The organism is Glutamicibacter sp. MOO4, assembly GCF_056934395.1.
The window spans coordinates 1,666,582-1,724,252 of the sequence record NZ_CM167800.1; the positions used below are offsets into that span (position 1 = coordinate 1,666,582).

At 55.2% G+C, this 57,671-nt stretch carries 47 protein-coding genes and 3 tRNA genes (2 of these 50 only partly in view); 14 read left to right on the forward strand and 36 right to left on the reverse strand.

Annotation, left to right across the window (positions count from 1 at the left end; translation table 11 throughout):
* The 11 genes from hpf to AC1Z3F_RS07760 form a co-directional block, all read right to left on the reverse strand.
* Window positions 1-411: the 5' portion of a ribosome hibernation-promoting factor, HPF/YfiA family gene (hpf, locus tag AC1Z3F_RS07710; protein ID WP_131088581.1), read on the reverse strand. Its footprint begins 285 nt before the window's first position; the window shows 411 of its 696 coding nt (coding positions 1-411); the start codon lies at window positions 409-411; the stop codon falls past the left edge of the window.
* 168 nt (window positions 412-579) lie between these two features.
* Window positions 580-1,347 (reverse strand): ComF family protein, encoded by a 768-nt coding sequence (locus tag AC1Z3F_RS07715; RefSeq protein ID WP_262197406.1) that lies wholly within the window; start codon window positions 1,345-1,347, stop codon window positions 580-582.
* A gap of 90 nt (window positions 1,348-1,437) precedes the next feature.
* On the reverse strand, window positions 1,438-3,141 hold the full coding sequence (locus AC1Z3F_RS07720) for an LpqB family beta-propeller domain-containing protein (RefSeq protein WP_483566904.1): 1,704 nt from the start codon (window positions 3,139-3,141) through the stop codon (window positions 1,438-1,440).
* Window positions 3,141-4,949, reverse strand: a complete 1,809-nt coding sequence (gene mtrB, locus AC1Z3F_RS07725; RefSeq protein ID WP_262197403.1) for an MtrAB system histidine kinase MtrB — start codon at window positions 4,947-4,949, stop codon at window positions 3,141-3,143. The genes AC1Z3F_RS07720 and mtrB overlap by 1 nt, the downstream gene beginning before the upstream one ends.
* A complete protein-coding gene (mtrA, locus tag AC1Z3F_RS07730) occupies window positions 4,946-5,626 on the reverse strand; it encodes an MtrAB system response regulator MtrA (protein ID WP_131088585.1) in 681 nt (226 codons plus the stop codon). Before mtrA ends, mtrB begins: the two co-directional genes overlap by 4 nt.
* 135 nt (window positions 5,627-5,761) lie before the next feature.
* The gene (locus AC1Z3F_RS07735; RefSeq protein ID WP_483566905.1) at window positions 5,762-6,820 is read right to left on the reverse strand and encodes a uroporphyrinogen decarboxylase/cobalamine-independent methonine synthase family protein; all 1,059 of its coding nucleotides are present in this window, start codon (window positions 6,818-6,820) and stop codon (window positions 5,762-5,764) included.
* Window positions 6,813-7,184 carry a chorismate mutase gene (locus tag AC1Z3F_RS07740; protein WP_483566906.1) on the reverse strand — a complete coding sequence of 124 codons (372 nt, stop codon included), beginning with the start codon at window positions 7,182-7,184 and terminating at the stop codon, window positions 6,813-6,815. Before AC1Z3F_RS07740 ends, AC1Z3F_RS07735 begins: the two co-directional genes overlap by 8 nt.
* Before the next feature lie 98 nt (window positions 7,185-7,282).
* On the reverse strand, window positions 7,283-8,980 hold the full coding sequence (locus tag AC1Z3F_RS07745) for an ABC transporter ATP-binding protein (protein ID WP_483566907.1): 1,698 nt from the start codon (window positions 8,978-8,980) through the stop codon (window positions 7,283-7,285).
* The gene (locus tag AC1Z3F_RS07750; protein WP_131088589.1) at window positions 8,977-9,963 is read right to left on the reverse strand and encodes an ABC transporter permease; all 987 of its coding nucleotides are present in this window, start codon (window positions 9,961-9,963) and stop codon (window positions 8,977-8,979) included. Before AC1Z3F_RS07750 ends, AC1Z3F_RS07745 begins: the two co-directional genes overlap by 4 nt.
* A 2-nt stretch (window positions 9,964-9,965) precedes the next feature.
* Window positions 9,966-11,054 (reverse strand): ABC transporter permease, encoded by a 1,089-nt coding sequence (locus tag AC1Z3F_RS07755; protein ID WP_131088590.1) that lies wholly within the window; start codon window positions 11,052-11,054, stop codon window positions 9,966-9,968.
* Between the two features lie 142 nt (window positions 11,055-11,196).
* Window positions 11,197-12,825: an ABC transporter substrate-binding protein gene (locus AC1Z3F_RS07760; protein WP_483566908.1), complete on the reverse strand. Its 1,629-nt coding sequence runs from the start codon at window positions 12,823-12,825 to the stop codon at window positions 11,197-11,199.
* A 227-nt stretch (window positions 12,826-13,052) separates the two neighbouring features.
* Here AC1Z3F_RS07760 and AC1Z3F_RS07765 point away from each other — a divergent pair, with 227 nt between their 5' ends.
* A complete protein-coding gene (locus AC1Z3F_RS07765) occupies window positions 13,053-13,412 on the forward strand; it encodes a hypothetical protein (RefSeq protein ID WP_131088592.1) in 360 nt (119 codons plus the stop codon).
* A gap of 109 nt (window positions 13,413-13,521) precedes the next feature.
* Here AC1Z3F_RS07765 and mnmA read toward each other — a convergent pair whose 3' ends face one another.
* The 3 genes from mnmA to AC1Z3F_RS07780 are packed head-to-tail and all read right to left on the reverse strand — an operon-like array spanning window position 13,522 to window position 16,729.
* Window positions 13,522-14,658, reverse strand: coding sequence for a tRNA 2-thiouridine(34) synthase MnmA (gene mnmA / locus AC1Z3F_RS07770; protein WP_131088593.1), 1,137 nt, complete (start codon window positions 14,656-14,658; stop codon window positions 13,522-13,524).
* Window positions 14,655-15,890 (reverse strand): cysteine desulfurase family protein, encoded by a 1,236-nt coding sequence (locus tag AC1Z3F_RS07775; protein ID WP_483566909.1) that lies wholly within the window; start codon window positions 15,888-15,890, stop codon window positions 14,655-14,657. Before AC1Z3F_RS07775 ends, mnmA begins: the two co-directional genes overlap by 4 nt.
* 20 nt (window positions 15,891-15,910) lie before the next feature.
* Window positions 15,911-16,729: a hypothetical protein gene (locus AC1Z3F_RS07780; protein ID WP_483566910.1), complete on the reverse strand. Its 819-nt coding sequence runs from the start codon at window positions 16,727-16,729 to the stop codon at window positions 15,911-15,913.
* Window positions 16,730-16,842: 113 nt separating this feature from the next.
* On the opposite strand from AC1Z3F_RS07780, the gene folP reads away from it, so the two are divergent.
* Both folP and AC1Z3F_RS07790 read left to right on the forward strand, forming a co-directional pair.
* Window positions 16,843-17,769, forward strand: a complete 927-nt coding sequence (gene folP, locus AC1Z3F_RS07785) for a dihydropteroate synthase (RefSeq protein ID WP_131088596.1) — start codon at window positions 16,843-16,845, stop codon at window positions 17,767-17,769.
* A gap of 14 nt (window positions 17,770-17,783) precedes the next feature.
* Window positions 17,784-18,527, forward strand: a complete 744-nt coding sequence (locus AC1Z3F_RS07790; RefSeq protein WP_444613766.1) for a pyrimidine reductase family protein — start codon at window positions 17,784-17,786, stop codon at window positions 18,525-18,527.
* Here the strand turns inward: AC1Z3F_RS07790 and AC1Z3F_RS07795 are convergent.
* Window positions 18,511-19,413 (reverse strand): diacylglycerol/lipid kinase family protein, encoded by a 903-nt coding sequence (locus AC1Z3F_RS07795; protein ID WP_483566911.1) that lies wholly within the window; start codon window positions 19,411-19,413, stop codon window positions 18,511-18,513. The two genes, AC1Z3F_RS07790 and AC1Z3F_RS07795, sit on opposite strands and share 17 nt — an antisense overlap.
* A 114-nt stretch (window positions 19,414-19,527) precedes the next feature.
* On the opposite strand from AC1Z3F_RS07795, the gene AC1Z3F_RS07800 reads away from it, so the two are divergent.
* From AC1Z3F_RS07800 to AC1Z3F_RS07810, 3 genes are all read left to right on the forward strand, one after another.
* Entirely contained in the window at window positions 19,528-20,427 is a 900-nt protein-coding gene (locus AC1Z3F_RS07800; RefSeq protein WP_444613768.1) for a J domain-containing protein, read from the forward strand.
* 44 nt (window positions 20,428-20,471) lie between these two features.
* Window positions 20,472-20,933, forward strand: a complete 462-nt coding sequence (locus tag AC1Z3F_RS07805; RefSeq protein ID WP_131088600.1) for a tRNA (cytidine(34)-2'-O)-methyltransferase — start codon at window positions 20,472-20,474, stop codon at window positions 20,931-20,933.
* Between the two features lie 123 nt (window positions 20,934-21,056).
* The gene (locus AC1Z3F_RS07810; protein ID WP_483566912.1) at window positions 21,057-21,623 is read left to right on the forward strand and encodes an anti-sigma factor domain-containing protein; all 567 of its coding nucleotides are present in this window, start codon (window positions 21,057-21,059) and stop codon (window positions 21,621-21,623) included.
* 111 nt (window positions 21,624-21,734) lie between these two features.
* Here AC1Z3F_RS07810 and AC1Z3F_RS07815 read toward each other — a convergent pair whose 3' ends face one another.
* From AC1Z3F_RS07815 to AC1Z3F_RS07830, 4 genes are all read right to left on the reverse strand, one after another.
* Entirely contained in the window at window positions 21,735-22,496 is a 762-nt protein-coding gene (locus AC1Z3F_RS07815) for a PIG-L deacetylase family protein (RefSeq protein ID WP_483566913.1), read from the reverse strand.
* Window positions 22,493-23,437 carry an electron transfer flavoprotein subunit alpha/FixB family protein gene (locus tag AC1Z3F_RS07820; protein WP_483566914.1) on the reverse strand — a complete coding sequence of 315 codons (945 nt, stop codon included), beginning with the start codon at window positions 23,435-23,437 and terminating at the stop codon, window positions 22,493-22,495. Before AC1Z3F_RS07820 ends, AC1Z3F_RS07815 begins: the two co-directional genes overlap by 4 nt.
* A 12-nt stretch (window positions 23,438-23,449) precedes the next feature.
* The gene (locus tag AC1Z3F_RS07825; RefSeq protein ID WP_207306462.1) at window positions 23,450-24,271 is read right to left on the reverse strand and encodes an electron transfer flavoprotein subunit beta/FixA family protein; all 822 of its coding nucleotides are present in this window, start codon (window positions 24,269-24,271) and stop codon (window positions 23,450-23,452) included.
* A gap of 189 nt (window positions 24,272-24,460) precedes the next feature.
* Entirely contained in the window at window positions 24,461-26,023 is a 1,563-nt protein-coding gene (locus tag AC1Z3F_RS07830; RefSeq protein ID WP_483566915.1) for a S1C family serine protease, read from the reverse strand.
* A gap of 260 nt (window positions 26,024-26,283) precedes the next feature.
* Here AC1Z3F_RS07830 and AC1Z3F_RS07835 point away from each other — a divergent pair, with 260 nt between their 5' ends.
* Together AC1Z3F_RS07835 and AC1Z3F_RS07840 are read left to right on the forward strand one after the other, a co-directional pair.
* Entirely contained in the window at window positions 26,284-28,347 is a 2,064-nt protein-coding gene (locus tag AC1Z3F_RS07835; protein ID WP_483566916.1) for a TPM domain-containing protein, read from the forward strand.
* 70 nt (window positions 28,348-28,417) lie between these two features.
* Window positions 28,418-29,149, forward strand: coding sequence for a PspA/IM30 family protein (locus AC1Z3F_RS07840; protein WP_131088605.1), 732 nt, complete (start codon window positions 28,418-28,420; stop codon window positions 29,147-29,149).
* A gap of 109 nt (window positions 29,150-29,258) precedes the next feature.
* Here AC1Z3F_RS07840 and AC1Z3F_RS07845 read toward each other — a convergent pair.
* The 5 genes from AC1Z3F_RS07845 to AC1Z3F_RS07865 all read right to left on the reverse strand — a co-directional run bounded on the left by AC1Z3F_RS07845 (window position 29,259) and on the right by AC1Z3F_RS07865 (window position 34,151).
* A tRNA-Met gene (locus AC1Z3F_RS07845) sits at window positions 29,259-29,332 on the reverse strand.
* A gap of 174 nt (window positions 29,333-29,506) precedes the next feature.
* A tRNA-Met gene (locus AC1Z3F_RS07850) sits at window positions 29,507-29,580 on the reverse strand.
* 154 nt (window positions 29,581-29,734) lie between these two features.
* A tRNA-Met gene (locus tag AC1Z3F_RS07855) sits at window positions 29,735-29,808 on the reverse strand.
* A 61-nt stretch (window positions 29,809-29,869) separates the two neighbouring features.
* A complete protein-coding gene (locus AC1Z3F_RS07860; protein WP_396267630.1) occupies window positions 29,870-32,908 on the reverse strand; it encodes a UPF0182 family membrane protein in 3,039 nt (1,012 codons plus the stop codon).
* 127 nt (window positions 32,909-33,035) lie between these two features.
* The gene (locus AC1Z3F_RS07865) at window positions 33,036-34,151 is read right to left on the reverse strand and encodes a YlbL family protein (RefSeq protein WP_483566917.1); all 1,116 of its coding nucleotides are present in this window, start codon (window positions 34,149-34,151) and stop codon (window positions 33,036-33,038) included.
* A 180-nt stretch (window positions 34,152-34,331) separates the two neighbouring features.
* Between AC1Z3F_RS07865 and AC1Z3F_RS07870 the strand changes: the two genes are divergently transcribed.
* Window positions 34,332-35,765 carry a zinc-dependent metalloprotease gene (locus tag AC1Z3F_RS07870; RefSeq protein ID WP_483566918.1) on the forward strand — a complete coding sequence of 478 codons (1,434 nt, stop codon included), beginning with the start codon at window positions 34,332-34,334 and terminating at the stop codon, window positions 35,763-35,765.
* A 65-nt stretch (window positions 35,766-35,830) separates the two neighbouring features.
* On the opposite strand, the gene AC1Z3F_RS07875 is transcribed toward AC1Z3F_RS07870, so the two are convergent.
* From AC1Z3F_RS07875 to nudC, 3 genes are all read right to left on the reverse strand, one after another.
* Window positions 35,831-36,442, reverse strand: a complete 612-nt coding sequence (locus tag AC1Z3F_RS07875) for a M48 metallopeptidase family protein (protein ID WP_131088609.1) — start codon at window positions 36,440-36,442, stop codon at window positions 35,831-35,833.
* 84 nt (window positions 36,443-36,526) lie between these two features.
* Complete coding sequence (locus tag AC1Z3F_RS07880) at window positions 36,527-38,650, reverse strand: ATP-dependent DNA helicase UvrD2 (RefSeq protein WP_262197377.1); 2,124 nt, start codon at window positions 38,648-38,650, stop codon at window positions 36,527-36,529.
* Entirely contained in the window at window positions 38,647-39,441 is a 795-nt protein-coding gene (gene nudC, locus AC1Z3F_RS07885; protein ID WP_483566919.1) for an NAD(+) diphosphatase, read from the reverse strand. The genes AC1Z3F_RS07880 and nudC overlap by 4 nt, the downstream gene beginning before the upstream one ends.
* Before the next feature lie 316 nt (window positions 39,442-39,757).
* Between nudC and AC1Z3F_RS07890 the strand changes: the two genes are divergently transcribed.
* A complete protein-coding gene (locus AC1Z3F_RS07890; RefSeq protein WP_262197374.1) occupies window positions 39,758-41,110 on the forward strand; it encodes a phosphotransferase in 1,353 nt (450 codons plus the stop codon).
* A gap of 32 nt (window positions 41,111-41,142) precedes the next feature.
* Here the strand turns inward: AC1Z3F_RS07890 and AC1Z3F_RS07895 are convergent, their stop codons facing one another.
* The 3 genes from AC1Z3F_RS07895 to AC1Z3F_RS07905 are packed head-to-tail and all read right to left on the reverse strand — an operon-like array spanning window position 41,143 to window position 48,055.
* Window positions 41,143-44,460, reverse strand: coding sequence for an ATP-dependent helicase (locus AC1Z3F_RS07895; protein ID WP_483566920.1), 3,318 nt, complete (start codon window positions 44,458-44,460; stop codon window positions 41,143-41,145).
* Window positions 44,457-47,663: an ATP-dependent helicase gene (locus AC1Z3F_RS07900; RefSeq protein ID WP_483566921.1), complete on the reverse strand. Its 3,207-nt coding sequence runs from the start codon at window positions 47,661-47,663 to the stop codon at window positions 44,457-44,459. Before AC1Z3F_RS07900 ends, AC1Z3F_RS07895 begins: the two co-directional genes overlap by 4 nt.
* A gap of 2 nt (window positions 47,664-47,665) precedes the next feature.
* The gene (locus AC1Z3F_RS07905) at window positions 47,666-48,055 is read right to left on the reverse strand and encodes an MGMT family protein (RefSeq protein WP_131088615.1); all 390 of its coding nucleotides are present in this window, start codon (window positions 48,053-48,055) and stop codon (window positions 47,666-47,668) included.
* Window positions 48,056-48,143: 88 nt separating this feature from the next.
* Here AC1Z3F_RS07905 and AC1Z3F_RS07910 point away from each other — a divergent pair, with 88 nt between their 5' ends.
* From AC1Z3F_RS07910 to AC1Z3F_RS07925, 4 genes are all read left to right on the forward strand, one after another.
* Window positions 48,144-48,827 (forward strand): 3'-5' exonuclease, encoded by a 684-nt coding sequence (locus tag AC1Z3F_RS07910; protein ID WP_131088616.1) that lies wholly within the window; start codon window positions 48,144-48,146, stop codon window positions 48,825-48,827.
* 246 nt (window positions 48,828-49,073) lie between these two features.
* The gene (locus tag AC1Z3F_RS07915; protein ID WP_131088617.1) at window positions 49,074-50,066 is read left to right on the forward strand and encodes a methionine ABC transporter ATP-binding protein; all 993 of its coding nucleotides are present in this window, start codon (window positions 49,074-49,076) and stop codon (window positions 50,064-50,066) included.
* A 3-nt stretch (window positions 50,067-50,069) separates the two neighbouring features.
* Complete coding sequence (locus tag AC1Z3F_RS07920; protein ID WP_262197367.1) at window positions 50,070-50,735, forward strand: methionine ABC transporter permease; 666 nt, start codon at window positions 50,070-50,072, stop codon at window positions 50,733-50,735.
* Window positions 50,736-50,846: 111 nt separating this feature from the next.
* Entirely contained in the window at window positions 50,847-51,695 is an 849-nt protein-coding gene (locus tag AC1Z3F_RS07925) for a MetQ/NlpA family ABC transporter substrate-binding protein (protein WP_131088619.1), read from the forward strand.
* Window positions 51,696-51,883: 188 nt separating this feature from the next.
* Here AC1Z3F_RS07925 and hemL read toward each other — a convergent pair whose 3' ends face one another.
* The 6 genes in view from hemL to hemQ are tightly spaced (at most 20 nt apart) and all read right to left on the reverse strand, a layout consistent with a single transcriptional unit that may run on beyond the window.
* A complete protein-coding gene (gene hemL, locus AC1Z3F_RS07930) occupies window positions 51,884-53,191 on the reverse strand; it encodes a glutamate-1-semialdehyde 2,1-aminomutase (RefSeq protein WP_262197366.1) in 1,308 nt (435 codons plus the stop codon).
* 5 nt (window positions 53,192-53,196) lie between these two features.
* Entirely contained in the window at window positions 53,197-54,180 is a 984-nt protein-coding gene (gene hemB / locus AC1Z3F_RS07935) for a porphobilinogen synthase (protein ID WP_262197365.1), read from the reverse strand.
* Window positions 54,181-54,200: 20 nt separating this feature from the next.
* On the reverse strand, window positions 54,201-55,019 hold the full coding sequence (locus AC1Z3F_RS07940) for a uroporphyrinogen-III synthase (RefSeq protein WP_131088622.1): 819 nt from the start codon (window positions 55,017-55,019) through the stop codon (window positions 54,201-54,203).
* 10 nt (window positions 55,020-55,029) lie between these two features.
* The gene (hemC, locus tag AC1Z3F_RS07945; protein ID WP_131088623.1) at window positions 55,030-56,004 is read right to left on the reverse strand and encodes a hydroxymethylbilane synthase; all 975 of its coding nucleotides are present in this window, start codon (window positions 56,002-56,004) and stop codon (window positions 55,030-55,032) included.
* The gene (locus AC1Z3F_RS07950; protein ID WP_131088624.1) at window positions 56,001-57,206 is read right to left on the reverse strand and encodes a ferrochelatase; all 1,206 of its coding nucleotides are present in this window, start codon (window positions 57,204-57,206) and stop codon (window positions 56,001-56,003) included. Before AC1Z3F_RS07950 ends, hemC begins: the two co-directional genes overlap by 4 nt.
* Window positions 57,203-57,671, reverse strand: the 3' portion of a protein-coding gene (gene hemQ, locus AC1Z3F_RS07955; RefSeq protein ID WP_131089795.1) for a hydrogen peroxide-dependent heme synthase. The gene runs 218 nt beyond the window's last position; 469 of the gene's 687 nt are visible here — the last part of the coding sequence; the start codon falls outside the window, past its right edge — the gene reads right to left on this strand; it ends in the stop codon at window positions 57,203-57,205. The genes AC1Z3F_RS07950 and hemQ overlap by 4 nt, the downstream gene beginning before the upstream one ends.

The window sequence follows — 57,671 nt, forward strand, 5'->3', positions numbered from 1 at the left end:
TGCAGCTTTCTGAGCCTCAAGAGTGGACTCAACCAACGACTTGTCGCTGGAGGCCGTAGGTAGTGTACTGGTTGCTTCGTGCACGGCCACTGGAGTGTGGTTTCCGCGATGGACCTTACGCTTGTCCCGAGCCTTACGCAGCCGTTCAAGAAGTTTTGCGAAGGCGATGTCAAAGGCGGCGAACTTGTCAGCTCCGCGAGCCTCAGCTCGAACGGCGGGGCCACGTCCAACAACGGTCAATTCAACGGACAATGCCGTGCTCTGGTCACGGGCATGTGATTCTTTGAGGACCTTGACGTCAATGCGTTGAACCTTGGTAGCCAGCTGGTCAACCTTGGTTATCTTCTCATCCACGTACTCACGGAAACGATCCGAAATGGTGATATTGCGTCCGCTGTAGTTCAGCTCCATGGTGTCCTCCAATAGGGAGTCGGGTGACACAACAGTCCGGAAATTCCATCCTTCCGGACTGAAGATGGGCTTTTCGCTGCATCTGTGATGCAACCCATACTTCACCTTAGGCCACCACGCAGAAGATTCAAGTCTCTGAGCCCAAAATTCCTATCGCGGTCAGCGAAATCACTGTTCAGGCTCCTGATTTGGCGGTTTAGTCAGCGCCAAGACAACGGCAAGAGTGACGTCATATCCGGCTTCATGACATGCCATTGCGGCGTGGCGCAATGTTGAACCCGTCGTGAGGACATCATCGATGAGGATGATCGGCTGTCTTGGAACCTTCGCGCGTTCGGCAATGAAATGTTCCCTGCTGCCTCGTCGAGCAGACCCACTTTTGAGTTTCTGCGCCCCACCAAAAGCTGAGCGGACCCGGTAATGCAGCACTGAACGGCAGACTAGCTGCCCGGAGTACAGCCCACCGCGCATTCCATGTTCAAGTATTGATAACACCGGGGAATACCCGCGTTGCCCAACAGCTTTCAAGGAGCTCGGAACAGGAACAATCAAGGTCGATAGCTGCCCTGGTTGCGGGACACAGCTCGCGTTGATCACGGCCGCAAGATAAGGCGCAAAGACACCGCGAAGAAAATATCGTTGTTTGTTCTTGAATGCCAAGACCGCGCGGGCCAGTTCCTTGCCGTAGATCCCGCAGGAGCTGACCGAGAGTTGATTGGCTAGTAATGGCAACTCGACATAGTGATGGTGCCCGTCTGGTAGCGGAGGCAGGAATAGCTGGGATTGTATTTCTCGGCGGCATTCTGGACACAGACGAAAGTCTGCCCGAGAGCACACCGCGCAACTGGTGGGTACAAGAAAATTCAAAAATTCCCGGCCGCCAAAGCTCAGCCAGCGCACCGATCTTCGGTGACTGAATTTGTCAATGGTTCGCAACCAGCTCCACGAGGTTCCCATGGTTCACCGTAGGCGCGTTGCACAGCATCGTGACTGGGCAGCAAGACCAATTGTGGAATAAGTGCCAGCTTAGCCAGGATATGAAACGTCTTGGGCGAAATCATCTAATTCGTGCCACGAATTACCAACACGGGTGTAGAGCTTTTCTTTGGTTTGTGCGTAGACCTCGCGGCCTCCGCCGACTCCGGTGGCAATGCCAATCATTCCCAGCAATAGCTGCAAATGTTCACTTCCACCTTCAAAGGTAATTTGGGCAGCTTCAACGGCCTCGGAATCTTCCAACTTGGCTACGATGATGGAACTATCCGAGTCCCACAGCGCAGTGTTCACCGGAACCTCTGGATAGATTTTCATTGGAGTGTCGGTCAGCCCACGCGGAACACCTTCAGCGTCACGAATAATGCCCGCAACGTAGACGGATGTGGAAGATCCTTCACTGGCCACAATCAATGCACGTGCGCCGTCTCGGGAAATTCGGAAGGAATCGATATTGGCACCTTCAAGCCATGCCACGTCAATCGGACGGGCTTCACCCTTAGTTGCGGTGTCTTCTGGGATTGCCATAATCGGGGTCTTCGCCCCGTTATCGGCAGTCCAGGTCCAGCCTGCGACATCCATTGACGGCTGGATCAAGTCTTGTCCGCTGAGCTCTAGACGAAGTTTGCCTTGGTCGTTAATCCCCCACAGCTGGGTGCGACGGTCATTGAGGAAGGCGTAGCTATTGCCCACAGGAGACATTGCAGGGTCACGCGGATCGTAAGCTGAAACGTCGGGCAGTCCGCCCACAGGAATGATCGAGCGTCCCTTGACGTAGACCAAGTCCTGATCGGAAACACCGATCAACGTATCTTGACTGCTCGGGTTGATCTGTGCCGGCTCGATCTTGGAATCATCAGACGCCAGGTTCACGTCGTTTTCCTCGCGCAGCATCTTGACCGAATCCACGGATGATAGCCCGGTCAGTGTCGCTTCAACCTGTTGTTTCATCAACAACAAAGTGTTGTCTGTGGTTTCGGTAAACGAATCCGAGTTCAAGTCGATAGTGGCTTCACGGTCGCGCACCGGAACGGCGGAGCGCACCAGTTGGCTCGCCGAGGAGAAGGCTGACACCACCGCATTTTGCAGATAAGGGGCTGGGCCTTTGAGCAACGCTTCAACCATGGAGGTGGTGGTTCCTGAGCCCGAGGTGAACCATCGAATGTCCGGGACAAGGTAGGAGTAGCTAGCGTCGTAGAAGTAGAGGCTTTGTGCAGCAAAAATCTTGGTGAAGGTCGAGGCTTCGAGCATGGTGCCGTTAGGCGCTTTGACGATCCGCCATTGATCATCAATCTTGGCTACTTTAATATCTACCGCACGCGTGGTGTGGTTTGGGTAGTTAGTCCGAATACCTTGGGCGTCTACTTCCCCGGTGATCTCTAGCTGAATTGTGTATTGATTCGCGTCGGCACCGTTGACCACGTTGAACGCTTCGTAGATCAAAGTCTGGGTATCGCCACGCCAGGTGTTGCGCAAGTCAGTGCTCATATATTCGCGGGCCACTGCGTAGTCCTCGGCAACTGAGCGGCCAGCTTCAACAAAGCCATCAACAATTTCGCGTGCGTCCGCACCCTCGGCTGGACCTTCGGCCGCGTAGCTGTAACTTTCGCCGCTGGAATCTTCCGCGCCAGCTTCGATTTGCTGGACGCCGGAAGAGCGCGGAATTGCTGCACAACCAGTAAAGGTCATTGCTCCGATGAGCAGCGAAGAAAGAAAGAAGAGGGCTTTGTTTTTCACTAGTTTCTCTCCTTCTTGGACTCCGGGCCGCTGCTTCGAGGATCGGCCACATCGTCGTGTGCTTGTTCATCTTCGGAAGGAAGAATCAACGGTGTGTAACCAATCTTGGGCACCTCGCCAGTCAACGGGAAGCTGTCTCCCGTGGTGTTCAGGATGGCTTCAGATACGGCAGGCTCCAGTGGCAGCGGTGACGAATCAATCTCGTGATCTTCAGACTTGGGAAGCGTCAGGCGGAAGACCGAACCCACGTCGGGCTTGCCCCAAGCTTCCAAGCGGCCCTCGTGCAGTCGAGTATCTTCCATAGAAATCGATAGTCCCAACCCGGAGCCACCGGTGGTGCGGGCACGGGCGGGGTCGGCCCTCCAGAACCGGTCGAATACGTGGAGGCTGGCTTCTGGAGTCATGCCAATTCCATAGTCACGCACGGTCAAGGCTACTGCCGAATGATTTTCAGCAATGGTGACGTCAATTGGATTGCTTTCACCGTGTTCTACAGCGTTGAGCACTAGGTTACGGATAATACGTTCTACACGGCGTGGATCAACTTCAGCTACGCAGCCTTCGGCCGGTGCGCTGAGTCGGATGATCGAACCGTATTCGTCGGCCACCGGCGTCGCAGTATCAACAACTTTGCGTGCAATGGCGTTCAGGTCCGTTGATTCTCGGTCAAGGACCGCAACACCAGCATCAAAGCGTGAGACTTCAAGCAGATCATTAAGCAGGTGCTGGAAGCGCTCAATTTGGTTGTACATCAGCTCAGCAGAGCGTGAAGTTAGTGGATCAAAATCTTCGCGGGCATCGTGAATAACTTCGGCGGCCATGCGCACCGTGGTCAGTGGTGTTCGCAATTCGTGGGACACGTCAGAAACGAAGCGCTGCTGCATGGCGGAGAGATTATTCAGCTGGGTAATCTGCTCCTGCAAAGACTGGGCCATATGGTTGAAGGCTGTGCCCAGTCGGGCAACCTCATCCTTGCCTGCTACCTTCATTCGTCGGTCCAGGTCGCCTGAGGCAATGCGCTCAGAAACGTAGGCGGCATCAGCCACAGGTCGAACGACGGTTCGCGCCACCGACCATGCAACAAAGCCAACTACCACCAGCAAAATAAGGCCGGTGAAAGACAGTGCACGGTTAATGAATTCCAGAGTGTCCTGCACGCTGGAGAGGTCATAGACCAAGTACAGTCCGTACTCGCGGCCTGGCGGAATCAGGACCTTTGTACCAACAACCAACCCTGGCTGCGCCTGGTCAGCACTGCCAAGTTCGACAGAACGCCAGTAGATGCCCTGCTCACCGGCCACACGTTCGGCCAAATCTTGCGGGATAACGCGGGTGGTCAATGACCCTGAAGCCATGGGACCGACGTAGAGACTTTGATCTCCAGCAATTGGCATGAGCACAAAGTCACGCACTACGGTGGCCCCGTCACCTTCGAGGGAGGCCAAGGTGGAATTCACCAAGGCCTGAGTCGAGGCGCGGTCAGTAGTTGACGCAGATTCAAGGATGGAACGGGCCTGAGTCAGGCCGCGCTCAGATTCCTTAGAGATCTGGTTAACTCGCTCATCGTAAAGCGTGGAAGCGATCTGATTAGAAAGGAACGCGCCAGCAGCAAGCAGAGCAAGAGTCGTAAAGAGCAACGTGGAAATAACGGTGCGGTAGATCAGATGCCGCTGCCAGCGCAGCTTCAATTCCGTCCAAGGACGCCGAATCCACGAGCGAAGCTTAGCGACGGTAAAGCGTTTCGGCTTAGAGTGGGCAGACACGTCGAGCGGAACCAACTCTTTACCGGTCGACGTGTGTGAACTCAACTTGCCGAACCCGCCTTATATCCCACCCCGCGTACGGTTTGGATGATCTGAGGCTTCTCTGGATCAATCTCGATCTTTGAACGCAAACGCTGAACGTGAACGTTGACCAAACGGGTGTCTGCTGCGTGGCGGTAACCCCAGACAGCTTCCAACAGCTGTTCGCGGCTAAAGACCTGCTTAGGCTTACGTGCCATGGTGACCAAGAGGTCGAATTCTAGTGGAGTCAATGAAACCGCTTGATTGCCACGGGTCACTTGGTGCCCAGCAACATCAATGGTGACTTCGCCAACCTGCAGCGTTTCAGCTGCGTGGGTTTCATTTGGTCGCAGACGAGCACGCACGCGCGCTACCAATTCTGCTGGCTTAAATGGCTTAGGAACGTAGTCATCCGCGCCCGATTCCAGGCCGCGAACTACGTCAGCGGTGTCGGACTTAGCGGTCAGCATGACCACCGGTACGTCGGACTCAGCACGAATCTGCTTGCAGACCTCAATGCCATCGATGCCCGGGAGCATGAGATCAAGCAGGACTAAGTCTGGGTTAAATTCACGGAAGGCCGCTAAGGCGCCTGAACCCTCATAACAAAATGCGGCGTCAAAGCCATCATTTTGCAAGACGATACCAATCATTTCCGACAATGCTTCATCATCGTCAACGACTAAAATCCGTGCTTTCATCCTTTATCCCCCTGCAACCTAGCTCTGAGGTTTCAACCATCTGTTCAAACCGGGCAGATCAGCATTACCACTCTTTCAAAGATACATGATTTACCGGTAATTTCCGGCTGTGACCGGCAGTGATAACACAATCGATTACGCGTCGACGCGAGTTTGCTCCAACGCTTGGGCATAGGTCGAGAGCTTCTGTAGAGTGTCCACTGCTTCAGAGCTGGAGCACGCACTGAAATCCCCTCTAGGCATCAATGTCAAAGATCCAAGTTGCGCATCGGAGAGTCCCAGCTGGTGCCACGGCCGAAGAATCGAATGCACCGCCTCAACTACGCCAGGGGCCGATAACCTTGGGGTGAGAACTTGCAGGAAGATCTGTCCTGCGCCCTCAACAAATCCGGCGATGCGCTCCCACTTTCGGTGGTTTAGTCCGTGCGGGTCCACAATCATCGCGGTGATGCCAGCCTGGTTCAGCAAATCAATACGCTCAATCCACCGCTCGTCGGCGGTAGGCAGATTAACAACCGGTTGAACGGAAAAGTTCGAGGATTCGTCCGTGAGCACCTTGAGAAATTCTTGGTAGGCGCTACGAACTTCTGAGCCAGGAATTGAACGCAGGGTTCGATAACCACTGGAAGTCTTAATCGTTCCGTCAAGCACGTCACCGATAAGGGATTCGTCTAACTGCACGGTGAAGGATCGCAAAGTGGTAGCTCGGGCGAGCCGCGCTACGTGTTCCCTGACTCCATGGGCGTACGCAGCAATGATGTCACGGCGAGCGCCGTGGTCACTGATCGAGCGTTCCCCATTGCTCAGGTACACGCTGGCCACTAACGACCACGGGCCAAGCACACTGAGCTTGATCCGCTGTGCAGGTTTTTGCTCCGCGCCAAGGACATCTGCCAGCAAGTTTTCGTCGCTGCGCCGAATGCTGCGTGCGCGCCGTGCGTCGATGCCGTCGTTAACTCCGACTCGCCACCCATGGGGCTGCAAGTCAAAACCGAGGTCTGCGAGCAACGTGGCGCTGCGCCCTACCGCGTCTGCCCCTACCCCGCGGTCTACGAGTTGTGGGAGTACAGCGAGGTTGGGTTCGCCCAGTTCCCCGCGCACTACTTCATGTATTTCCAGCGGGTCCGTGCCGGGAAATTGACAGAAGGAGGTGACAAAAACGTCAGTGCGTTGGCCGAGGTGTTCTTCAGGCATCGTTATGTGAGTCAGAAATATTCTGGTGATGGCGGATGACTTCAGAGATCACAAAATTCAGCAATTTCTCTGCGAATTCTGGATCGAGATGCGCTTCAATGGCTAGGGCGCGTAGGCGTTCGATTTGCGCCTTTTCACGATTTGGATCGCTTGGTGGCAGCTTGTGCTCAGCTTTGAGGTGTCCAACGCGCTGGGTTGCTTTGAATCGTTCGGCCAGCAGGTAAACCAACTGTGCGTCGAAGTTATCGATGCTGCCCCGGATGGCGTACAACTCGTCGAGGACTTCACTCTTTACCTCGCCGTGCAACGAGCTGGCGTGCGGGTCGAATGACTCGTGTTGTGCAGGGTTTTTCGGCTCGTTCATGGTCTCAAGTTTACGGGTTCACCTCTCAAAACCACCACAAAGTGACATGCCCCAGCTGCGGCGGGTCGCGCAACTGGGGCATGGGCAAAACTGCCGGGCTACTTGGAGGCTTGGTTTAGTTCCTCAATCAGCGCTCGGCGTTGGGCCTGTTCACGTGGGTCTGGCACAGGAAGTGAAGCAATCAACCGCTGTGTGTATGCGTGCTGAGGTTGCGCCAAGACCTTGGAGCCAAGACCTTCCTCAATCAAGCTACCGCGGTAAAGTACGCCCACCCAGGTAGCCAGCTGATCTACCACTGCCAAGTCATGCGACACAAACAGCGCAGCAAAGCCGAGCTCCGATTGCAGTTCCCTAAAGAGTTCAAGAACCTTGGCCTGCACTGACACGTCCAACGCGCTGGTTGGCTCATCAGCAATCAGAAGCTTTGGATCCAAGGCCAAGGCGCGAGCCAAGGAGGCACGCTGACGCTGACCTCCAGAAAGCTCATGCGGGTAGCGCTGGGCAAAACCTGCGGGAAGCTGTACCGCTTCAAGCAGTTCGTTGACCTTGCTCCTACTTTGGGAAGGATTCAGCTCGCGGTGCACAGCCAGCGGCTCGGCTACACATTCTCCGATGGTCAGATGCGGATTGAAGCTGGCGGCAGGATCCTGGAAGACAAACCCGATCTGCTCGCGCAAGGGTTTGAAGCTACGTTCCTTGAACGATGCCATCTCATAGCCCAGCACCTTCAGGGAACCCGAGCTGATTCGATTCAGACCTGCAATGCTTCGACCGATGGTGGTTTTGCCAGATCCGGATTCACCCACAAGGCCATAAACCTCGCCTGCGTGAATTTTCAGGTCAACATCTTTGACCGCGGTGAAACCTGGTGAGCCAAAGCGACCCGGGAAATGCACCCCTAGCCCTTGAGCTTCAACAATGACTGGCGCGTCCTGGTGCGGACGCTGGGTCAGCGCAGCCGAAGCGCTGTCTCTGCCTAGGTGAGGCACAGCAGCCAACAGTGCTTTGGTGTAGTCCTCTTGTGGGCGTTCAAACAGCTCCAGGGCCGGAGCTTGTTCGACAATCTTTCCCTGGTTCATCACCACAACTCGGTCAGCGATGTCAGCTACCACGCCCATATTGTGCGTGATGATGACAATGGCGGTACCCAGTTCTTCGCGCAAGTCTCGCAATAAGGAGAGAATCTCGGCCTGTACCGTAACGTCCAACGCTGTGGTTGGCTCATCGGCGACAATCAGTTTTGGCTTTAGCGCCAGTGCCGCTGCAATGACCACACGTTGTTTTTGACCACCGGAGAATTGGTGCGGGTAGTAATTCACGCGCTGCTCTGGATCCGGAATACCCACCTGAGCCATCGCTTCAATCGCGCGCGTCTTGGCTTCCTTCTTGGAAATCTTGTTGTGGGTACGAATCCCCTCCATGATCTGCCAACCCACGGTGTACACCGGGTTCAGTGCCGTGGAAGGTTCCTGGAAGACCATCGCGACGTCGCGTCCGCGCACTGCACGTAGCTCATGCCCACCAAGGGTGAGCATGTTCTTTCCGTTCAGGTACACCGCGCCACGGGCTGCACCGTTTTCGGCCATGATTCCCAGCGCGGTGCGAGCGGTCACGGACTTGCCTGAACCGGACTCGCCCACAATAGCCAGGATCTCCCCTGCCTTGACGTGCAGGTCCACGCCGCGCACGGCTGGAACTGCTCCTGCGTCGGTGACAAAGTCAATGTTCAGGCCCTGAATGCTCAGTACGTTCTCGGCGTCATTACTCGACGGCGAAGCTGCAGAACTGTGTTTCACTTGCTTGCTCCTGCCTGTGCGGACTGGGTAATTCGCTTTGCCTTTTTACGGCTGAAGCGCCGCAAACGCGGATCGTTGAGATCATTCATGGATTCACCAACCAAGGTCAGGCCCATCACGGTGAGTACGATGGCCAGGCCTGGGAACATTCCAGTCCACCAAATACCACTGGTCGCATCGGACATCGCGCGGTTCAGGTCATAGCCCCACTCGGAGGCGGCGGTCGGTTCGATACCAAAGCCCAAGAAGCCCAACCCGGCGAGGGTCAGCAGTGCTTCGGTAGCGTTCAGAGTGAAGATCAATGGCAGGGTACGGGTGGCGTTACGCAGTAGGTGGGTAAACATCACCCGCCATGGGCTTGCGCCAATAACCTGTGCGGATTCCACAAATGGTTCTGCCTTCAGACGCATCACTTCGGCTCGGACCACACGGAAGTACTGAGGAATGAATACGACAGTAATGGATATTGCTGCTGCCATAATGCCGCCAAAGAGCGAGGATTGCCCTTGCGAAATCACAATGGACATCACGATGGCCAGCAGCAGTGAGGGGAACGCGTAGATAGCGTCTGCAAGGACCACCATGATGCGATCAAACCAGCCACCGAGGTAGCCGGAAATAAGTCCCAGCAGTACGCCGATGAACAAAGACATGACTACTGCGGCCAGGATGACCCAGATTGCAGTTTGTGCACCGAACAGGGTGCGTGAGAAGACGTCGTACCCAGTGGAAGTGGTCCCCCAAAGGAACTTTGCGTCCGGGGCAGCTTGGCGTGGGAAGTCACCAGATGCATCTGAGGACTGGGCAAAGCCAAATGGTGCCAGCAGTGGAGCCAAGAGCGCGCTGAGAATGAATACTGCGCACAGTACAAGACCAGCCACGAGCATGCCACGTTGAAGTCCAGAGGACATACGCAGGTGTGAAATGACCGGTAATGATTTGAACCGTGAGCCGGCGGAGCTAGGCAAAGTTGGTGTAGTCATGTTTAGTACCTGACTCTCGGGTCGATCAATGCAGCCACAACGTCAACAATAAAGTTGGTCACGGCAACGATTATGGCCAGTAGCACCACGATGCCCTGCACTGCCACGAAGTCACGGGCGGTGAGGTATTCGGCGAGCTTGAAGCCCAGGCCGGACCATTCAAAGGTGGTTTCGGTCAGTACCGCGCCACCGAGGAGCATGGCAATTTGCAGGCCCATCACGGTGATAATCGGAATCAGTGCTGGGCGGTAGGCGTGCTTGGTGGTCAGACGGAATTCGCTAACACCGCGGGAACGTCCAGCTTCAACGTACTCACGTCCCAAGGTTCCGATGGCGTTGGTGCGTACCAGGCGCAAGAACACGCCGCCAGTGAGCAGACCCAATGCCAGGGCAGGAAGCAACGCGTGCATGGCGACGTTCCAGAACGCTTCCATATTTCCGCTGCGCAGGGCATCTAGCCAGTAAATGCCTGACGGGCTCTGCAAACCGGTGAGGGTTAGTTCGGTTTCCCAGTCGGCGCGTCCGCTAATTGGCAACCAGCCCAGCCACACACCAAATACAAGTTTGAGGATCAGACCTGCAAAGAACACAGGGGTTGCGTAGCCAAGAATCGCTAGGATGCGCAAGATGGCATCTGGGTAGCGGTCGCGGAATTTAGCCGCAACTAGTCCCAGTGGGATACCAACAAGCAGGGCTACAATCACTGCGTTGATGGCCAGCTCCAGGGTCGCTGCCCCGTAGGTGGTCAGTACTTCGGTGACGGCGCGGTTATCGCTCAACGTACGACCCAAGTCGCCGGTGAAGATCTGCCCGAGGTACTCAAAGTACTGAATCAGCATTGGTCGGTCGTAACCGGCTTCATGGATTCTGGCGGCCAGCTGGTCTGGGGTCAAGCGTCCACCCATAGCTGCAGTGATCGGATCTCCGGTCACGCGCATGAGGAAAAAGACCACTGTGATGAGGATGAAAACAGTGGGAATAATCAGCAAGAATCGGGTGATCAGGTAACGGAGGAATCCGCCGCCCTGGCTCTTGGCTTTAGGTGCTGCTATCGGGCTAACTTCTTGCCCGGGTGGTGACGTGATAGTCATCGTCAGTCCTTATGGTTCAGGATGCGTGGCATGAGCCCAGTACTGGGTGTTATCTGGGAACATGCCAAGGGGATCTAACCTGCGCTGGTACTCACGCACACGTCAGATCCCCTTCGATTTGATGTTTTTGAGCAGAGCTAAATTACTTGCTCAGTACGCCTAGACGGAACTTGAATGAGGCATCCAAAGTCTTGTCCACGTCCTTGACGTCCTTGCCAGCAATGGCAACCTGGGAACCCTGCAACAGTGGCAGTGTCGACAGGTCTTCAGCCACCATGGTCTGCAACTTCTCAATTGCTTCGGTGCGCTTAGCCGCATCGGTCATGCCACGCTGATCTGAAATCAACTTGTCGACCTCTGGGTTGTCGTAGTTGTTCGACAGGAAGTTGTCCTTGGCGAAGAACGGCGACAGGTAGTTATCGGCATCCGAGTAATCCGGCATCCAACCCAGCTGGTAGGCAGGGTAGTCGGTGACGCGCTGCTTCTGGTAGGTCACCCATTCGGTGGACTTCAAATCAACGTCAAACAGACCGTCGGCTTCAAGCTGCTTTTCAACCAATGCGTATTCATCACCGGAGTTTGGACCGTAGTGATCTGGGTTGTACTGCAAGGCAAGCTTGACTGGAGTCTTGACCCCTGCGTCTTCAAGAACCTTCTTAGCCTTGGCTGCATCTGGCTTGCCGTCGGTGCCGTACAGATCCTTCAGCGGCTCGGCAGCTCCGGTGAATCCCTGCGGAACATATGAATACGCAGGGGTGAAGGTGTTCTTGTAGACGTTTTTTGCAATGGCTTCACGGTCTACCAGGTGAGCAGCGGCCTGGCGCACAGCCAAAGACTTCTTCTCATCGGCGTCACTGGTCTTGGCACCATATGGCATGGTGTCGAAGTTGAAGACGATGTAGCGCAGTTCGCCACCTGGACCCTTATGAACGGTCAGCTTCTCGTCCTTGCCGAGGTCTTCGATGTCAGTTGGGGTCAGTGAACGCCATGCGACGTCAATCTTGCCCTGCTGAACTTCGAGCTTCAGGTTATTGGCATCCGCGTAGTACTTGATCGCAGCCTTGTCGTTGGCTGGCTTGCCCAAGACACCTGCGTAGGAATCATTGGCGCTGAAGGAGATCAGGTTGTTCTTGTTGTACGAATCAATCACGTACTGGCCACCGAAGGCCTTGCCTTCAACGATCTTCTGGTCATCCAGAACCTTGTCGGCTGGGAAGACTTCGTCATCAATAATCGGTCCAGCCGGTGAAGTCAAAACCTGTGGGAATGTCTGGTCATTAGCAACCTTGAGCTTGAAGACCACAGTGCTGGCGTCAGGTGCCGTAATGGAGTCAACGTTGCCCAGTAGCGAGGATGGTCCGTTTGGATCTGCGATCTTGAGCTGGCGATCGAAGCTGAACTTTACGTCCTTGGAATCCAGGTCGTGTCCGTTGGCCCACTTCAAACCAGTCTTGAGCTTGACCGTGTACTCGGTAGAAGTGGTGAATTCTGCCGACTCAGCCAGGGAGTTGGATGGATCTGGGCTGCCAGGCTCGGAATTCAACAGGAACGGGAAAATCTGGTTCATGACCATGAACGAACCGCTGTCATAAGATGCTGCTGGATCCAGGGAGGTCACTTTATCGGTGGTTCCTAGAGTGATGGGGGCGCTAGTCTTGCCCGAGTCACCGGAGTTGCTGTCTTCTGCGGCTGAGGTGCAACCGGTCAGAGCTAGGGCAGAAATACCCACAACGGCTGCTGCGAGTCGCAGTCCGTTCTTTGTGCGAGTCATGAAAGGTCCTTTTCTAGGTACACGCATGTGCGGTGATGATTAACACATGTTTCACATATCCTAAGTGATGCACCGCACCAAATACGAACAAAACCTACGGTTACCGGCCAGATTTGCGTCTGGCAACGGATCAATATGTGCTTGAGACCACGGCGTTTTGCACGGTTTGATGCTCCTAGAAAAAATTCTTCCCACCAGAAATCTTTGGTGACATAAGCTAGATGTCAATGATGACTCGTAGAGACGCGGCAATCGCGTTAGATATCCCTGTAGAGATGGCCAAGCGCCATGGAGTTCCGTCGCGGATGACCGAAGCGGAATTCCGAGAGTTGAACACCAATCCACCGGCGTGGCTGGCTCAATCGCGCGAAAACCGCACCGGCAAGCGTCCGGTGTGGATCCATCTGGTCTGCGCAGTATGTGGATTCAGTGAATACGAGCGCCCCAAAAAGTGGTGGCCTACCTTTGACTTTGTCCATTGCCACATCCACTCCCCAGCTCAGCTTCCCAAACTAGAAGCCGGTAAGACTCGCGTGGAGTACCAAGACATTTCCGCCCACATGTTTGGCATTGTTGACGAAGGCTAAGCACAGAATGAACTACTAGCCGCCAATTGGGTAGCTAGTTGTTTTTGGGTAAAAAAATCCTCGCCCTCTCAGATTTTTGCATCTGGAAGGCGAGGATTTTGTCTTTGAACTAGTTGACCTTTTCAGAATCCCACGCACTGGAACGGGCCGAATCAAGGGTCGCCTGGCCTAACACTCGACTGCCCTGGTAAACGACCATGGTCTGGCCCGGTGCCACGCCACGCATGCCCTCAGGCAAGTTGACTACGAGCTCGTCGCGTCCTTCGGCGGAACGCTCCATATGCGCTACTGCCTCGACTGGGTCGCCGTGGGCACGCACCTGAACCATGCAGTCAAACTTTTCGCCGGTGAAGACCTCAGCGATCGGAACACCTGCCCAAGAGATCCTGATTCCGCGCAGCTGATCTACCGCCAGCAATGCTTCAGGACCGACGATAACTTTGTTTTCCTTCGGACGGATTTCGAGCACAAAGCGCGGCTTACCATCGGCTGCCGGACGGCCCAAGCGCAGACCCTTGCGCTGACCCACAGTGAACGCCTGTGCGCCTTCGTGCTCACCCAGGGCATTGCCCTCATGGTCAACAATTTCGCCGGGCTTCATTTCGATTCGCTCAGCAAGCCATCCGCGGGTGTCGCCATCAGGAATGAAGCAGATGTCGTAGCTATCTGGCTTATTAGCCACGGTCAGTCCGCGAGCAGCTGCCTCGGCACGTACTTCAGCTTTAGATGGAGTTTCTGCCAGTGGGAACATGCAGTGCTCAAGTTGTTCATGAGTCAGCACACCCAGTACGTAGGACTGATCCTTAGCCCAATCGGCGGCACGGTGTAGTTCTGGTGCACCGTTGTCATCACGCAATACCTTGGCGTAGTGACCGGTGCATACTGCGTCAAAGCCTAGAGCTAGTGCTTTTTCAAGCAGGGCAGCAAACTTGATCTTCTCGTTGCAACGCATACAAGGGTTTGGGGTGCGCCCTGCCTCGTATTCGTCAACGAAGTCCTGAACCACGTCTTCGGCGAACCTGTCGGAGAAGTCCCACACGTAGAACGGGATCCCCAGCTTGTCGCAGGCACGCCATGCGTCGTTAGAGTCTTCCACCGTGCAGCAACCGCGCGAACCGGTACGCAGGGTTCCTGGCATGCGTGAGAGGGCTAGGTGGACACCGACGACATCATGGCCGGCTTCAACTGCGCGAGCTGCGGCAACCGCCGAGTCCACGCCTCCGGACATCGCTGCTAGTACCTTCATCGTGTAAACCCTGTTCCTGCCGTGTGGATGCTGCTTTCATCGGCTGCCATGCCAGCCTTCTTTGCCTTTGCATACGCTTCTGGCAAAGCTTCTATTAATGCGTCAACGTCTGCGCGCGTGGATGTATGCCCCAATGTGAAGCGTTGCACACTGCGAGCGCTGCGCGCATCTCGTCCCATAGCCAGCAAAACATGAGAAGGCTGTGGAACGCCAGCGGTACATGCCGAGCCGGTCGACGAAGCGATACCCACCATGTCCAAGAGGAAGAGCAATGAATCTCCCTCACATTCAGGGAAAGTGAAATGCAGATTTCCAGGCAACCGGGTGCCCTCGTTGGCCGCATCACGTGGTCCGTTGAACTGTGCCTCAGGAATCAACTGCGTAATGCGCTGTACCGCGTATTCGCGCAATTGACTCAATCGTTGGGCTTCGTCACCAAGCTGTGCACGCACGGCGTTGGCCGCTGCGGCAAATCCTGCGGCGCTGGCCGCATTCAACGTCCCGGAACGAAGCTTTCGTTCATGACCACCGCCGTGCTGTACCGGGGTGAGAACAATGTCGCGACGTACCATCAGCCCACCGATGCCTACCGGCCCACCAATCTTGTGCGCACTAATGGCCATGGTCGCTAGGTTTGACTTGGCGAACTCCACTTGAACTGCGCCGAATGCCTGTACCGCATCTGAGTGAACCGGAATGCCGTACTGAGCAGCCAGGGCGGCAAAGGCCGCCACCGGCTGTACGGTACCCACTTCGTTATTGGCCCACATCAATGTCGCTACAGCGATGTGTTCATGGTGTTCAGCAAATAGTGCAGCCGCCGCTTCAAGATCAATAACCCCGTCGTGGTCTACCGGCAGCCAGAGCAGCGTTGCGTTGTCGTGCTCTTCTAACCACATTGCAGTATCAAGTACTGCGTGGTGCTCAATACCGGTCAAGGCAATTGTGCGCGCTTGATCGTTTTTTGCCACACGATTCCAAAACAGTCCCTTGATGGCAAGGTTGTCTGATTCGGTGCCGCCTGAAGTAAAAATGAGCTCACTGGGGTGAGCGCCGGCAGCAGTCGCGACCGCTTGGCGTGATTCATCAACTACACGGTTGGCGCTACGGCCTGCCCCATGCAGTGACGAAGGGTTGCCAGTACGCGAGTATTGTTCGGTGATGGCAGCCAAGGCTGCCGGATTTAGATCAGTAGTTGCCGCATGATCCAGGTAAACGGCGGAAGTATTCATAGCTCTTTAATGGTACGGCTTTAGTCAGCCTCGTTTGAATGCCCAATCCGTGTGAATTGGCCGACCTCAATGGTTTCCAAATCAGGGTTTGCCAGCACCGCTTCGATCAAATCTGCGGGGCCACCAAGAATGGTGCAGTCATCAAATGGTTCGGTGGACAGCATCCACCGGTGATCAGTGGCAAAGGTCAACGCCGGGCGTTGAGTCTGCTCACCGTCGGAGGTCCGCGCCCACACTGGGCGGGCCAAGAACTCTTTATCCACTTCAAACAGGTGGTAGTTCCGGTAGCCGCCACCCAATTCCAATGGTGCGGATTCCAGCACTTCTGCGCCGAAGGCTGGTTGCTGGGCCAGCGCCAGTGCCGCCTCAAAGGCTTGCTGATTTTCTTCTTCACTGAGCTGAGGGTCGGGTTCCTGATCAATTTGGATTCGCTCCCCACCCTCGATGAAGGCGTAGCCTGCCCACAGACCGGCAACGTATCGCTGGTCTGCCGCGTCAGTACCGGTCAAGGTCTTAACCAGTGACTGCCACTGACCTTCGGGAAGTTGATCCAGAGGCAAGTCCGTATCCACCCATGAGTCTTCAGCGGTGGGGTTTCCTTGCGCGTCCAAACCCGCCACGGTTTCAAACAGATCCGCAGCGGTAATGATGTGATTACGACTATGCGCTGCAGTGGCCCAGCTGACCAATTGATCATCTTCGTCCAGGGCTGGGTGCAAGATCCGAACGTAACGTTCGTAACCTACGGGAACTTGGGCGACCACTGTGGTTGGGTCGGCCGATGCGCAGGCAGAAGCTACCCACTGGCCACGTTCTGCTGGGATATGTGAAAACTGCATGTCTTTAGCCTAGCGAGGTCTGACACCGAATTCTGCCTTGCCCGGGTGCTCAATGGTATGAATGAGTCAGGACCTGTTGGCACCAACCGTTTACTGCAAGGGAGAAGTTATCGATGTTCAAGCCTGACCTGTTGGTTCCGGTGCATGAGTTTTCGCGGAAAACCATCGATTTCTCCCGTCAAATTGCCGTCATGGCAGTGATCAACCGCACCCCGGATTCTTTCTATGATGCAGGTTCCACCTTCGTTTTGGATCAGGCAGTGAACGCGGCGCTTCAAGCCGTACAAGCCGGTGCGGACTGGGTTGATATCGGCGGAGTCCCTTTCTCTCCCGGTCCAGAACTAGCGTGGGAAGAAGAAGCTGAACGCATCGTTCCGGTGATCAAGGCGGTGCGCGAAGCCAGCGACGTAATCATCTCCGCCGACACGTTCCAACCTAAAGTGGCCCAGGCAGCCATCGAAGCCGGCGCCGACGTCATCAACGATACGACCGGCTTGGCGTATCCCGAGCTCGCGCAGGTTGTTGCGAAAAACGACGTACATCTGGTGATTACTCATTCGTTGGCCAAACCGCGAACGATTTACCCACGCCCTACCTACACCGATGTAGTGGCTGAAGTGCGCGAGTATCTGAGTCAAAAGGTTCAGGTGGCTCTCGATGCCGGTATTTCACCGTCCAAGATCATCGTGGATCCGGGCCACGATCTGAACAAGAACACCGCACACACTTTAGAGCTCACCGAACGCTTCGAAGAGTTCGCCAACTTGGGATACCCTGCCTTGGCCGCTGTATCGAATAAGGACTTCATCGGAGAGACGTTGGACCTGCCTAAATCGGAGCGCACCCTCGGCTCCATGGTCGCAGCGACGATCTGCGCCATGAACGGAGCGCGCATCTTACGTATGCACAACATCGCAGAGTCGGTACAAATGGTTCGCATGATAGAAGCCACCCACGGCTGGCGAGAACCTGCGTATCAAATTCATAATATGGGGGACGTAAATCCTCCCGCTCATCCGGAACGCAGTCAAAGCAACTAGAAGGAGTTCAACCGATGCGAGCCTTGCTACCTGAATCAATCACAAACATCAGCGACGAACAGCTTCTGGAACGCTACAACAGCGAGCAACGCCCCTTTGTGCGCTTCAACTTTGTGAGCAGCATCGACGGAAGCGCCCAGGTTGATGGGCTCTCGGCAGCGTTGGGTTCAGAGGGTGACCATCGAATTTTTGCCCTAATACGTCGGTTGGCCGATGTCATAGTGGTGGGCTCCGGGACTGTTCGTGCCGAAGGCTACGAAGGAGCATTGGTCTCTGCTCAAGACAGCCAATGGAGAACTTCTCACGGGCTGCGCGCACACCCAGCATTGGCAATTATCTCAACAGGCCTAAATTTGGATCCTGACGCCCCCATCTTTACCCAGTCTCCAGTACCGGTCATGGTATTCACCACGGTTGACGTCACCGCCGAACTGCGTCAGTCCTTCGGAGAGGACGTTGAGCTGATCCAGGTCGCACAGCGCGACGGTGGTTGCGACGCCGCCGAGATTGTTGCCTACCTTGATCAACATGATCTGGGATTCATCCACTGCGAGGGCGGGCCTCATATTTTCGGTCAGTTTGCTACAGCCGGCGCCGTTGATTCGGCCTGCGTGAGCTACTCCCCTGTTCTGGTGGCTGGCGAAGGCAAACGCATCACCGCCCACGACAAGGAAACCTTTCAGCAGTTCTCGTTGCACTCCCTCTTTGAGGAAGAGAACATGCTGTTCAGCGACTATCGGATCAACAAATCAGCTTGATGGCCGCAGGGATCACGCGTACTCGAAAGTTTCCTGTACCAACGTATTCCCCGTCTGCGTAGCTATCCTCGCGCGTCTGAATGTGGGCTTCCGTTAGTTGCCTGCTCACCTTCCGCGAATGCTTAGCACCAAGAATGATCTTGGGAATCAGCGGTAGAACGGGAATCAATTTTAAGCCGCGGACCATGGCCAATTCCAATTGGCCATCGCTGAAGTCAGCGGTTGGAAAGAGCCTAATGCCACCGCCCAGTGAACGAATATTGGCGATGCTCGCTGCCAGTGCGGACCCCTCATATCGATATGGTCCTGACTGAACTACGGTGTGGAACCCTTTAAGTCTGGGGAGGCTCAAGGCAATTCCAAGAATGTATCTGAAGGATCCGAGCTGGCGCGGCAAGGCATTTGCCGCAGCATTGATCTTGGCTTCGGCTCCCCATGAAACCGCCCCCAGCGCGTACTTGGGCTGCGGATCGGTAGCCACTTCAAATTGAAGTTCCAGTACATCAACGCCCGTAGTTTCGGTACCAGAGGAACAATATGAAATCACCTTGTCTAACGAGTCTTCAAAGTCGCGGTGTCCGGTCATGCGCCACAAATCATTGCCACTGCCAGCGGGGATGATTCCGACCGGCACAGTTGAACCAAGCGCTTGAGGGATCATTCGATGAATTAGCCCGTCTCCCCCAACAATGATCAACGCCTTGTGGGCGTCGGTCAGCGCCGGAAGTTCTGCGTGTTCTGCGAAGCTAGTGTCCACGAGCTCATAGCCAATGCCTCTTTGCTTCAAGGCCGCGGCGCCCTTGCGCGCACGCGCCAGCGCTCTGCCATTGCCCGTTGACGGGTGAAAGACGATGCGGACAATGCTTGGGGCGTCATTGGGGGCCATGTACATAAAGATTACTGAGGCAGTCAACACAACCCAAGTACTTGTCAGAATCAATTAGCTAAAATGAGATGCAGCGGCAAGAGGCCGTTGCCGTCGAAAGGATCCCACTGGACCATGAGCATACCGAGCCCGTATGAAATCCTTGGTGTTGCTCCTTCGGCCAGCCTGGAAGAAATCAAAGTAGCTTATCGTCGGGCTGCGCGTGCAACCCACCCCGACCTTGGCGGCAGTGAAGAGAAGTTCAGACAGGTCCAGCAGGCTTTTCAGGATATCTCTGAGTACAACAATCCGATTAGCCACGACCAGACTTTCCAGAAACCCGGCGAGGCACCACGCGCCGGCTTTACCGCTCGCCCGTACGATGAACGACTTCGTACAACACCGCAGCAGCCCAAAGCACAGCTCTCAACACACTACGTCCCCGAGCTGTCGGATGAATCATTCACCTGGCTAAGCCGCACACTCTCAGAGCAAAGAATCCACGGTGAACCACGCAAACGTGGATTGTTCGCTAACCGCTCACGACTCGTACGTGAGGCCAATACGATCAATCTACTCAATAAGAACGTACTCAATGTGCTCCCGGCCGCCCGCTTAGTAAATGGCCTAAATTCCCCACATGGCGGGCAGTATGACCACGTGATTCTTGCCGGATACCGCATGGCCGTCATTAACACGATGACCCTGCCCGAGGGCTACTACTCGTTTGATGGCAGCGTTTTGCGCCATGGAAACAAGATGACGCAACCGCCACAATTCTCAATCTCGTCGCTTCAACGAAGTTTTATGCAGATGAATGTGGTGCCCTTTACTTTGGTGCTCTCCCCCAATGGGAACCGCCATGAACCGGTCATCGAATACCACCGCAACGCTGATCCAACGCTGGCTACCACCCCGAATGTGCTCAATGCTGCAGCACTCATCCGCGAGCTAAAACTCTTCTTGGGATCAGGTCCAACACCAAATGTTGTGGACCGTTTGGCCTTGGCACACCTGCGTGAGGCGATGTACTAACCTCAATGGCGCAATAGCGTGCGAAGAACGCTTAAACTGGTTATGTGTTTCGTATCGTATTCAACGCCCCAGAGATCCCGGGTAATTCCGGTAATGCCATTCGCCTATCCGCTATCACTGGTGCCGAACTGCACTTGGTGAAGCCCCTAGGGTTCAATTTCGAGGACGCAAATCTGCGTCGTGCGGGTTTGGATTACCATGACATGGCTAACGTCACCGTGCATGAGAACCTCGATGCTGCCTTCGAAGCTCTAGGCGAGGGGCGTGTCTTTGCGTTTACCTCCGAGGCAAAAACCGTGTACACCGAGGTGAGCTACGAGCCAGGTGACATCCTGCTTTTCGGCAAGGAGTCGGAAGGACTGAGCGCCGAAGATAAGAAGCACCCACGGGTTACCGATCTGGTCAGCCTTCCCATGCTGTCCGGACGTCGTTCGCTTAATCTGGCTAACACCGCGTCGATTGCTGTCTATGAAGCCTGGCGTCAGCACGGCTTCGCCGGCGCATAAACTACCAGTCTTCAACCGCCACGTATACAGCTGTACCTAATCTTTATAAAGTAGGCTCATAGTGTGCTTGCAGCTTTGCGAGTATTGAACTGTGCCGACAACATTTCGGGAGAATCCAAGACAATGAACGGTAGCGAACCACAGCACCGCGATGAGCCTCAGGACGACGACCTTGGACTTGATCTGGTGAGCCATGTGGCCAGCAGCTCACCAGCCGAGCGAAAGACCAGGCCCAAGCGCTGGATTTTCATAGTTGTTGGAATTGTTGTTATTGCCGTCGTGGCAGCCGTCCTCATTTCCTTGCTCACTGGCGGGCCTAAAGCATCTAAGGCGTCCAAAGCTAGCGATGCTCAGAGCGTGAACGTGCAGCTCAAGAGCGGTGGCCAAGCTACGCTGAGCACCTCTAAGTCAAAGGACGCCATCGGCGTGGAGCTAGCCTCGTTGCCTCCACTAGATGAATCAGAAAAGTACGTTGCTTGGGCAGTTCATGAATCGGGTAGCGTGTCGGTGATTACTACAAGCTCCGGTGAAGACGAGTCCGCTGGATTCAGCCCCGCAGAAGATGTGATTGCTATTCACATCACGGTAGAAAATTCAAAGATCCCGGCAGCTCCTTCTGAAGATACTGAAGCCTCGGTAGACGTACCTTTCACCAAAAAGGCTGACGCTCAGAACACCGAAGGTTCCTAACCAAGGATTCAAGCTTTAAACGAATCAGTGCCCGTGGACGGTGTGGGAGAAATTCCCTACCGACCACGGGCACTGTCTTTTGTTCAGGTACTACAGGTTCAAACGCTCCGGCTAAAAACCAGCAATCGTATCGTCAGCATTAACTGCAACTAGGTGGAAAGCCTCTGCAAGCTTTTCATCCGCGAAGTCAGCACGTTGAGCGTTCGCAGTACATTGCTGCACAACAAATCGTTCCATCGCCTCAACATCGGGGTGCTGAGTGAAGTGAGAGCGCAAAGCATCCATCTTCTGGTCGAAGAAATCGGTGATGTCTACAAAACCGTTCTCACGTTCCTTCGGCGCTCCATAGAGCCACAGCCACGGCACCTTGTAGGCATCTAGACCTTCGTCGCGAAGCAGCTCAGGATAGGCGAAGGGGTTCTCCACCGCTGGGTAAATGGCACGAGTAACTGCCTCACCACAGGCCAAATGATCAGGATGCGAGCGTTGAATTCGATCCCAGTTACGTTCAGGGTGCATGGCCATCACGATTGTCGGCTTGACCTGACGGATCAGTCTGACAACCTTGCGCAAGACTTCCTGATTGACTTCCAGGAAGCCATCGCGTTCACCTAAGAAATGTACGGTCTGTACACCAACTTTGCTGGCGGCCTGCTTTTGTTCCTGATGACGCAGGGCAGCAGTTTCTGCTGGGTCCCGATCATCAAATCCGCCAGCATCACCGTCCGTCATGATGCAGTACTGAACTTCTACACCGGCTGTGGTGAAGGCCGCGATAGTCCCGGCAGCGCCGAAATCCAAATCATCAGGATGGGCTCCGAAAGCGAGAACTCGCTCGGTGTTGCCACCAATGAATTTTTTCGTATCAATCATGCTTGACGACGTCGAATCTCATCTGCAGCCTGTGGCAGGACCTTGGCAAGGTCACCGACGATTCCGAAATCAGCAATTTCGAAGACTGGTGCGTCCACGTCTTTGTTGATGGCAATGATGCATTTGCTGGTCTGCATGCCGGCCTTCTGCTGGATAGCGCCAGAAATGCCCGCGGAGATAAATACCTGTGGAGAAACGGTAACACCGGTCTGCCCGATCTGGGCGTCGTGTGAAATCCACCCGGCATCGGTTGCTGCACGCGATGCACCAACGGCGCCGCCCAGTGCGTCAGCCAATTGCTCCACGGCACCGAAGTCGCCGTTCACACCGCGGCCGCCGGCCACAACCACGCGAGCTTCGGTGAGTTTAGGTCGGTCAGAGACAACCTTCCCTTCGGTACCCACGATGCGAACCTTTTCCGCGGCGCTGGTCTCTGCTGCCAGCTCGTTGATGGACACTTCAGCGGCTGCACTCTGTGGTGCATCCTCGATGCTGTTTGGCTTGAGAGTGACAAAGAGGACTCCGCCGGTAGCCTGCGCCTGGGCGCTGTAGCTTCCTGCCAGTTCGTCCTTGGTGACTACCAAATCGGCGCTGACGTTGATGGCATCGGTGACGATTGATCCCTCAACGCGCACGGCGATGCGGGCAGCAACTTCACGGTTGAAGTTATCGTTAGCCACCAAGACTACGTCCGCGGCGGACTGCTTCACGGCGGCTTCAAGAACCGAAAGTGAATGCTCTAGGAACGAGGCATGATTAGCCGGTGCGACCAGAAGCTTGGCTACGCCGTAGCTAGCCAGCTGTTCTGCAGTTGCTTGCGAAACCTCTGAGGCCACAGCCACGGTTGGTTCGCCAATGCTGGCGGCAAGGGTCAGAAGCTCACGCTGCGCCTTCGAAGGCGCGTCGGCGAGTTCAGTGAAAAATACTAGTGCTGAAGGCATGTTCAAAATTCCTTAGATCAGCTTTTGTTCGGCCAAGAAATCAACCAGGGCAATTCCAGCCTGGCCGCTGTCGTTGATGACGGTGCCTGCTTCGCGGGCAGGGCGAGCTTCAGCGCTAAGCACAGCAACGCGGGAACCAGCAGCTCCTACAGCTTCGGCGGCCAGCCCAAGATCGGCCACGCTGAGTTCAGTGATGCTCTTTTTCTTGGCAGCCATGATGGCTTTGAAGTTTGGGTAACGAGGATCGTTTGCCTGATCTGTCACGGACAAGACCGCAGGAAGCGCAGCAGCCAAGGTCAGCGTGCTCTCGGCATGATCGCGGCGAATGCTCAATTCGCGGCTTGCACCATCAAAGTCAACGCTCAACGCGTGGGTCAGCTGTGCGAAGTTCAGCCGTTCAGCCAACTGTGCTGGAACGACTGAGGTTTCCGCGTCAGTGGAGGACATTCCCGTAACAACCAAATCAACGTTGCCCACGTGCTCCACCAAAGCTGCCAAAGCCTTGGATGTGACCACGGTATCTGAACCGATCAGCGCTTCATCGTTAAGGTGCACGCCTGAGCTGGCGCCCATCTGCAAAGCCTTCTTGATGGAATTGCTGGCGCTCTTACCACCCATGCTTGCTGCGATGACCTCGTGCCCAGCTGCAAAACCGCCCTGGGATTCAACCAGTGCCACAGCTGCTTCAACCGCGTATTCGTCCAGTTCCGACAAAACGGATTCTGAGCGATCTAAGCGTAATGAGCCAGAATCGATGTGACGATCAAATTGCACATCTGGAACGTGTTTGACCAACACCACTATTTTCAGCGGCGCCGTGTTTTCCTCGGTCATTCGAGCCTTCCTACAAAACTATGGCGCCCATCGGGCCACTGGCACCGACGGACTTTCTTATTCACTGACTATCGTATCGATACATCGAGGGTGACTCGTTGTTTATCGACGAATATGCAGGAAGTGACGCAGGCAAGTTGGTCACTTGCCTGCGTCACTGAATTCACTACGTCTTCATTACGACTTTATTTAGTTATTTGACAAGGTCCCTACGTTGACCTTGGCAGTCTGCTCCTTGCCGTTACGGGTGAAGCGAATTTCAGCCTCGCCGTTGGCGGGGATTTCTCGAATGGCAGCGGTGACTGTCTGCGAATCCTTCACTGAACGACCATTCACACCGGTGATCACGTCGCCCTTTTGAAGTCCGGCCTTAGCTGCAGCCGAATCGTCGCTCACGCTGACTACCTGAGCACCAACCGAGAAGGACGAAGCGTTCTGCCCCCCACTGGTATCCGAAGCCTGAGCGGTGACAGTAGCGCCAAGCAAACCGTGGGTAGCCGAGCCATTGTCAATCAGTTCCTGGGCAACACGCTTTGCGTAATCAATCGGGATGGCGAAGCCAACACCGATGGAGCCGCCTTCATCACCTGAAGTGGTGCCGGAACCCGAGGAAGCAATGGCTACGTTCACGCCAATGATTTCGCCGCTGGAGTTAACCAACGCGCCACCGGAGTTACCGTGGTTGATCGCTGCGTCCGTTTGAATGACGTTGACGTAGATCGAACCGCTGGATTGTTGCTGTTGCTGCTGTTCTTCTTGACCAGGGAACTGGAAGTTGAACTGGTTATCGTCCTGGCTTTCCGATGAACTGCTGTCATCAGGCACGGCCGAGGAAGCAATGGAAATCGTACGGTTGACCGTTGAAATGATTCCGTCGGTCACGGTTCCGCTCAAACCTAACGGTGCACCGATGGCTACGGCGGTGTCGCCGACGTTCAGCTTAGAAGATGAACCCATGGTTGCCGGCACGAGGCCGTCAGCTTCAATGTTGATTACTGCCAAGTCCGACATTGGGTCGGTTCCAACGACCTTTGCAGAATGCACTGTTCCGTCGTTCATCTGAACAGTGATCTTGGGATCTGCTACTTCTCCACCAAGGGTAACCACGTGGGTATTGGTCAGGATATTGCCCGACTTATCCAGAACGATGCCCGAACCCGAACCACTGCTTCCGTTTCCGGAGACCTCGATGGTGACCACACTTGGGCTAGCTTTGGCTGCGGCTGCGGTGACTTCGGTGACCTTATCAGGGTTGTTGATAACAACACCCTGATTTGTGCCGGAATTCGACGATGCGGAGGAGCTACCAGAATCATCGAGCAAGTAGGTGGTTCCGGCTGCCGTAATGCCACCCACTAATGCTGCAGCCACCATGCCTGCGATTAGCGTGCTTCCTGCAAAGCGCTTCTTTTCGCGTGGATCCTTCTGCGGAGGAACTGGGTAGGTTGCTTGAGTTCCGGCGCCTGCTGCGTAAGGTGCACCATAGGCCGAACCGTTGCTACCGTACTGTCCTGCACTCTGCTGGCTTTGGTAGCCAGCGGTGCTACTTGGAGCAGCGCTGATTGGCTGAGTGTATGGAGCAGAGGTTTGATTTCCGTCATCCGCTGGCAGGTTGGAATTTGCGTCTTCGTTTACGTGTGGGTACCGAGCGGTCGGCTCGCTGGAGCCAGCGCCCGCGCTGCTCGGATCATTTGATGGCCTAGCGGAATCACCCAAGTTTTCTTCGCGTGGCTCATTCGGGGTCTGGCTCATGGCTTGCCTCTTTCGAACTGTCGTTTCTCTTGAGTTCTATTATTCTGCTCTGGTCTGTGGCATCGAATTGTGATGACTTTGTGCTTCCTGTGAGTTAAGTAATCTGCAAGCTGAATGTCATAGACGTGCTTCATTAGGCCAAATAGAATCAATCCTAAGTGTGAATCCAATCATTGGATCCACCAGGTCGGGTACAACTCGATCTTAGTTTGACTTAGCTTTTCGGGCGGGAACAAGACATGGGTATAAAAGCTAGACAAATGATCACTGGTGCAATTGTCGCATCGATAGTTTCGCTAGGTGTAACCGCACCGGCAATGGCCGAGTCCCCGGTTACTATTCCAGCTGGCGACTTTGTCATAGACAATTCCGGAGTCCTCGGATCAGACCAATCCCGCTTGGAAAGCGAAATCAAGGAGCTTCGGGTCGACACCGGAATCAGTCTCTTTGCCATCTACGTTGATGAATTTTCCAATCCCACTGAAGCTGCGAAGTGGGCACAGGCTGTGGCTGAAAAGAAGGGCATGGGTAATTCCTCCGCCATTCTGGTCGTCGCGACCGAAACTCGCCAAGCGTATTTCAGTGGAGCTGAAGGCGGGCCGCTGGCTGCCGCCGATCAAGACCTTTACCGTTCAGATATCGCTCCTGCGCTCAGCAACCTTGACTGGGCCGGCGCAACTGAAGGAGCTGTAGAGGCCATCCGCGATTTCGATAGCGGAGCCAGCACTGGCTCAAGCGAGTCCTCTGCTAGCACTGGTTTCGGTGGCACATTGCTTACTGTCTTGCTGTTGGTCGCCGCCGTAGCCGTCGCGGGATTCTTATTCCTTTCTCGCCGTGGCAAGAAGAACTCCCGTTCGTTGCCCGGACAGCAGCAGAATAATTACCCAGGCATGCCCGGCGCTCCAGCGCAGCAGCCGCAGATTCCAGTAGAACAGCTTCGATTACAGGCTGACCAATTATTGGTTGCTGCCGATGATTCAATTCGTTCGTCACAGCAAGAGCTCGGATTTGCAGAAGCACAGTACGGAAAGCAGTCCGTTGAGGTCTTCGTTCAGGATCTAGCTAAGGCCAAGGAACATCTGACTGAATCCTTCAGGCTGCAACAACAGCTGGACGATGATATCCCGGATACCGAAGCCGACCAGCGTTCATGGCTTACCGAGATCATTAATCGTTGCCAGGAAGTCAATCGCTCCTTGCAAGAGCACGCCAATGAATTCAAACAACTTCGTCAGCTGGAGCAAAACGCCGAGTCACGCATTTCAGAGTTGACTGCTAATCAGCAACCACTGAATCAGCGTCTTTCGGCACGAGTCGGTGACCTTGAGCGGTTGTCCGCTACGTATGACGCCAGCGCTGTAAGTCAGGTCAAGGACAACGCTGATCAGGCAGGCGAAAGGTTGACCTTCGCAGCCTCAGCACTGCAGCAGGCTTCACAGAAGTTATCGACTAGCCGTTCCGAAGCCGCCGTCTTAGTGCAGAACGCTGAGGAAGCACAGGATCAGGCCGGCGTACTACTTGAAGCAATTGCCAAAACTGGTGCGGGCTTGGAGCAAGCAGAACAAGATCTCAAGGCAGCCATAGCCTTAGCTGAACGCGATCTTGCTCAGGCCAAGGCCACTTTCGCAACCGGGACTAGCTCCGATTTAGCTGGTCCTATTGCTGGCGTAGAGAGCGCGCTGAGCAGCGCGCAGCAAGCTGTAGCAGGCGGCAAGTACAACCCGCTGGCCCTGATCACTTTGCTTGATGACGCATCCAAGCCCTTGAACCAGTCGCTGTTGCGACTGCGAGATCAAGCGCAACAGGACCAAGCTTCCCGTGATCAGCTGCAGTCGCTTCTGCACACCGCAGCATCTCGCATTGGCGGTACGGAGGACTACATTCGTGCCCGTCGTGGTGGCGTGCGGTCATCGGCTCGTACCCGACTTGCCGAGGCACAACGAACACTCGATGAAGCCCACGCAATAGCTAGCACCGATCCGGGACGAGCGGTCGCCGCTGCACAACGGGCCATCCAGCTAGCTGACCAGGCTGCGCAGATGGCCGAAAGCGACGTTAGTGGCTTCGGTGATGGCTTCGGCAACGCTGGCTCCATGGGGGGCTATGGTCGTGGCGGTCGTGGCGGCGGAATGTTTGATGGTGTCGGAGGCGCAGTCTTGGGCGGCATCCTGATCAATACAATCCTCGGTGGCGGGCACGGCGGCGGTCATTCAGGTGGCAACGACGGCTTCTTCGGCGGCGGCGGCTTTGGCGGATTCGGTGGCGGCGATGGTGGCGGCTTCGGAGGGGGTGACTTCGGCGGAGGGGGCGGAGGGGACTTCTAGTCCTTCCCGAATTGTTTGACCAGCAGTAATGAAGTACCAGCGATATTTTGACGAACAGAAAGGTCACATCATGACCAAGCAATCAATCTTCGGACGCATTTCACAACTGGCCAAGGCCAACATCAACTCAATTCTGGATTCAGCTGAAGATCCACAGAAAATGATGGATCAGATGGTCCGCGACTACAACGACAATATTGCTGAAGCGGAACAAGCAATTGCGCAGACCATCGGCAACCTTCGCATGCTGGAGGATGACTACCGAGAAGATGAGCAGGCCGTCTCCGAGTGGAGCAACAAGGCTCTAGCCGCTTCCAACAAAGCCGATGAGTTCCGTGCAACAGGCAAGAGCGAGGACGCTTCGAAGTTCGACAACCTGGCTAAGGTTGCCATCCAGCGTCAGATTCAGGCTGAGTCGGAGATGAAGTCTGCTGAACCGACCATCAACTCTCAGCGTGAAATTGTTGAGAAGCTGAAGACTGGTTTGAACCAGATGAAGGAGAAGCGCACCGAGCTGGCTAGCAAGCGGGATGAACTGATCGCCCGTTCTAAGTCAGCCCAGGCGCAGAATCAGGTCAATGAAGCGGTGAAGGCCGTGAACATCATGGATCCGTCGAGCGAGATCGGACGTTTCGAAGACAAGATCCGTCGTGAAGAAGCACGTGTTCGCGGTGCCGCTGAACTTGCCTCATCAAGCCTGGACGCCCAGTTTGAATCTCTGGAGGACCTAGGCGAGCAGACCGAGGTTGAAGCTCGCCTCGCTGCGTTGAAGTCTAAGCAGACCGGAGCAATTGAAGGCTAACCGCTGACAAGCTGATTAGTTCCGATGGTGTGTTGCTGCTGCGCAGTGACACACCATCTTTGGTTAAGCCAAAAATGGAGACCCTCTCGGATCTCCATTTCCACTTTCGTGGCGGGGATAGGATTTGAACCTATGACCTCCGGGTTATGAGCCCGGCGAGCTACCGAACTGCTCCACCCCGCGTCGGTAAATACAACAATACCAATCAGTGAATGACTTGGCCAATTGAGAGCCAGTGGCCTTTGTCACCCCTTAAAAAGAGGGCTTTTACGGCCGCTCCCCCTGCCCCCAACAAGATTAGGTCAATCTCGTTAAACCAAAAATGGAGACCCTTTCGGATCTCCATTTCCACTTTCGTGGCGGGGATAGGATTTGAACCTATGACCTCCGGGTTATGAGCCCGGCGAGCTACCGAACTGCTCCACCCCGCGTCGGTAAATACAACATTACCAACTGATGAACTCAATAGCCAATCGAGCGAAGTGACCTTGATCGCAGGCTATTTTCCCGCACCCAGCCGCTCAAAGAGCACCGATGCTTAAACCGAAAAATGGAGACCCTTTCGGATCTCCATTTCCACTTTCGTGGCGGGGATAGGATTTGAACCTATGACCTCCGGGTTATGAGCCCGGCGAGCTACCGAACTGCTCCACCCCGCGATGACTAGACAATTCTTGCATCATCAAGGGGCGAAAGCAAATCGGTGAGCTTACCTACTGGTTAGCCATTCGAGCCTTCAGCAGGCTGCGACGGCTCAGCAGATTCGCTGGCTGCGTTGTCGTCCAGCTTCACTTCTCCATCGACGTCCGTGCCGTTGATGGACGAGTCAGCTTCCATAGCGCGGTTCAAAGCATCTTGCAGTTGCTTCTGAGCTTCACCGTAGGCAGCGAAGTCGCTCTTAGAGAGCGCATCCTGACCCTTGGTGATGGCCTTGTTAGCATCCGAAAGCGCGGTGGAAAGTTTCTGAGCGTCAGACTGAGTCGGCGCCTTTTCACTTTCCGGTGCATCCTTATCCGGTGAGACACCTTCATTCTCACCGGTCACTGCACCTGAGTTACCGCCGAAGACTTCATCCAAAGCCTCCGCGAGGGTATCGGCGAAGCCAACCTGGTCACCGAAGGACACGAGGACCTTACGCAACGTTGGGTAGCTTGTCTGGCCGGAAGACTGAACGTAGACAGGCTGAACGTAGAGGATACCGCCACCGACAGGCAAGGACAGCAGATTACCGTTCTTGACCTCGGAAGCACCTTGACGCAGCAGGTTCAGTTCCTGCGTGACACGGGTGTTGGTATCGAAGTTCTGCTGCGCCTGGCCTGGACCAGGTACGGCAGTGTCACGTGGAAGCTCCAGCAGTCTGAGCTTGCCGTAGTTCTCCGACTTCACGCCGGCAGTAGAACCTGCATCAGCCGAGGCTGAAAGGAATCCAAAGAGCACGTTTCGCTGTTGCCCATTGGACGCTGCTGCAGGGATGAACGTCGAGGTCAGTGAGAACGAGGCCTGATCCTGCGTTGGCATCTTCAATGACATGAAGTAAGGAGGCTGCTTTACACCCGCGGTAGAGGATGTTGGATCATCCGGAACAGCCCACGCATCGTTAGATTCGTAGAATGCGTCAGGGTTGTCCACGTGATAGGTAGTCAGTACTTCTCGTTGAACCTTGAACATGTCCTCTGGGTAGCGGACGTGTTCAATCAGGTCCGCTGACATGTCTTCCAGCGGCTGCATTGCGGTTGGGAAGACTTTCTGCCAAGACTTCAGAATTGGATCCTCCGTGTCCCAGGCGTAAAGCTTTACCGATCCGTCATAGGCGTCAACGGTGGCCTTGACTGAGTTCCTCAGGTAGTTGACACGACCACTCAAGGACAGGTCCTGAGCGTTGGTCAGCGAATCGGCTACCGCCGAATCCAGCTGCTTCTGCTGTGCGTAAGGGAAGTCATTTGACGTGGTGTACCCGTCGACAATCCACTGAACACGCCCATCAACGATGGCCGGGTAGGCACTGGAATCCAAGGTCAGGTATGGAGCTACCTTGCTCACACGGTCGCGAGGGTCACGATCGTAAAGGATCTGGGATTCCTCATTAACCTGCTGAGAGAGCAGCAAGTCGGTCGATGCGAACTTCAGTGCGTAAACCAGGCGGTTAAACATATTGCCAATGTTTGGCCCACCTTCGCCGGTAAAGGTGTAACGCGTATCTTGGTTTTCACCACCGGTACCTGGACGGTCAAGTTCCTGATCGGTCCAGCCCTCATCAGGCCCGCCAACCACCGAGTACTCAGGTGAATTCTCACCGAAGTAGATACGTGGTTCGTAGTCCTTATCGGTGATCAAGTCACCGGAGGTAGGAATACCACCGAGCATGAAGTCAGGTCGACCACCTGCGGCCACACGATTACCGTAGGCAGCAACAAGTCCATAGCCGTGGGTGTAGTTAATGTGCTGGTTAACCCAGGTGTCGTTCTGATCCACGTTAACTTCACGGGCGGCGATGACGGTGTCTTCCACCTTGCCATCAACCTTGTAGCGATCAACATTCAGGTTCTTTGGGAACGTGTAGTAACCACGGAACTGCTGAAGCTGAGCGAACGCGGTAGAGACCAAGTTCGGATCAAGAAGTCGAATATTGGCAGTGGTCGAGGTTTCCTCGGCCAGTGCGTTCTTCTCCGTGGAAATCTTGGCATCGTAATCAGTGGTCTCAACATCGTCTAGCCCATAGGCAAGACGCGTCATTTCGATGTTCCGATCAATGTAGCTGCGCTCAAGTTCACGCTGGGATGGAACAACCTTGTACTGCTGAACCAAGAATGGGTAAACGCCACTGACCACAATCATGGTGACCACCAGCATGGCAGTACCGATCAGTGGCAAACGCCAACGTCCGTTAACCGCAGCGATAACAAAAACAATCGCAATCAAGACAGCGATAATCGCCAGAATCATCTTCGCAGGAATTACAGCGTGTACATCCTTGTACAGTGCGCCGGCGACACGGCCGGACTGATCAGTCAGGGTCTCATACTGGCCAATCCAGAAATTCACTGCCTGCAAGACCAAGAACACTGCCGCAACAACCGCAGCGTGAACGCGAGCGGCCTTACCGATAGTGATGCCACCACGTTCTTCTACACGGATTCCTCCGTAAAGGTAGTGAGTCAACAGCCCGGCTACACCGCTAAGCAAAACGACAGAGATGAGGAAGCCGTTGATCAGAGCAATGAAAGGAAGCGAGAAAATAAAGAAGCCCAGATCCATGTTGAACTGAGGGTCGTTACTTCCAAAAGGGACCTGGTTGAAGAAGAGCAAAACAGTCTTCCACTGTCCGGCGACAGCCACCGCCGCGAAAATGCCAACAACCAGCGGGATGCCAACCATCAAGAAGCGACGGATTGGTTCCAGCTGGGCTTGGTAGCGCGACATGGTGTCTGGCTGACCCGCGTTAGGTGCATATACCGGGCGGTGCTTGTAGGCACTGCGCATGGAGAACCACATGGGTATAGACATGAAAGCCAAGGCGATCACAAAAATCACAAGCTTCGAAACGCGCTCAGTCCAGTAGACCTGCGAGAATCCAAGCTGGTTGAACCAAAGGATGTCCGCATAGAAATTGGACAAGAAGACGAACACCGCAACTATGATTACCACCGCAAAGATGGTCAAGGTCAACGGCGAAATTTTCTTGCCTGAGGGGCTGGAAGGTCGTTGCGGTTCACGAGGCCTTGGCGGGCCCCCGAACGGACTATCCGATCCATATGACACTATCTATTCCTTACTTTGGGTCCCACAAGCTGATGAGAGCCGTAGAACTCGTATACCTAATTCTTGAACGAGCGAGTACAAGCTTTTGATCCCTGCGTCACATTCTTCCCCTGACGCAGGGCTAAATCTATTCACATGTCGCAAAAGTCGATGGATCTTGACCATCTGCGATTTTTTCCAAAGCAGTATGTGCTTCTGAAAGAGTCGAAATCTTCAGGACATTCAGGCCATCGGGCACACGTCCTACTACTTCATTGCAGTTTTCTGCCGGCGCTAGGAAGATCGTTGCTCCGGATTTCTTGGCAGCGACCATCTTCTGAGCGATTCCGCCGATAGGTCCGACAGTTCCGTCAGCCGCGATCTCGCCGGTGCCGGCTACGTGGTGCTCCCCCGCCAAAGATCCTTCGGTCAGTCGATCAATGATGGACAACGCAAACATCATGCCTGCGCTTGGTCCACCAACGTTTGAGAGTCCAAATTTCACACCGATAGGGAACTTATGTTCGGTTCCTAAGAAGATGCCGAGCTGTCGGTCTCCGTTGTCGGCTGCTTCGGTTTTGACTGTGACATCAACATTTTTGTAGTCGCCCTGCTTGTCGGCTCGACCCACGGTCAACGTTGCGGGCTTCTCACCATTGGCGTTGAGCTGTTTTTTCAACTCTTCAAGGGACGAAATGTCTTTGCCGTTGTATTTGAGCAATCGGTCGCCCTTTTTCAACAACTTAGAGTTGAGCTCATTTGAGAAGTCAGCAACGGACAACCAAGTTTTGTAGTCGTAGCCAAGTTCGGTCATGGCCGCAGCAATGGCCAAGTCTTGGGATGAAGTCATCATCATGTCGTTCTGTTCATTTTGCTGCTGCGACGAGGTGTTGTGAGCCATGATGGTTTCTTCAGGCACGACATCTTTGGTCGGATTGAGCATTGCTTCGAGAACAACCGGAATTGTGACGCGGTTTTGTCCGCCACCCTGGACGTAAACAGTGAGCAGATCAAGTTCGCTGTCGGATGCGTACGTCTTTGCGCCCTCGATAGAGACGACGTCTTTACCCTCGTCTTTGCCCAAAGTATTAAAGACTGGGCCTGGCGAACGAATCATAAAATTCGTTGGCAAGAACATCATTACGCCAACCAGCAACAGAGCTATGACACCGGCGCTGGATCGTTTGAGGGGCTTAGGACCTCGTGGTTCATGACTGTTATCGTCACGTTCCACCATCGCGTCTTGTGCTTCCCGTTCGTGCACTGGTCTTGCTCCCGCCAACTATCAAAATATCTGTAGATCCGCCTTGCAGACGTCACCACTCTTAGCCTACTGAACCTTGTGGTCTAAAGGCATCAGCAATATGGCGTATTCAGTGTGCCGAAAGCGAACTGAAGCTAAGATTCATGGGAACTTTTTGCGTGGCACGGTAGTTTTAAAGGCATGGCACAGAACCCCCCGAATAACCGCCCCAACGGCGACGACGACGATAACAACCCGCAGGATCCACTTTCTGCCATGTTTGGTCAGCTCTTCGGTGGCGGATTTGATCCCAACAATCTTCCTCCGCAGTTGCGCGATGCGCTCGGCGCCCAGGGTGACCCTGAAGCAATGCAAAAAATGATGCAGCAGGCCCAAGCAATGATGTCTGCAATGATGAGCAACAACGCCTCATCTGGACCAGTCAATTGGAAGCTCGCCTCAGACACTGCGTTGCAGGCTTACGCCAGCGATGATCCTGAAGTCTCGCCAGCACGCCTGAGCGCCATCAGCGACGCATCAAATTTGGCTGATCTCTGGCTGAACAATTCAACTGCGTTCGAGTCCAACGGTCAGGTGACTGAAGCGTGGACTCGCAAGCGTTGGTACGACAAGACGTTGGCGACGTGGAAGCAGGTTACCGAACCAGTTGCTGAGTCTGTTGCTACCGCCATCACTGCAGCCATGAAAGATCAGATCCCTGAAGAGATGAAGGGCATACTGGGCAATTCCGACGGAATGTTCCGGAACCTCGGCGCCAGCATGTTTGGCATGCAGTTGGGTACGGCCTTAGGTGGTTTGGCTACTGACGTCCTAGGCGGCACCGACATCGGTCTTCCCTTGGCCGGTGGTACTCCCGGAATTATCGGGACTAACGTTGCCAAGTTCGGCGACGGTTTAGAAATCCCGGAGCAGGAAGTGCTGCTCTACGTCATCCTTCGGGAGAACGCCCATACCCGTTTGTTCAGTCGTGTTCCGTGGCTCAGCTCGAAGCTCATCGGCGCTGTTGAATCCTATGCGCGCGGCATCCATATTGACATGTCCCGTATTGAAGAAGCAGTGCGAGATATTGATCCTTCAAACCCTGAAGCGATGCAATCGGTACTCGGTGAAGGTCTGTTCGCTCCACAGCGGACCGCCGAGCAGGACAAGGCTCTAGAAAATCTTGAGCTGACTCTGGCTCTGATTGAGGGCTGGGTTGACCACGTTGTTTCGTTGGCCGCCGCAAACCTGCCTTTCGCTGAACACCTGCGTGAGACCATGCGTCGACGCCGTGCTTCGGGTGGACCAGCAGAGTCGGCATTCGCCTCATTGGTTGGCCTAGAACTGCGTCCACGCAAGCTGCGTGAAGCAGCAACATTGTGGGAGCACCTCCACGAGGAGCGTGGAATCGACGGTCGCGATGCAGTCTGGGATCACCCAGATCTGATGCCAACCGAAGAAGATCTCAAAGACCCATCAACTTTCACTCAGCGCCGTGAATTGGCAAATGAAGAATTTGATGACTTTGATGCAGCTCTGAATAAGTTGCTCTCCGGAGAATTCGACAATGTTGACCCGGAAACCGATCCGAAGGATCCAACCGATCCTGAAGCGGATGATTATCCGCAGAAGTAGTTTGTAAGTAGTAAGCGAATGTCGGGGATGAACGAATAACGTTCATCCCCGACATTGTATTTTAACTAGCTTTCGTCGTCCTGACCAAATCCGTCAATTGCTTCGGCATTCTGTCCGTGTTCTGCGGCGTGCGAGTTATAGCCTGCATGGAAAGCATCAAGGTATAGGTCAGCATCTGCGCGACGTTGGAACCTGTTGAGTAGCTTTTGAAATTCAGGACCATGTCCTGCCCGTGGTGCGGCCAGATGCGCTAGCTCGTGGACCAGAACGTAGTCGCGCACCCATGCGGGCATCTGCTGAAGCTTCGAAGACAGTCTGATGGTTCGTTGTGCATAGGATGCCGAACCCCAACGCTTGTTTTGGTTGGTAACCCACCGGACAGATTGAGCTGCAGCGGCTCCGTCAAAGTAGAACTGATCTAGCTCGGCGGCACGCTGTTCCAACGCCGAGTCGGATTGTCCGAGTTCTTTTTTCTGCTGTTTCTGACGGTATTTCTTCAGCATCTCGTCGACAAAAGAGCGTTCGGTTTTCTCGTCGAGTGTCGCAGGAACTTGGACTACAAGCTTGTTTTCACGCCAGTACGAGGAAATAGTTTTTCGTCGTTTTTTGGACCGAACGATTTGAACTGGGATGTTATCCGCTGCAACGAATTCAACGGTGCTTGGATAAGCGGGCAACTAACCTTGCTCCTTTTACATCAATCGTGGGTGCCAAACTACATGCTGTGCCCTGGCACTGCGCGATGCGGCCCAAAGCTATTTTTAACTGCGATGAGATTCCAGAACAGCAATAACTGCTTCTCCGTAGCGATCCAACTTACTGCGGCCCACACCAGCAATTTTGGAAAGGCCCTGCAGCGAGTCCGGCTGGTGTTCGGCAATCGCCATGAGCGTGGCATCCGTGAAGATGACAAAGGCGGGTACCGAATTGGAATGTGCTACCTCTGAACGCCAACCACGCAAGCTATCAAATAGCGCTTCGTCATAGGCCGCAGGGCAAGAAGCACAGCGTTTGAGCTTTCGTTCTTTGGCGCTGGTCAAGAAGGTGCCGCAATTGGTGCACACCGCGGGCGTGACCTTTTGTTCGCGTCTTTTGTAAGTGCTTTGTTGCCTGCTGCTCGCCTGACGAACCGATTTGATGCCGTCTAGAAAACGTGAGGGATAACGGTGAGCTCGGCCGCCCGGCGTACGGGCCAACGACCACGAGAGGAACAGGTGGATGCGAGCACGGGTGATTCCCACGTAGAGCAGTCGGCGCTCTTCGTCGTAGCCGGCCTGGTCTTTCGCATAGGAAATCGGTACCAGACCTTCGCTGAGACCAACAAGGAACACCGCGTCCCACTCCAAGCCTTTGGCGGCGTGGAACGAGGCTAGGGTGACGCCGTCCAAAGTCGGTGCATGCTGAATCGCGGCACGATCTTCCAACTCTTTGACCACGTCATGCAAAGTAGCTTCGGTCTCCTGCGCTGCTTTCAGGGCCACTACTTCATCGGCCAATCGAACTAGGGCCGATAGCGATTCCCACCGCTGGCGTACAGCCCCGGTTCCTCCGCTTGGTGCAGTAGCTGAGTAGCCATGAGATGAAAGGATGTCACGGACCATCTGAGGAACGGGGGTATCTGCAGCCACGCTCAGCGCAGCACGCAAGGCGAGCATGCCCTCTTTTACTTCTCGCCGGGAGAAGAACCGTTCAGCTCCACGCATCACAAACGGAATGGAATGTGCACTCAGTGCCTGTTCAAAAGCCTGAGATTGCCCATTGGTCCGGTACAGAATGGCAATTTCAGAAATGTCTTGTCCATCGCTGAGCAGCTTTTTGATACGCTGAGCGACTTCTTCGGCTTCGTTTTCGTCGTCGCTACATTCAAAGAATTCAGGGGCAACTCCGTGATCACGCTGGGCGATCAGTTCCAACGGCTCAGGCCAAGTTACGTTCCGGTCTGGAACGTTGGATTCGACTCGGCGAGTGGATAGGACCTTGTTCGCGAGGTTGACCACCTCGGGAGTTGAGCGGTAATCCCGAACAAGTTTGACGACTTTTGCTTCAGGGAAACGAGCGCCGAAATTCAGTAGGAAGTCCGGGCGGGCGCCAGTGAATGAGTAGATCGTCTGCGACGCATCACCGACCACGCATAGTTCGTTTCGCTCGCCGAGCCACAGGTCAAGAAGTCGCTGTTGCAACGGCGAAACGTCCTGATACTCATCAACAACAAAGTGCCTATACTGCTGGCGTACGTTGGCTGCGACTTTCTCGTTGTCTTCAAGTATGGCAATGGTCAGGAGCAAGACGTCTTCAAAGTCAATGACTCCGCGATCGTCTTTGAGTTCCTCGTAGGTCTGGAAAATTCGTGCCATACTCACCGGTTCTAGACCGTTGGGCATCTCGCGGGTGGAAGCAATCTTGGCATAGCTCTCAGGTGTATGCATAGAGACTTTTGCCCACTCAATTTCTGAGGCGAGGTCTCGCACCATGGCCCTGTCGCTGGAAATGCGCAGTCTTCGCGCTGCCTCAGCAATCATGGGTGCTTTGTGCTCAACCAGGTTCGGCAAGGTTCCACCGATGGCCTGGGGCCAGAAGTACTGCAGCTGTCGCAAGGCGGCGGCGTGGAAAGTTCTCGTCTGTACTCCTGATGCACCGAGCTGACGCAATCGGGTGCGCATTTCGGCAGCGGCCCGCGTGGTGAATGTTAATGCCAGGACGCTCGTCGGGTTGTAGATCCCGGTGTGCACTCCATGGGCAATACGGTGGGTAATCGCACGGGTTTTACCCGTTCCTGCGCCCGCCAGAATACACAAAGGACCGCTGAGGCTCTCAGCTGCTTGCCGTTGTTCAGCGTCCAGTCCAGCCAACAAATCTTGTGCTGGTGGAACGTCGTATTCTGTCACTTGCTCAGGGCCTCCGGAAGGGGTTCGCCGTACCAACTACGGATCAACGCGTGCGCAATTGAAACGCCACGAGGTATGTCAATTGTTCCCAATTCCAAATCTTCGCGTAGTTCAGCTCGGGTGAACCAGCGCAAGTCCTTGATTTCGGCACCGTCAGGAACCAGTTCTTCGCTGAGTGCTTCGGCAGCGAATCCAAGCATCAAGGATCGAGGCAATGGCCAAGGCTGTGAACCTCGGTAGGCTACGTCGCCAACTAGTACTCCGGATTCTTCAAAGATTTCGCGGTGTACTGCAGATTCCAGTGACTCCCCTGCTTCAACAAAACCAGCGAGCACCGAATACATTTTGGATTTGAAGTTCGCGTTGGAGCCAAGAAGCAGACGATCTTCACTATCAATCACCGAAGCGATGATTGCAGGATCAGTGCGGGGAAATAATTCATGGGCATTTTGAACACAGGTCTGACCCCAACCCGAGTTCGAAGACTGCACCTCGGAACCACACTTAGGGCAGTACCGTTCCGAACGCATCCAGTTGGTGATTGCCTGGGCTTCAACGAGTAACTCAGCTTGTAGCGTTGGAAGAATGGTGAAGGCTTCGCGCAGGGTGAACCACTTTTCGATGCCAAGGTCCGCGTGTTCTTGTGAATCAACGATGGCAAGCACATAGTCCGTTGATTGCGCAGTGCCCAGATAGACCAGACGCTCTGACTCGGTAGGTTCATAGCTAGGGCCGGCGAGGAAAAAGAGCTCTTCTCCCTCTGCTGCGGCGCCTCGCTCAGAGATCAGCATGACTTTGGTCGAGCCTGTTGCAAGCTTTTCCCGTAGAAGATCCGGATTCGGTTGTTCTGTCAATGGACGCTCAATGAGCGAACTTGCAAAAGGTAGTCCGGTTAAAGGAGTTCGATACTTGTCTGCCAAAGCCATACTTCTAATCTAGTCCACTTGCCTTGCACCTGACCTACTTCAAACCGGGTGTGGATAGCCACGATGGAGAAGAATCACCCTCGACTCTGAACGTTCGCGGTGAATCCCACCATATTCTGTGCGTCATTGAAGCGCTAAGGTCACGATCTCGCATACGGTGGAACATGTGAAACGCTCTGCCATGGAACTCGCCGCAATTGCAACAGCCGCCGTACCCGGATTAGCTCCCGTTGGTTTCGCGGCGCTGTCAGACGACGCAGAAGATTTTGATTCAGCGCTGATTGTCGATGCGGCAAAGCACCGCTGGCGCGTCCGCTCCCCAAAACACGATGAAGCAAGCATGCGCTTGGAAGCGGAACTTTCCGCTTTACGGGCCTTCTCTGCCAAAGTTCGTACGTCGTTGCCATTTGCGCTTCCCTCGGTGGCCGGTACCGTCCGTCAGGGCACGCTGCGCACCTTCGTCTACAAAGACATGCCCGGACGTGTGCCAACACTTGATGAGCTGGTCGATAAGGGCAGCAACCTAGCCAAGGCCCTGGGCCAGTGCATGGCAGCAATACATCAGATTCCAGACGAAGCTGTTGAAGTTGCTGGCCTACCCACCTACACCGCTGATGAGATTCGACAGCGCAAGCTCAACGAATTAGACACCGCAGCTGCTACCGGCAAGGTTCCGAGCGGTCTATTGCGTCGTTGGGAACACGCGATGGAAGACGTTGCGCTTTGGCGCTTCAATTCTGCCGTTGTGCACGGTGCATTTGACGAGGAACAACTACAGATTTCGCATTCCAGCATCACCGCCGTCAAGGGGTGGACTGATTTGCATGTTGGTGACCCTGCCGATGATTTTGCATGGTTGTCTGCCATCGAAGACCAGAGCTTTACTGACCGAGTATTTTCCTCATACATGGAAGCTCGCGGCAAGGCTGCAGATCCACACATCATGCGTCGTGCTGCTTTAGCCGCCGAATTTGCGTTGGCTCAGTGGCTAGTGAAGTCGTTGGATTCCAAGGATCCTGAGCGCATTGCTGAAGCAGACGAAATGCTTCGCGAATTGGATCACAACATCGCCGAGTTCGGTGGCCAGCCACTTTCGGTAGTTGAAGCTCCACGTCCCCTTGCTGCGGAGCCTGCGGCTGAAGTTGCGAAGCCAGCTCTGCAGGTCCAGGATTCTTCGACTGAAGAAGAATCGGTTCCTGCTCCGGTGGCCATCAACGACACGACAACTCCACGAATTAATACTTCTAAGGTCTCAGCGCTCTCGGATTCAGAAGATCAGGCCACTACTTCACAGCCGACGGGTCTCGCGAAGCCGGCAGCTGAAGGTACTGGTGCTGGGGTAGCAGCTTCGAAGCCAGCTGTTGAGTCGTCGGCAAAGGACACTGATAAGAGTGAATCCGAGTCAGTCTCCAAAGAAAGCAAGCCGGAGGAAGATCAAGAGTCTAAAGACTCTGGTGTAGCTCCACGCGTCTCCAAGCTTGAGCCAGTCGAAGAAGAAGAAGAACCAGAACTGCCAGACGACGCCAAGAAGTAGTCTTTCAAAGACACTTCTGGCGTCGCCAGGCTCTAGCGGTCGAGCTGCTCGAATGCGTTGGTGATCATCGCTTCGAGTTCAGCTTCGTCCGAGAGGTGTTCTGCACGAATGGTCATCCCGGCGGCTACGTAGTAGAACGCAGCCTTGATATCTTCTAATGCGATGCCGTGAAGACGGGACCAGCCGAGTCGGTACACCGCCAGCTGAACTAGTTTGCTCTTCAGGTCCTTCCCATGCGGAACTCGCCCAGTTTTCCAATCGAGTAGCAACCACGTGCCGTCTTCCATCTGGAACACCGCGTCGATCCTGCCTCGAACGGCCACCGGACCGACACGGGTTTCCAAGGGTACTTCCACATAGGCCGGTTGAAGTTGCGACCATTCGCTGGCCAGGAATGCCTCTTTCATGGACTCCAAGTCCAGAGCCTGGTCAAGATAGTCATCCGCGGGCTCGACAATCTCGCCGAGATCCAACATAGAAGTCTTTTCGTAGAACTCCTCAATCCACGCGTGGAAGGCAGTTCCTCGGCGCGCTGCAAGTCCCGGACGCCGCGGTACCGGGCGCCTGAGATTTTCCAAAACCGAAACCGGGTCTTCAGCCAACTCAACAAATAGCGAGGCCCGGACGTGCTCGGGTGCTTCAACTCGCCGTTCGCGATTGGACAGGAATTCACGCTGGGCAAGCAGCCTGCGCGCTTCATCCGCCCATTGTTGCCCCTCTTCGGTCAGCAACTGGGACTGCTCGCTTTCCTTGAGCACGTCTTGAGCAATTTCCTGCATGACTTCGCGGCGCGAGTAAGGGAATTCGGTGCGGTTCATACCGCCGGTAATCTGTGGTCCTTCCAACGGATCGTAAGGCCATAAGGCTTCCAAGGGTGTCAGTCTGCTGGGATTTTGTTCCGGAGCGTCTTCGTCCCTAACCCAGACACCAATTTCTGCCTTGGGATCGTTACCTTCGGCCAACGGGACTAAAGCCGAAAAGAACTGCGACGGTTCGGTCGGTTTGCTTCGTGTGGCAGTCCAAATGCTACTACTGCAGATGAGCAATGATTTAGCACGCGTTACCGCTACGTAGGCCAAGCGCCGCTCTTCAGCTACGTGGTGGTCCTCAACTTTGTCTTTAAAAATGGACTCTGCTTCCAGCAATTCCTTCAGTGCTGGTTGGTCCGTATCCCATTGAGGCAGATCCTTGGCGTCACCGCGCAGCTCCCACGGTAAAGCCTTGTCACCGCTAGTCCAGCGATCTGACTTTGCTCCTGGGAAGACACCGTCATTCAGGGACATGACGGCCACAATGTCCCATTCCAAGCCCTTCGAAGCATGCACCGTGAGCAACTGGACGGCTAGCGGATCAGCGTCTTCACTCGGAAGCGGCAGCCCCTTCTCTTTCTCTGCGGCTTGTTCTAGCCACAGCAGGAATCCTGCCAGCTCCACGCGGGGTGCATTCCGAGAATAATCACGGACTATGTCAGCAAATGCGTCGAGGTTTGCCCGCGATGAAGCTTGGTCAACCCACGGACGTACGGCCACCTCAATATCCAGATTCATGGCCCGTTCGACCTCACGGATGAGGGTTTCCAAGTCATCGTTGGCTATCAATCTCAAAGAGGCTAGTTCTTCTTTTAGCGCGGTAAGTCGTAACCGGCCCTCTGCACTCAAACTACGCCCAGCAGCGCTCTGCCATCCCTCAGCAGGAAGGAAGTCCAACGCTTCAATGAGGCTCGCCGCGTCATTAAGTTCAGCACGCGCTGACTCTTCGACGTTCTCTTGCGCTCCGGTTGCTTCGTTAGAGACTTCCGCTGACCGAAGTCCTTTGGCTCTGCGTCGTTCTAATTGTCGAGACCAGTCAGCAAAGGCTGCCAGATCAGCAGTTCCAATACGCCATCTGGCGCCCGAGAGTAGCCTCATGAGCTTGTCCGAACGTAACGGGTCTACCAGTACATGCAGGCATGCAACCAGATCCGTAACCTCAGGCGTACTCAATAGCCCGGATAAGCCCACCAGCTGATAGGCGATACCCCGCTCAGCGAGGACCTCACCCATAATGCTCAGCTGACTTCGATTACGCGAAAGTACTGCGCTCGTTTTGGGCTCATCTACGGCTTTTCTTGATTCCGAGATGATCTGATCAGCAATGGCTTCAGCTTCTTGGCGAACTGTCGCGCAACGATTGAGAATGACTCGACCAGGCTGCGCAAAGGCAGAGGGTTCCAATGGCTTAACGGTGACCGGGCCGGTGTGTGGCGATCCACCGGCAGTGATTTGGTTAGCAGCAGAAAGCACGTTGACGGTATTGCGCCAAGCAATCGTCAGATGCTTCACGTGGGCAATTTGGTGCTCTTCACCGCGCACAATGGGGAATGTTTCTGGGAATCTAAAAAGCTGACCGGCGCTAGCTCCACGGAAACCATAAATTGATTGGTTAGGGTCCCCCACCGCAGTGACCGGATGTCCCTTGCCATAAAGCTGCGAGAACAGCACCATCTGGGCATGGGAAGTATCTTGGAATTCGTCGAGCAGGACAACCTTGTGGCTAGCCCTTTCGGCGAGCGCAGCGGCAGGGACCTCCTGGGCAATCCGTGCTGCGTGAGCGACTAGATCCCCGTAGTCCATCACCCCGAGCTTTTTCTTTTCGCGCGTGTATTCCTCGGCAAGCTCTGCAATAGTGGCGCGGGAGGCAAGCTTGTCGATGAGTTTGAGTGCTACCTGAGTCGGCGCCTTGTCCTTTTCGGCGTCCATCGGCAGAGCGCGCAATCTTAGAACCAGATCATCAATCCATTGATGAGCTTCAGGTGCGGTGACCAAGTGCTCCGAAGCTTCGGAGCTGAAGGAAACAATGGCGTCGATCAGAGTGCTCGTAGCGCTATTGAGGTGGTGGTAGTCCCCCGTGTACTTTTCAAGGACTGTATGCCCCAGCTGCCAGGACTGTGCTGCGCCAAGTAGTGCGCTGTCTTCTTCTAGTCCAAGACGCAATCCGTGATCCTGTACCAGGGTGTTGGCATAGGAATGATAGGTGGAAACGGCTGGGTCAAGGAAGTCTCGAGTTTCTTCTTCGCTGAGCAGTCCAGTAGCTACCAACTGCGCAATTTTTGCGCGGATACGAACGGAGAGTTCCCCGGCAGCCTTGCGGGTGAACGTGACGCCGAGAATTTGCTCGGGACGCACCAACTGGTTGGCGACCAACCAGACAACTTTGTCCGCCATGGTTTTGGTCTTGCCTGAGCCTGCGCCGGCGATGACCAGCATGGGCTCCAACGGGGCAGCAATAATTTCAGCCTGCTGCCCAGTGGGTGGAAACTTCTCGCCTAAGGCTAGGGACAATTCTTCGGGGGTGTATTTGATGTTGCTCATGGTTCGGTGACCTGTCGTCCTTCGGCGCAGAGGGGGCAGACTTCGGGCAGGGTGCAGTTGCCGAGGATTCCTGCGGCACCTGCAACGTGGCGAGTAATGAACTCGCTATGCCCCATGAGTTCGGCGGCTTCAAGGATCAAGGTTTTCGCCCAGTCTTCGCCATCTAGGGAAGGTTGTTCTCGAATAGTGGGGCTTTTGGTTTTGGTGCCGACGTAGACCAAGGAAGCTCCGGCAGGCTGGTTGGACAACTCTTGGGTGTCCGGGTTTTCTTGTAGGGCCCCGAGTTGGATGGCTGTTTGGTACACGCCTAGCTGCGGATGTTCCAAGGTGTCATTTTTGCTTGGTGCCATCGATCCGGTTTTGAGGTCAACGACCGTTACTTTTCCGTTCGAATCTGCCTCGACACGGTCGATGATGCCTCGCAACTGCACCGCTGTGCCATCCTGCGTTGGTACTTCAATTTGGAACGGCATTTCCCGTGCGACCAGTTCTCTACCTTCTTGCCGCATGGAAATGCAGTACTGGGCAAATTTCTTGAGCATGTCGCTAGCGCGGTCAAAGTCTCGTTGCCCTTCCCAGTTATCGAGCTTTTCAAGTTCTGGCCAACGCTGCTCAAGGATTTGTTGATATTCGTGTCCGCTGGCGTCTGGGTGCTCTTCTGCAATGGAGTGGATGAGGGTACCGAGTGATGCGGCAAAGTCGTGTGCTGCTGTGCCGCCGGCGCTTTGCACAAACCAGTTAAGCGGTGATTTAACCAGGGTTTCAACTTTGGACGGCGAGACACGGCGCGGCTGATCTTCTGGCACCACCGGTGCGCTGGAAGACAACGGGCGTAGTCCCCACCAGTGATCTGGACGTGCGCCACGTACAGGCTGTTGGGTTCCGGCCAACAACGCTAAAACTTGTACCGCGTCTTGGTACTGGGCTTGGGGGTCAGTTCCCTCTGGGGCAGCAATCGCACCGAGCAGTGCGGCCTTGCTTTGTTCAGCGCTCTTGCGTAGCTGGGCCACCAGTGTGGACAGCGAACGGATACGCGGCACCGATGTGGGTTCCCGTCCGTCGGGCCCCGGTGGTTCAACTAGGTCGAGGAAGGAAGATGGTTGACTGTCTTCGTTATCGACAGCCGTGCAAATCAATTGTTCTGAAGCTCGCGAAACTGCGTTGCTGAAGCTGCGCAACTCGTCATTGCGAATTTGGCGGACCAAATGTGTGGGTGTGCGGGTGGTAAGGAAACCGACCCCATGTTCGGCAGCGTCTGCGAGGGCGTTGGATCCTAATAACTCACCACGCAAACGCAGGTTAGGCCACGACCCCTCTTGCAGACCGGGGATAAACACCACTGGCCATTGCCTGCCCGCGGCAGCAGCGGTGGTCAGCACGGTCACCGTGTTGCCGCCCGCGGCGCGGGTAGCCAAGGAGTCCATCGGCAGATCCTGGTTCAGGATGTGGTCAATAAATTGCGGCACGCTGGCGCCTGGCAGCTGATCCACAAATCGCTCTGCTGCTTGGAATAGCGAGAGTACGGCGTCGAGGTCGTGGTCTGCTCTACGCGCTGAGTTCCCTGTACCAAGTGCTTCGTCGCGCCATGCTTGGGCTCGACCGGAGGCTTCCCACATGGACCACAACGCAGTTTCGGGAGTTGCGGTGCCTGACGCTAGTTCGGTATTTAGCGCTGTGTACATTTTCAGCAGACGTTGAAGTCCGAAGGCCGGCTTGCCTAGCTCAGCTGCCAGCTCTGGTTCTTGGAGGCAGGCTTCAAGCAACTCTTGGCTTGAACGCCGTCCACCGTTGGCGGCTTCGCGCTGGCGTAGCAGCTGGCGCAGGCGTCTGATTTCCAGTGCCGTGCTCATGCCGTAACGCGATAACAGCAGGTTTTGCATCAGCAACGGATCGTCAGCAACGGAGTTGTTGTGAGCCAGTTCTAGTAGGTCCAGTAGCGGACGGACCGCCCCCTCGTCCTTAAGCGGAATCTCTGCCGGTGGGATTTGGACCGAGATTCCCTGTCCTTCTAGGAAACGGCTAAAGGAACGGACTTGGGAACCGTTACGGACAACAATTGCCATCTCGGAGAGACTGCGGTTTTCAAAGAGGTTGAGCTGAACGATGCGCTGGGCGATGAAGCGTTCTTCCAGCGTTGAGTTTTCAAAGGTCAAGGCAACACAGACATCGGTGGCGCTACTCTGCGGTGGCTCAATCGTTCGCCCACGACTGCCAGCGGCTACGGGTACACGACGTACAATTCGTTGCCAAGCCTGCGTGATCAGGGCAGACATTCGATATCCGTGGGTCAGTTCAATATAGGTGACTGTTGTAGAGCTGGTGTAGTTCTGTTCAAATCGATGCAATTCATCGGTGCGTGCACCACGAAATCCCTGAACTACGCTGTCGGGCGCGGCAAACGCAACTAATGCCCGGTCCTTGCCCAGAAGCGCTAGAAGCCGATGCTGTGACAGTGTTGCTTCTTGCAAGTCATCTACCAACACCAATTGGAGCCGATCTTGTTCGGCATGAAGGAACGACTGGTTATCTTCAAGAATTTCGGCAGCGCGGGTGATTAGCCCTGCCGGGTCAAAAGCCTCGGCACTTCCCAGATCTAGAAGATCCCTGTATTCCTGATAAAAACCTGCAGCTGCCTGCCATTCAGGCCGCTGAGCTTGTTCACCTAAGCGCTCAACGTCGGCAGGTTCTAGTCCAAGTTCTGAGACTCGGTCAAAAAATTCACGGACCTCTTTGCGGAATCCACGAGTCTCAACGGCTAGTTCTAGTTCCTCGGGCCACTGCGGTCCAAGAGTCAGTCCTTGGGAATGTCCCTCAAGCAAGTTCCCAATCAAGGTGTCCTGCTCGGGACCAGAGAGCAATCTTGGCGGACGCTCTAGGAACGGCAATAGCCCTTCCACTCTTGCGCGTCTAATGAGATCAAAAGCGTAGGAGGACCATGAACGAACAACCGGTTCGGTAAAGGTCTGTTCAGCACGTCGGCTTAGCTCATCACGGATTGAAGCGGCCGTCATACGGGTTGGCGCGATAATCAGTAGGGACTGCGGGACCAAGCCGGCATCCAGATGGGCAACAGCGGTGCCGATCAGCGCACGAGTTTTGCCCGTACCGGGTGCACCAGTAACTAAGACCGGGGTACGCACCAATTGAAGCTGATCCACAATGTTTTCGGGATCTGCCATAAGTTCGCTTCGTGCATCGTCCATGGTTACAGTTCATCATCCATTTCCGACATTTTGGGGTTGCCCAACGACGATCTGAGGATATCTATTTCATCCCAGGCAGCGGGGGTTGGGTTCCACCGGAACTTATTCATATCCACTTTTTTCTCTGGAAGCGCCAGCTTTTCTTCATTCCAATGTTCCAGCGCAACAGGCATCAACGGATCAGCGATACTTCCGTTAGCCCTCAAAACACGCCACCAAGGCGTTCCGCCAGGGGCCAGCGCCATCGCCTTGCCTACCTGGCGAGGCCCACCACTGCCGAGCAGCTCGGCCACATCGCCGTAGCTCAGAACTGCACCCGCGGGAATCAATCGGGCCAGCTGATGGACGGCCTGGCCATATTCGATTGGTTCCTGAACTCCAGCTTCATTCATAGTCCTATTCTGCCAACTAGCTGCCGTTGATCCACAACATGCGCGTGTGGCCGCCGCTGTGTCCTTCTCAGCCTGTAGCGTTGTGCCTATGAATGAATGGCACAAGGGCCTTGCAATTGGCTTTGACTTGGAAACTACCGGCGTTGATACAAACACCGCACGGATCGTTACAGCATCAGTGGTGCTCTTAGATGCACAGAGCAATGTGGTTAACCGTCGTGAGTGGTTAGTTAATCCTGAAGTCGAGATCCCGGAAGCTGCAACTGCGGTTCACGGTATTTCCACCGAAAAGGCTCGCGCTGAGGGTGCACCAGCCAAGCAGTCTGTTCAAGAAATCATCCAGCTGTTGTCTTTCGCCTCCGAGCAGTCACCGATCGTCGCGTTTAACGCGTCCTATGATTTTTCGGTTCTTTACAATGAGGCCCTGCGTCATGATCTGCCACCGTTCTTCCCGGGCAACGTGATTGACCCGTTCATCATTGATAAGCAGGTCGATAAGTTCCGCAAGGGCAAGCGCACGTTGAGCGCGGCCTGCGAGTTCTATGGTGTTGTTCTAGAAAACGCGCACACTTCCTTGGCTGACGCGGTTGCCTGTGTAGAGGTGGCCCGACAGATCGGTGAGCGCTACCCGCAGCTGCACGTCGAGCCGCAGGTTCTTCACGGATGGCAAATTGGTTGGGCTCGCGAGCAGGCGGAAAGCTTCCAAACTTACTTGCGCAAGACCAAGCCTGAAGCCGTTGTGGACGGTGCGTGGCCCATCATGGAGAGGTAACTCACACACAAGACAAGCGCCTATGCCTGATGTCACAGATACCTTAGGTGCCGATGCGTCATTCCGCGGAAGTCAATAGTTCATCTTCTGTCACAATTTGAAGAACAATCTTCGAGATGTCAACCTTTATGACTCTCGACTAAGAATCTTGAGGCGATTTTCGGCCCTATTCGGGCGATTTAGTTCGATGGTGGTTGAATGGAGGGTACTCTCTCTACCCATTTGAGAACTGAAGGAACCCGCCTAGTGATCACAGTTAGTGACCTGCGCAAGGTCTACCAGCAGGGCAGCAAAGATGTTGTTGCCCTTGATGGTGTCAGCCTTGAAGTCCCCACCGGGAAGATTCATGGCATCGTCGGACATTCAGGGGCTGGCAAGTCCACCCTTGTTCGCTGTTTGACCCTGCTTGACCAACCAACCTCTGGCACCGTAGCTGTCAACGGACAAGAACTGACCAACGTCAGTTCAAACGAGCTGCGCAATGCTCGCCGTCGCATCGGCATGGTCTTCCAGCACGCCAATCTTTTTGACTCGCGCACGACCGAGCAAAACGTTGCCTACCCACTGGAATTGGTTGGAACCCCCAAGGACCAGGTTGCTGCCAAGGTAGCTGAACTACTGGAACTAGTTGGTTTGACTCAGTTCGCTAAGGCGTACCCATCACAGCTTTCCGGCGGTCAGCGCCAGCGTGTAGGTATTGCCCGCGCCCTGACGACCGACCCCGACGTTTTGCTCTGCGATGAGCCAACGAGCGCACTGGATCCTAAGACTACGGATGAGATTCTTGAACTGGTCAAAGAACTCCGCGACCGTTTGAACATCACCGTTCTGATCATCACCCACGAAATGCACGTGGTAAAGCAGGCCTGTGATTCTGTCTCGTTGCTAGAACGCGGCAAGATTGTTGAAACCGGCTCCATTGAGCAGGTCATCACCAACGCCACCGGAAACCTCGCCTCGACGTTGCTACCACTTCCAGGCGATGCACCACGCGCAGAAGGTTCCGGCCCAGTACTGGACCTGCTCTACACCGGTCAGCAGGCCACTGAGCCCGTCATTTCTTCTGTAGCTCGCCAGTTCAACACTGATGTAAACGTGTTGGCCGGTTCTGTAGAGCAGCTTGGTGAACAGCAGTACGCGCACCTGCGCTTGCAGTTGAACGCTGATGCGGACTTGGACGCCATCGTGAACCATTTGACCTCCAACGGCATCGCCGTAACCGTGAAGGGAGCCAAGTAGATCATGGATTTCTTTACTCCAACAGTCCTCAAGGCCATGGGCACCGCCACCGTTGAAACGCTTGAGATGGTTGTTATCTCCGGTGTCATCACCATCGTTATTGGCCTAGTTCTCGGCATTCTGCTTCACGTCACTGGCAAGGGCGGATTGACTCCAATTCGCTGGATGAACGTCGTACTTTCCGGAATCATCATCAACATCACCCGCTCGATTCCATTCGCCATTCTCATGGTGTCCTTGATTCCGTTCTCCGCCTTGGTGGTTGGCACCTCGATTGGCCCAATCGCCGCCTCGGTTTCACTGACCATCGGTACTATTCCGTTCTTCGCCCGTCTAGTGGAAACCGCCCTTCGCGACGTTTCCTCCGGCAAGGTTGATGCAGCGCTGGTCATGGGTTCTACAAAAATGCAGACCATCCGCAAGGTACTGGTTCCCGAAGCCATGCCAGGCATCATCGCAGCGGTTACAACAACTGTAGTGACGCTGATTGGTTACTCTGCAATGGCCGGTTTGGTCGGCGGTGGCGGTTTGGGTCGCATGGCTTACACCTACGGCTACACCCGCTACAACATGCCAATCATGATCACCACGATCATCGTTATCGTCATCATGGTGCAGCTTGTACAGATCATTGGCGACTTGATTGCCCGCAAAGTCGATCACCGCTAAAACAAATAAAGACTTCCATCGGTCTACCGGTGGAGCCGTGGACTATGTCATGACACGGCAATCCTCACTCGCAACCGAGCCCCACGGCTCCAACTCAAAGGAAGACAAGTTATGCGTAAAAAGCTCACACTTGCAATCACCGGCATTGCCACCGCATTTGCACTCACCGCTTGCGGTAGCAGCTCACCATCAGCTGATGCGAATGCAACCTTGGACCCAGCAAAGCCTGTCACCATCAAGGTAGGCGCCAGCCCAGTTCCACAGGCTGACATTCTTCGCTTCGTTGATGAGAACCTAGCCAAGGATGCTGGCATCGACCTGGACGTCGTTGAATACGACGATTATGTTCTGCCTAACACCTCGCTAGAAGATGGATCGCTGGACGCCAACTACTTCCAGACCGAGGCATACCTGAAGACTGAAACCGAAGAAAAGGGCTACAAGTTCGCCCACGGTGCCGGTATCCACGTAGAGCCAATGACCGTCTTCTCGAAGCAGTTCAAGGATCCTAAGGAAGTTACCGAGGGCACCACCGTTCTGCTGAACAACGACCCAGTAAACCAGATCCGCGGCATGCGTGTTCTGGAAACGGCTGGCCTGCTCAAGAACATCGCTGATGACGATTCAATCCTCACCGTCCAGGACGACAAGGAAAAGAACCCTCTGTCCCTCAAGCTCAAGGATGCCAACGCTGAGCAGGTAGTTCAGTACTACAAGAGCGACAAGTCCATTGGCGTTGCTGTGATCAACGGTAACTTCATCGTTCAGGCAAAGCTGAACAAGGACGAGATGCTAGCTCAGGAATCCGGCGACAACAACCCAAACGCTAACTTCCTGACCTGGCGTGAAGGTGAAGATACCGCCGCCATCAAGAAGCTTGAAGAGCTTTTGCACTCCGATGAGGTTCGCGCCTACATCAAGAAGACTTGGACCGACGGCAGCGTCATCCCAGCTTTCTAATCCCCACTTTTGACGAGGAGCACCGCTCCTAGTTCGAAGCATTCCACAGCCCGAGTTCCTCACGGAACTCGGGCTGTTTTGCGTTCCGGAAGAATCTATGATCAGAAGATTTCAGGGCACAAGAAAGCCCGGGGCAGGCGGCACCAGAAAATATGGTTCCGCCTGCCCCCGGGCTCTATTACTCTTGTTTAGGCCTTCGCCGCGGCAGCAGCCTTGGCTGCTGCTGGAAGGGCTGCAAAGATCTTCTCCATTGCAGCATCATCGTGAGCTGCCGAGACGAACCATGCTTCGAAGACACTTGGTGGCAGGTAAACGCCTGAGTCCAGCATGGAGTGGAAGAACGGCGCGTAGCGGAAGACTTCCTGACCCTGTGCGTCAGCGTAGTTGTGCACGCCGTTTTCGGCCGTGCCGAACGCAACCGAGAACAACGTACCGGCACGCTGGATCGAGTGGTTCAGGCCCTCGGCGTTGAATGCCTCGGTGATAGCTGCCTGCAACGCATCAGACTGCTTGGTCAGGTGCGCGTAGACCTCTTCGGTCGCATTGCTCAACTGCGCAATACCAGCAGCCATAGCTACAGGGTTGCCCGAGAGCGTGCCAGCCTGGTACACCGGACCCAGTGGCGCCAAGTAGTCCATGACGTCGGCACGACCGCCGAGCGCAGCGGTAGGAAGGCCACCGCCGATGACCTTACCGAAGGTGTAGAGGTCTGCGGTCCAGCCCTCGACCTTTCCGGTCAAGCCCCAGTAGCCCGAGGAAGAAGCACGGAAACCGGTGAGCACTTCATCAACGATGAGCAGTGCGCCATGCTTGGCGGTGGTTTCCTTCAGGAACTTGTTGAAGCCCTCTTCAGGGGTCACCACACCCATGTTGCATGGAGCTGATTCGGTAATGACCGCAGCGATATTGGCACCATGCTCGGCGAACGCAGCTTCAATGGCGGTGCGATCGTTGTATGGCAGCACCAGGGTTTCTGCAGCGGTGGCCGCGGTAACCCCAGCGGAACCTGGCAATGCCAAGGTAGCCAGTCCGGAACCTGCATCAGCCAGCAGGCCGTCCAGGTGTCCGTGGTAACAACCGGAGAACTTGATGATCAGGTCACGACCTGTGTAGCCACGGGCCAAACGAACTGCGGTCATGGTGGCCTCGGTGCCGGTAGAAACCATGCGTACACGGTCTACACCGCCCATCCGTGACTTGATCAGTTGACCGAGCTTGGCCTCATCCGGGGTGGACGCGCCAAAGGACAGACCACGATCAACGGCAGCGTGTACCGCAGCTTGGATTTCTGGGTGCGAGTGGCCGAGCAAGGCTGGACCCCACGAGCAGACCAGGTCAACATATTCCTTGCCATCAGCATCGGTGAGGTAAGCGCCCTTGGCGCCAACCATAAATGGTGGAATGCCGCCGACTGAACCGAAGGCACGTACTGGCGAGTTCACGCCACCAGGCATGACCTCGCGGGCCTCGGCGAAGAGCTGTTCTGAGTTAGACATCAGTCTTACTTACCTTCCTTAAGCCAGCCGGCAACTTCGGCTGCGTAGTATGTGAGAATCTGTTGGGCACCGGCACGCTTGATGGAAAGCAAAGACTCAAGAACGGCGCCCTTGCGATCGATCCAGCCATTGGCAGCGGCAGCTTCGATCATCGCGTACTCACCGGAAATTTGGTAAGCGGAAACCGGCACTGGGGAGAAATCTGCAATATCGCGCACGATATCCAGGTAGCTCATGGCTGGCTTGACCATGATCATGTCAGCGCCCTCGGCGATGTCCAGCTCTGCCTCGATGACGGCTTCGCTTCGGTTGGCGCTGTCCATCTGGTAAGTACGGCGATCACCAACCAGCTGGGAGTCTACGGCTTCACGGAATGGACCGTAAAAAGCGCTGGCGTACTTGGCGCTGTAAGCCAACAGTGCGATGTCCTGGCGTCCGGCTAGATCAAGGGCCTGGCGGATCACACCGATCTGACCGTCCATCATGCCCGATGGAGCCAAAATGTGGGCACCGGCCTCGGCCTGCGCCAGGGCCATCTGCGCGTAAATGTCCAACGTTGCATCGTTGTCCACCTGGCCATTGGCATCAAGGACACCACAGTGGCCGTGCGAGGTGAACTCATCTAGGCACACATCGGACATGACCAATAGTTCGTCGCCAACCTCGGCGCGGACCGCAGCAATACCCTGATTCAAGATCCCCTGGGGGTCGATTCCGGCAGATCCGGTTTCGTCGCGTTCTTCAGGGATGCCAAAGAGCATAATTCCACCCAGGCCGCGTTCTGCCGCGTCATTGGCAGCAGCCTTCAGCGAGTCCATGGAGTGCTGAACAACGCCGGGCATGGAGCTGATTTCGTTTGGCTTGCTAAATCCTTCACGAACGAAGGCTGGCAAAATCAGCTGTCGAGCGGACAGCTCATTTTCAGCCACCAAACGGCGCATGGCTGGATTCTGCCGCAATCGGCGAGGACGGTGCTCAGGGAAACCCATAGCTCTACTTTCTGTCTTGACTACTTACTATCTGCAGCTTCGGTCGTACCGTTGAGCAGCAGCAAATCTTTGGCCGCGTCGGCTAGGCCACGCGGGGTCGGCTGGGTGGCGATCGCATGCACCGGGATGGATGCTCGGGCCATAGCCTTGGCCGTGGGCTGACCGATGGCAATGGTTCGCATCCTTTGCGGCAGCGGGCCAGCAACAAGTTCTGCGAAGCGTTTTGCCACCGAGGGAGCCGAGAAAACGACCAGATCCATCAGTTCCAGTTTCTCACTGATCGCCTCAGCCTGCAGAATATTCAGCGACTGGGTAGGCACCGATGAATCTACCGGTACTCCCCCGCTGCCCGCGGCGACGCTGCGGTAGGCTTCAAATTCATCCACGCTCACTGGTAGCAAGGCAAGCGCGTCCGCCAAGGTGGGGCTGGCCAAGTCCCCATGCGGGTAGCACAGGTGTGCATCAGTTTCAGGCTGCCATTCGTCTCGCATCCCTGCCGCTGACTGCAGTGTGGGCTGAAAATCTACTTCTCGCCCCCAGAGCTCGCTAATGGCAAGGCTGGTTTTTTCACCCACCGAAGCGATACGCAGACTTGCCGGTAAGCGCTGCTCCCCGATCAATTGATCAACAACTCGCACCGTATTCAGGCTGGTAACAACCAACCACTGATACTTACCGGCAAGCAGTTGCTCGCTCATGCGCACTAGCTCCGTACGATCTGTTGGCCAGATAGTATCGATCAGCTGGGCACACCACGAAGCGATACCCAGCTGGTCAAATTCCTGCACCGTAGCTTCGGCTCGTGCCGGGTTACGCAGGATTAGGGCGTGATAGGTCATGAGCGGGTGTTCAGGCCAAACCGGCAACGACGGCAGCGCCGTCAGCAATCATGGATTCGGCCAGGTCTCGGCCAAGCTGCACAGCGGAGTTGATGGAGTCGGCGGAAGTACGAGCGCTACGGCGCATCACTTCAGATCCATCGGGGTTGCAGGCCACCGCTTCGAGCACCAGCTCGGCACCATCCACCTGCGCCAGCGCGCCAATGGGTGCGGCGCATCCTGCTTCTAGCGTGGAAAGCAAGGAACGTTCGGCGACAACCTGCATTCGGGTATGAAGATCATCAAATGATTCCAGGGCCTGATCCAAGGCTTGGTGGCCGCTACCGGTGGTACGCACTTCCAGTGCCAAAGCACCCTGGCCCGGGGCAGGCAACATGATCGAGGGATCTAGGTACTCGGTGATGTAGCTTTCCAGCCCGAGTCGACGCATTCCGGCGGCGGCCAAAATGACCGCATCCAAATCACCCTGGGTGCTTCGGCCAACGCTGCCGTCATCCAAGGTCTCGCCGATGCCTTTGACCCGACCCAAACGGGTAGGGACGTTACCGCGGATATCAACAATCTGCAGGTCGCTACGGTAGGCCAAGAGCTGGGCTGCTCGGCGTGGAGAACCGGTGCCTACCTTGGCGCCCTGCGGCAAATCATCCAAGCCCAGTGAGTCATGGGAGCACAGTGCGTCTCGAACATCTTCACGGGCCGGGATGCAGGCCAGAACCAAGCCTTCAGGTTGCGCTGTCGGCAAGTCCTTGAGTGAGTGGACGGCTAGGTCGCATCCGGAATCCAGTAGACGTTGGCGCAAAGCGGCGGCAAAGACGCCGGTACCACCAAGGGTTGCCAGCGATCCGGTCACTACGTCACCCTCGGTTTTCACCAGAACGGTCTGCACTTCAAGACCAGAAATTTCGGCGAGCTTCTGCGCAGCCCAACCGGTCTGGGTGGTGGCCAACGCACTACCGCGAGTACCTACTCGGAACGATTCGCTCATGATTGTGGCACTCCAACTTCAGAGTCAACGGCGGCAATAGTTGGCCGCAGCGTTCCGTCCAAGGCCCGCTTTTCGCAGCAGCCTGGGCGGCAGACATCAAACCATGGACCGCCCTGAACCACCGAGGCACGACCAGCCCGGCGTGCCTTGCCATCTTCGCCGAGCAGACGCTCTTCAATCAGGTCAACCAAACCGGAAACAAAAGGTTGCTGGGTACCCGGGGTGGCCACACGATCAAAGGCCAGACCCAGCTGAGCGCAGGTGTCCTTGGCTTCGGTATCTAGATCCCAAAGCACTTCCATATGATCAGAGATAAACCCGATCGGTACAACAACAACACCGCCGACACCGGCAGCAGCATCCTCTTCCAGTGCGTCATTGATATCCGGTTCCAGCCACGGCATGTGCGGCGCACCCGAACGAGACTGGTACACCAACGAGTAGTCCAATCCCTTGGCTTCTTCAACCTGGGAAAGAATGTACTGCGCGACGGCCCGGTGCTGCGCGGTGTAGAGATTTTCGCTGTTTGCTTCGCGAATTTCTTTCGGACCAGCAGCCTGCGCATCCCCCATCGGAATGGAGTGGGTGACAAAAACGATCTTCACTGGCTTGTCAGTTTTTCCAGCCTCAGCAAGCTGGGCCTGAACCTTAGCCAAAGAAATCCGCAAGCTCTGAACAAAAGGCTCAACAAAAGCGGGAGTATCAAAGAACTGACGGATCTTATCAACTTCAACCACGCCGTCTAGGCCCGTGGCCAGCAGCCCCATGCCAAGGTCTTCGCGGTACTGTCGGCAGGCCGAGTACCCTGAGTAGGCGCCGGTGCCGAGCATCAGAACTTTGCGGTGACCATCGTCGGCCAGCTGTTGCAAGGTGTCGTTTACAAACGGGTGCCAGTTACGGTTACCCCAGTACACCGGCAGGTTGATGCCACGGGATGCCAGCTCGGCTTCCAGCGCGGCCTTCAACTCACGGTTTTGTCCGTTGATCGGTGAGACACCACCATTTTTGCGGTAGTGAACTGCCACCTCTTCAAGGCGTTCATCCGGGATACCTCGGCCTCCGGTGACGTTGCGCAAAAATGGCAGCACATCGTCTTGGCCTTCTGGCCCACCAAAGGAGGCGAGTAGCAAAGCATCATACGCTTTAGGAATCATCTGACCGTTCTGGTCGAATCCCTGGCGCGGATCAAAACTCTGGCTCACTTTAATACCTCAAGCACGTCGGCAGCAGAGATCTTCCGTCCGGTGTAGAACGGGGTTTCTTCACGTACGTGGTGACGGGCTTCGGTGTAGCGCAGGTGACGCATCATATCGACAAGGTCGATCATGTCATCGGCTTCGAGGCAAATCTGCCACTCGTAGTCACCGAAGGAGAACGCAGCGACGGTGTTGGCCAGAACGTTAGGGAATTCGCGGCCTAGGATGCCGTGGTCACGAAGCATTTTGCCACGTTCGGCTGGGTCCATGGTGTACCAGTCGGTGGAACGAACAAACGGGTAAACCGTCATCCATTCCTTGGCGCGGATGCCGCGGGCGAAAGCTGGAGAGTGGTTCTTAGCAAATTCTGCTTCGCGGTGCACAGCCATGGTGGAGTACACAATTTTTGTGCCTTCCAGCAGCGCGGAGCGACGGATCTTGCGCAGCGAAGCCTGAAGCAGCTCGGCAGAT

Coding starts and splice junctions, on each gene's coding strand:
- AC1Z3F_RS07775 (WP_483566909.1), bottom strand. CDS start 15,890: ATGAATACTTCCGCCGTTTACCTGGATCATGCGGCAACTACTGATCTA.
- hemC (WP_131088623.1), bottom strand. CDS start 56,004: ATGAGCGAATCGTTCCGAGTAGGTACTCGCGGTAGTGCGTTGGCCACC.
- AC1Z3F_RS07910 (WP_131088616.1), top strand. CDS start 48,144: ATGAATGAATGGCACAAGGGCCTTGCAATTGGCTTTGACTTGGAAACT.
- AC1Z3F_RS07825 (WP_207306462.1), bottom strand. CDS start 24,271: ATGACCGAGGAAAACACGGCGCCGCTGAAAATAGTGGTGTTGGTCAAA.
- AC1Z3F_RS07795 (WP_483566911.1), bottom strand. CDS start 19,413: ATGGCCCCCAATGACGCCCCAAGCATTGTCCGCATCGTCTTTCACCCG.
- AC1Z3F_RS07800 (WP_444613768.1), top strand. CDS start 19,528: ATGAGCATACCGAGCCCGTATGAAATCCTTGGTGTTGCTCCTTCGGCC.
- AC1Z3F_RS07740 (WP_483566906.1), bottom strand. CDS start 7,184: ATGAACGAGCCGAAAAACCCTGCACAACACGAGTCATTCGACCCGCAC.
- hemB (WP_262197365.1), bottom strand. CDS start 54,180: ATGGGTTTCCCTGAGCACCGTCCTCGCCGATTGCGGCAGAATCCAGCC.
- AC1Z3F_RS07895 (WP_483566920.1), bottom strand. CDS start 44,460: ATGAGCAACATCAAATACACCCCCGAAGAATTGTCCCTAGCCTTAGGC.
- AC1Z3F_RS07900 (WP_483566921.1), bottom strand. CDS start 47,663: ATGGACGATGCACGAAGCGAACTTATGGCAGATCCCGAAAACATTGTG.
- AC1Z3F_RS07920 (WP_262197367.1), top strand. CDS start 50,070: ATGGATTTCTTTACTCCAACAGTCCTCAAGGCCATGGGCACCGCCACC.
- AC1Z3F_RS07750 (WP_131088589.1), bottom strand. CDS start 9,963: ATGACTACACCAACTTTGCCTAGCTCCGCCGGCTCACGGTTCAAATCA.
- AC1Z3F_RS07790 (WP_444613766.1), top strand. CDS start 17,784: ATGCGAGCCTTGCTACCTGAATCAATCACAAACATCAGCGACGAACAG.
- AC1Z3F_RS07940 (WP_131088622.1), bottom strand. CDS start 55,019: ATGACCTATCACGCCCTAATCCTGCGTAACCCGGCACGAGCCGAAGCT.
- AC1Z3F_RS07765 (WP_131088592.1), top strand. CDS start 13,053: ATGATGACTCGTAGAGACGCGGCAATCGCGTTAGATATCCCTGTAGAG.
- AC1Z3F_RS07835 (WP_483566916.1), top strand. CDS start 26,284: ATGATCACTGGTGCAATTGTCGCATCGATAGTTTCGCTAGGTGTAACC.
- AC1Z3F_RS07830 (WP_483566915.1), bottom strand. CDS start 26,023: ATGAGCCAGACCCCGAATGAGCCACGCGAAGAAAACTTGGGTGATTCC.
- folP (WP_131088596.1), top strand. CDS start 16,843: ATGTTCAAGCCTGACCTGTTGGTTCCGGTGCATGAGTTTTCGCGGAAA.
- AC1Z3F_RS07815 (WP_483566913.1), bottom strand. CDS start 22,496: ATGATTGATACGAAAAAATTCATTGGTGGCAACACCGAGCGAGTTCTC.
- AC1Z3F_RS07925 (WP_131088619.1), top strand. CDS start 50,847: ATGCGTAAAAAGCTCACACTTGCAATCACCGGCATTGCCACCGCATTT.
- mtrA (WP_131088585.1), bottom strand. CDS start 5,626: ATGAAAGCACGGATTTTAGTCGTTGACGATGATGAAGCATTGTCGGAA.
- AC1Z3F_RS07735 (WP_483566905.1), bottom strand. CDS start 6,820: ATGCCTGAAGAACACCTCGGCCAACGCACTGACGTTTTTGTCACCTCC.
- AC1Z3F_RS07755 (WP_131088590.1), bottom strand. CDS start 11,054: ATGACTATCACGTCACCACCCGGGCAAGAAGTTAGCCCGATAGCAGCA.
- AC1Z3F_RS07905 (WP_131088615.1), bottom strand. CDS start 48,055: ATGAATGAAGCTGGAGTTCAGGAACCAATCGAATATGGCCAGGCCGTC.
- AC1Z3F_RS07840 (WP_131088605.1), top strand. CDS start 28,418: ATGACCAAGCAATCAATCTTCGGACGCATTTCACAACTGGCCAAGGCC.
- AC1Z3F_RS07780 (WP_483566910.1), bottom strand. CDS start 16,729: ATGCAGTTTTCACATATCCCAGCAGAACGTGGCCAGTGGGTAGCTTCT.
- AC1Z3F_RS07810 (WP_483566912.1), top strand. CDS start 21,057: ATGAACGGTAGCGAACCACAGCACCGCGATGAGCCTCAGGACGACGAC.
- AC1Z3F_RS07820 (WP_483566914.1), bottom strand. CDS start 23,437: ATGCCTTCAGCACTAGTATTTTTCACTGAACTCGCCGACGCGCCTTCG.
- hemL (WP_262197366.1), bottom strand. CDS start 53,191: ATGTCTAACTCAGAACAGCTCTTCGCCGAGGCCCGCGAGGTCATGCCT.
- AC1Z3F_RS07890 (WP_262197374.1), top strand. CDS start 39,758: ATGGAACTCGCCGCAATTGCAACAGCCGCCGTACCCGGATTAGCTCCC.
- AC1Z3F_RS07870 (WP_483566918.1), top strand. CDS start 34,332: ATGGCACAGAACCCCCCGAATAACCGCCCCAACGGCGACGACGACGAT.
- mnmA (WP_131088593.1), bottom strand. CDS start 14,658: ATGAAGGTACTAGCAGCGATGTCCGGAGGCGTGGACTCGGCGGTTGCC.
- AC1Z3F_RS07760 (WP_483566908.1), bottom strand. CDS start 12,825: ATGACTCGCACAAAGAACGGACTGCGACTCGCAGCAGCCGTTGTGGGT.
- nudC (WP_483566919.1), bottom strand. CDS start 39,441: ATGCTGATCTCTGAGCGAGGCGCCGCAGCAGAGGGAGAAGAGCTCTTT.